Origin of the sequence: Mesorhizobium sp. M1406, assembly GCF_040317555.1 — a bacterium.
Classification (GTDB): Bacteria; Pseudomonadota; Alphaproteobacteria; order Rhizobiales; family Rhizobiaceae; genus Mesorhizobium.
Genome location: NZ_JAMYKW010000017.1, coordinates 1 through 54,043, shown reverse-complemented (window position 1 = coordinate 54,043; position 54,043 = coordinate 1). Strand labels below are relative to the sequence as shown.

At 61.7% G+C, this 54,043-nt stretch carries 57 protein-coding genes, 2 tRNA genes and 1 pseudogene (1 of these 60 cut by a window edge); 26 read left to right on the top strand and 34 right to left on the bottom strand.

Annotated features, from left to right (window positions below):
• Positions 1–340: the 5' portion of an NYN domain-containing protein gene (locus NKH03_RS16610; protein ID WP_352881187.1), read on the bottom strand. 416 nt of this gene lie to the left of the window's left edge; 340 of the gene's 756 nt are visible here — the first part of the coding sequence; it begins with the start codon at positions 338–340; its stop codon lies beyond the left edge, outside the window.
• 202 nt (positions 341–542) lie between these two features.
• Between NKH03_RS16610 and NKH03_RS16605 the strand changes: the two genes are divergently transcribed.
• On the top strand, positions 543–725 hold the full coding sequence (locus NKH03_RS16605) for a hypothetical protein (RefSeq protein WP_352969290.1): 183 nt from the start codon (positions 543–545) through the stop codon (positions 723–725).
• Positions 726–858: 133 nt separating this feature from the next.
• On the opposite strand, the gene NKH03_RS16600 is transcribed toward NKH03_RS16605, so the two are convergent.
• Positions 859–943, bottom strand: a tRNA-Tyr gene (locus NKH03_RS16600).
• Between the two features lie 202 nt (positions 944–1,145).
• Here NKH03_RS16600 and NKH03_RS16595 point away from each other — a divergent pair.
• Positions 1,146–2,003: a TrmH family RNA methyltransferase gene (locus tag NKH03_RS16595; protein WP_352969288.1), complete on the top strand. Its 858-nt coding sequence runs from the start codon at positions 1,146–1,148 to the stop codon at positions 2,001–2,003.
• 102 nt (positions 2,004–2,105) lie between these two features.
• Here NKH03_RS16595 and NKH03_RS16590 read toward each other — a convergent pair whose 3' ends face one another.
• The 3 genes from NKH03_RS16590 to gcl form a co-directional block, all read right to left on the bottom strand.
• A complete protein-coding gene (locus NKH03_RS16590) occupies positions 2,106–2,990 on the bottom strand; it encodes a 2-hydroxy-3-oxopropionate reductase (RefSeq protein WP_352969286.1) in 885 nt (294 codons plus the stop codon).
• A 228-nt stretch (positions 2,991–3,218) separates the two neighbouring features.
• The gene (gene otnI, locus NKH03_RS16585) at positions 3,219–4,016 is read right to left on the bottom strand and encodes a 2-oxo-tetronate isomerase (RefSeq protein ID WP_352969284.1); all 798 of its coding nucleotides are present in this window, start codon (positions 4,014–4,016) and stop codon (positions 3,219–3,221) included.
• Positions 4,017–4,029: 13 nt separating this feature from the next.
• On the bottom strand, positions 4,030–5,811 hold the full coding sequence (gcl, locus tag NKH03_RS16580; protein ID WP_352864515.1) for a glyoxylate carboligase: 1,782 nt from the start codon (positions 5,809–5,811) through the stop codon (positions 4,030–4,032).
• 214 nt (positions 5,812–6,025) lie between these two features.
• On the opposite strand from gcl, the gene bhcR reads away from it, so the two are divergent.
• Positions 6,026–6,847, top strand: a complete 822-nt coding sequence (bhcR, locus tag NKH03_RS16575) for an HTH-type transcriptional regulator BhcR (RefSeq protein WP_352969283.1) — start codon at positions 6,026–6,028, stop codon at positions 6,845–6,847.
• A gap of 399 nt (positions 6,848–7,246) precedes the next feature.
• Here bhcR and NKH03_RS16570 read toward each other — a convergent pair whose 3' ends face one another.
• Complete coding sequence (locus NKH03_RS16570) at positions 7,247–7,555, bottom strand: BA14K family protein (RefSeq protein ID WP_352864510.1); 309 nt, start codon at positions 7,553–7,555, stop codon at positions 7,247–7,249.
• Between the two features lie 249 nt (positions 7,556–7,804).
• Complete coding sequence (locus tag NKH03_RS16565; RefSeq protein WP_352665090.1) at positions 7,805–7,969, bottom strand: hypothetical protein; 165 nt, start codon at positions 7,967–7,969, stop codon at positions 7,805–7,807.
• Between the two features lie 155 nt (positions 7,970–8,124).
• Here NKH03_RS16565 and NKH03_RS16560 point away from each other — a divergent pair.
• Positions 8,125–8,200, top strand: a tRNA-Thr gene (locus NKH03_RS16560).
• Positions 8,201–8,252: 52 nt separating this feature from the next.
• On the opposite strand, the gene NKH03_RS16555 is transcribed toward NKH03_RS16560, so the two are convergent.
• Positions 8,253–8,822: a DUF2569 family protein gene (locus tag NKH03_RS16555; protein WP_352969281.1), complete on the bottom strand. Its 570-nt coding sequence runs from the start codon at positions 8,820–8,822 to the stop codon at positions 8,253–8,255.
• Between the two features lie 128 nt (positions 8,823–8,950).
• Positions 8,951–9,565, bottom strand: coding sequence for a TetR/AcrR family transcriptional regulator (locus tag NKH03_RS16550; RefSeq protein ID WP_352969279.1), 615 nt, complete (start codon positions 9,563–9,565; stop codon positions 8,951–8,953).
• A 91-nt stretch (positions 9,566–9,656) separates the two neighbouring features.
• Here NKH03_RS16550 and NKH03_RS16545 point away from each other — a divergent pair, with 91 nt between their 5' ends.
• From NKH03_RS16545 to NKH03_RS16515, 7 genes are all read left to right on the top strand, one after another.
• Positions 9,657–10,748, top strand: coding sequence for a polyamine ABC transporter substrate-binding protein (locus tag NKH03_RS16545; RefSeq protein ID WP_352969277.1), 1,092 nt, complete (start codon positions 9,657–9,659; stop codon positions 10,746–10,748).
• Positions 10,749–10,761: 13 nt separating this feature from the next.
• On the top strand, positions 10,762–11,607 hold the full coding sequence (locus NKH03_RS16540) for an ABC transporter permease (protein WP_352864267.1): 846 nt from the start codon (positions 10,762–10,764) through the stop codon (positions 11,605–11,607).
• Between the two features lies 1 nt (position 11,608).
• On the top strand, positions 11,609–12,391 hold the full coding sequence (locus NKH03_RS16535) for an ABC transporter permease (RefSeq protein ID WP_352881171.1): 783 nt from the start codon (positions 11,609–11,611) through the stop codon (positions 12,389–12,391).
• Complete coding sequence (locus tag NKH03_RS16530; protein WP_352969275.1) at positions 12,388–13,452, top strand: ABC transporter ATP-binding protein; 1,065 nt, start codon at positions 12,388–12,390, stop codon at positions 13,450–13,452. The genes NKH03_RS16535 and NKH03_RS16530 overlap by 4 nt, the downstream gene beginning before the upstream one ends.
• Before the next feature lie 2 nt (positions 13,453–13,454).
• Positions 13,455–14,216, top strand: a complete 762-nt coding sequence (locus tag NKH03_RS16525) for an MBL fold metallo-hydrolase (protein ID WP_352969274.1) — start codon at positions 13,455–13,457, stop codon at positions 14,214–14,216.
• 564 nt (positions 14,217–14,780) lie between these two features.
• On the top strand, positions 14,781–15,554 hold the full coding sequence (locus tag NKH03_RS16520; RefSeq protein ID WP_352881165.1) for an NAD kinase: 774 nt from the start codon (positions 14,781–14,783) through the stop codon (positions 15,552–15,554).
• 202 nt (positions 15,555–15,756) lie between these two features.
• Complete coding sequence (locus NKH03_RS16515; protein ID WP_352969272.1) at positions 15,757–17,355, top strand: DEAD/DEAH box helicase; 1,599 nt, start codon at positions 15,757–15,759, stop codon at positions 17,353–17,355.
• 117 nt (positions 17,356–17,472) lie between these two features.
• On the opposite strand, the pseudogene NKH03_RS16510 reads toward NKH03_RS16515, so the two are convergent.
• The 10 genes and pseudogenes from NKH03_RS16510 to NKH03_RS16465 form a co-directional block, all read right to left on the bottom strand.
• Positions 17,473–17,610 (bottom strand): annotated as a pseudogene (locus tag NKH03_RS16510) (LysR substrate-binding domain-containing protein); the annotation flags it as partial.
• Positions 17,611–17,710: 100 nt separating this feature from the next.
• Positions 17,711–18,619 (bottom strand): ankyrin repeat domain-containing protein, encoded by a 909-nt coding sequence (locus tag NKH03_RS16505; protein ID WP_352969270.1) that lies wholly within the window; start codon positions 18,617–18,619, stop codon positions 17,711–17,713.
• Positions 18,620–18,793: 174 nt separating this feature from the next.
• Complete coding sequence (locus tag NKH03_RS16500; RefSeq protein WP_352864248.1) at positions 18,794–19,399, bottom strand: hypothetical protein; 606 nt, start codon at positions 19,397–19,399, stop codon at positions 18,794–18,796.
• Positions 19,400–19,644: 245 nt separating this feature from the next.
• Positions 19,645–20,295 carry a YiaD family glycine zipper/OmpA-like lipoprotein gene (locus NKH03_RS16495; protein WP_013531371.1) on the bottom strand — a complete coding sequence of 217 codons (651 nt, stop codon included), beginning with the start codon at positions 20,293–20,295 and terminating at the stop codon, positions 19,645–19,647.
• A 172-nt stretch (positions 20,296–20,467) separates the two neighbouring features.
• Entirely contained in the window at positions 20,468–20,836 is a 369-nt protein-coding gene (locus NKH03_RS16490) for a GFA family protein (RefSeq protein ID WP_352877366.1), read from the bottom strand.
• A 176-nt stretch (positions 20,837–21,012) separates the two neighbouring features.
• Positions 21,013–21,390 (bottom strand): hypothetical protein, encoded by a 378-nt coding sequence (locus NKH03_RS16485; RefSeq protein ID WP_352877364.1) that lies wholly within the window; start codon positions 21,388–21,390, stop codon positions 21,013–21,015.
• A gap of 287 nt (positions 21,391–21,677) precedes the next feature.
• Positions 21,678–22,091 (bottom strand): GFA family protein, encoded by a 414-nt coding sequence (locus NKH03_RS16480; protein WP_352969268.1) that lies wholly within the window; start codon positions 22,089–22,091, stop codon positions 21,678–21,680.
• Between the two features lie 169 nt (positions 22,092–22,260).
• Positions 22,261–23,392 (bottom strand): peptide chain release factor 2 gene (prfB, locus tag NKH03_RS16475; RefSeq protein ID WP_352877359.1). Its coding sequence is split into 2 segments (ribosomal slippage): positions 22,261–23,325 and positions 23,327–23,392, totalling 1,131 coding nucleotides; the frame shifts between segments, so codons are not numbered across the junction.
• Positions 23,393–23,507: 115 nt separating this feature from the next.
• Positions 23,508–25,964 (bottom strand): penicillin-binding protein 1A, encoded by a 2,457-nt coding sequence (locus tag NKH03_RS16470; protein WP_352864236.1) that lies wholly within the window; start codon positions 25,962–25,964, stop codon positions 23,508–23,510.
• 213 nt (positions 25,965–26,177) lie between these two features.
• Entirely contained in the window at positions 26,178–27,440 is a 1,263-nt protein-coding gene (locus tag NKH03_RS16465) for an N-acetylmuramoyl-L-alanine amidase (protein WP_352864234.1), read from the bottom strand.
• Between the two features lie 656 nt (positions 27,441–28,096).
• Here NKH03_RS16465 and NKH03_RS16460 point away from each other — a divergent pair.
• Positions 28,097–31,027, top strand: a complete 2,931-nt coding sequence (locus NKH03_RS16460; RefSeq protein ID WP_352969266.1) for an Rne/Rng family ribonuclease — start codon at positions 28,097–28,099, stop codon at positions 31,025–31,027.
• Between the two features lie 322 nt (positions 31,028–31,349).
• Here NKH03_RS16460 and NKH03_RS16455 read toward each other — a convergent pair whose 3' ends face one another.
• From NKH03_RS16455 to NKH03_RS16445, 3 genes are all read right to left on the bottom strand, one after another.
• On the bottom strand, positions 31,350–31,628 hold the full coding sequence (locus NKH03_RS16455) for a hypothetical protein (protein ID WP_352864230.1): 279 nt from the start codon (positions 31,626–31,628) through the stop codon (positions 31,350–31,352).
• A gap of 265 nt (positions 31,629–31,893) precedes the next feature.
• Positions 31,894–32,841: a glutaminase gene (locus NKH03_RS16450; protein WP_352864228.1), complete on the bottom strand. Its 948-nt coding sequence runs from the start codon at positions 32,839–32,841 to the stop codon at positions 31,894–31,896.
• Positions 32,842–32,845: 4 nt separating this feature from the next.
• Complete coding sequence (locus tag NKH03_RS16445) at positions 32,846–33,994, bottom strand: pyridoxal phosphate-dependent aminotransferase (RefSeq protein ID WP_352969264.1); 1,149 nt, start codon at positions 33,992–33,994, stop codon at positions 32,846–32,848.
• Between the two features lie 147 nt (positions 33,995–34,141).
• Here NKH03_RS16445 and NKH03_RS16440 point away from each other — a divergent pair, with 147 nt between their 5' ends.
• The 6 genes from NKH03_RS16440 to aat all read left to right on the top strand — a co-directional run bounded on the left by NKH03_RS16440 (position 34,142) and on the right by aat (position 39,453).
• Entirely contained in the window at positions 34,142–35,536 is a 1,395-nt protein-coding gene (locus NKH03_RS16440; RefSeq protein WP_352877349.1) for a M48 family metalloprotease, read from the top strand.
• A 59-nt stretch (positions 35,537–35,595) separates the two neighbouring features.
• Positions 35,596–36,399, top strand: coding sequence for a DsbA family protein (locus NKH03_RS16435; RefSeq protein ID WP_352877346.1), 804 nt, complete (start codon positions 35,596–35,598; stop codon positions 36,397–36,399).
• A gap of 147 nt (positions 36,400–36,546) precedes the next feature.
• Positions 36,547–36,981, top strand: a complete 435-nt coding sequence (gene aroQ, locus NKH03_RS16430; protein WP_352864220.1) for a type II 3-dehydroquinate dehydratase — start codon at positions 36,547–36,549, stop codon at positions 36,979–36,981.
• 26 nt (positions 36,982–37,007) lie between these two features.
• Positions 37,008–37,469 carry an acetyl-CoA carboxylase biotin carboxyl carrier protein gene (gene accB, locus NKH03_RS16425; protein ID WP_352864217.1) on the top strand — a complete coding sequence of 154 codons (462 nt, stop codon included), beginning with the start codon at positions 37,008–37,010 and terminating at the stop codon, positions 37,467–37,469.
• Between the two features lie 10 nt (positions 37,470–37,479).
• On the top strand, positions 37,480–38,823 hold the full coding sequence (gene accC / locus NKH03_RS16420; protein WP_352877344.1) for an acetyl-CoA carboxylase biotin carboxylase subunit: 1,344 nt from the start codon (positions 37,480–37,482) through the stop codon (positions 38,821–38,823).
• Between the two features lie 12 nt (positions 38,824–38,835).
• Complete coding sequence (gene aat / locus NKH03_RS16415; protein WP_352969262.1) at positions 38,836–39,453, top strand: leucyl/phenylalanyl-tRNA--protein transferase; 618 nt, start codon at positions 38,836–38,838, stop codon at positions 39,451–39,453.
• On the opposite strand, the gene NKH03_RS16410 is transcribed toward aat, so the two are convergent.
• The 3 genes from NKH03_RS16410 to NKH03_RS16400 form a co-directional block, all read right to left on the bottom strand.
• Positions 39,444–39,842 carry a hypothetical protein gene (locus NKH03_RS16410; protein WP_352877340.1) on the bottom strand — a complete coding sequence of 133 codons (399 nt, stop codon included), beginning with the start codon at positions 39,840–39,842 and terminating at the stop codon, positions 39,444–39,446. The two genes, aat and NKH03_RS16410, sit on opposite strands and share 10 nt — an antisense overlap.
• 75 nt (positions 39,843–39,917) lie before the next feature.
• Positions 39,918–40,511: a DUF2155 domain-containing protein gene (locus tag NKH03_RS16405; RefSeq protein ID WP_352969260.1), complete on the bottom strand. Its 594-nt coding sequence runs from the start codon at positions 40,509–40,511 to the stop codon at positions 39,918–39,920.
• A gap of 123 nt (positions 40,512–40,634) precedes the next feature.
• A complete protein-coding gene (locus NKH03_RS16400) occupies positions 40,635–41,033 on the bottom strand; it encodes an NADH:ubiquinone oxidoreductase subunit NDUFA12 (protein WP_352864206.1) in 399 nt (132 codons plus the stop codon).
• A 230-nt stretch (positions 41,034–41,263) separates the two neighbouring features.
• Between NKH03_RS16400 and panB the strand changes: the two genes are divergently transcribed.
• Complete coding sequence (gene panB, locus NKH03_RS16395) at positions 41,264–42,106, top strand: 3-methyl-2-oxobutanoate hydroxymethyltransferase (RefSeq protein ID WP_352969258.1); 843 nt, start codon at positions 41,264–41,266, stop codon at positions 42,104–42,106.
• Complete coding sequence (panC, locus tag NKH03_RS16390; RefSeq protein ID WP_352969257.1) at positions 42,103–42,954, top strand: pantoate--beta-alanine ligase; 852 nt, start codon at positions 42,103–42,105, stop codon at positions 42,952–42,954. The genes panB and panC overlap by 4 nt, the downstream gene beginning before the upstream one ends.
• 52 nt (positions 42,955–43,006) lie before the next feature.
• Here panC and NKH03_RS16385 read toward each other — a convergent pair whose 3' ends face one another.
• From NKH03_RS16385 to gatB, 3 genes are all read right to left on the bottom strand, one after another.
• Entirely contained in the window at positions 43,007–43,351 is a 345-nt protein-coding gene (locus NKH03_RS16385) for a VanZ family protein (protein ID WP_352864199.1), read from the bottom strand.
• A gap of 182 nt (positions 43,352–43,533) precedes the next feature.
• On the bottom strand, positions 43,534–44,022 hold the full coding sequence (locus NKH03_RS16380; RefSeq protein ID WP_352969255.1) for a GNAT family N-acetyltransferase: 489 nt from the start codon (positions 44,020–44,022) through the stop codon (positions 43,534–43,536).
• Positions 44,023–44,026: 4 nt separating this feature from the next.
• Positions 44,027–45,526, bottom strand: a complete 1,500-nt coding sequence (gene gatB / locus NKH03_RS16375) for an Asp-tRNA(Asn)/Glu-tRNA(Gln) amidotransferase subunit GatB (protein ID WP_352969253.1) — start codon at positions 45,524–45,526, stop codon at positions 44,027–44,029.
• A 159-nt stretch (positions 45,527–45,685) separates the two neighbouring features.
• Here gatB and NKH03_RS16370 point away from each other — a divergent pair, with 159 nt between their 5' ends.
• The gene (locus tag NKH03_RS16370; protein WP_352969252.1) at positions 45,686–46,588 is read left to right on the top strand and encodes a hypothetical protein; all 903 of its coding nucleotides are present in this window, start codon (positions 45,686–45,688) and stop codon (positions 46,586–46,588) included.
• A gap of 76 nt (positions 46,589–46,664) precedes the next feature.
• Here NKH03_RS16370 and NKH03_RS16365 read toward each other — a convergent pair whose 3' ends face one another.
• Both NKH03_RS16365 and NKH03_RS16360 read right to left on the bottom strand, forming a co-directional pair.
• On the bottom strand, positions 46,665–47,096 hold the full coding sequence (locus NKH03_RS16365) for a CBS domain-containing protein (RefSeq protein WP_352969250.1): 432 nt from the start codon (positions 47,094–47,096) through the stop codon (positions 46,665–46,667).
• An 88-nt stretch (positions 47,097–47,184) separates the two neighbouring features.
• Positions 47,185–47,934 carry a rhomboid family intramembrane serine protease gene (locus NKH03_RS16360; protein ID WP_352969248.1) on the bottom strand — a complete coding sequence of 250 codons (750 nt, stop codon included), beginning with the start codon at positions 47,932–47,934 and terminating at the stop codon, positions 47,185–47,187.
• Between the two features lie 390 nt (positions 47,935–48,324).
• Between NKH03_RS16360 and NKH03_RS16355 the strand changes: the two genes are divergently transcribed.
• From NKH03_RS16355 to NKH03_RS16345, 3 genes are all read left to right on the top strand, one after another.
• Complete coding sequence (locus tag NKH03_RS16355; protein ID WP_352864186.1) at positions 48,325–48,957, top strand: PAS domain-containing protein; 633 nt, start codon at positions 48,325–48,327, stop codon at positions 48,955–48,957.
• A gap of 184 nt (positions 48,958–49,141) precedes the next feature.
• A complete protein-coding gene (locus NKH03_RS16350) occupies positions 49,142–49,759 on the top strand; it encodes a PilZ domain-containing protein (protein ID WP_352864184.1) in 618 nt (205 codons plus the stop codon).
• Between the two features lie 283 nt (positions 49,760–50,042).
• Positions 50,043–50,651, top strand: a complete 609-nt coding sequence (locus tag NKH03_RS16345) for a transglutaminase-like cysteine peptidase (protein ID WP_352969246.1) — start codon at positions 50,043–50,045, stop codon at positions 50,649–50,651.
• Positions 50,652–50,834: 183 nt separating this feature from the next.
• Here the strand turns inward: NKH03_RS16345 and NKH03_RS16340 are convergent, their stop codons facing one another.
• On the bottom strand, positions 50,835–51,494 hold the full coding sequence (locus tag NKH03_RS16340) for a DUF2726 domain-containing protein (protein WP_352969245.1): 660 nt from the start codon (positions 51,492–51,494) through the stop codon (positions 50,835–50,837).
• 160 nt (positions 51,495–51,654) lie between these two features.
• Between NKH03_RS16340 and NKH03_RS16335 the strand changes: the two genes are divergently transcribed.
• Positions 51,655–51,876: a hypothetical protein gene (locus tag NKH03_RS16335; RefSeq protein ID WP_352969243.1), complete on the top strand. Its 222-nt coding sequence runs from the start codon at positions 51,655–51,657 to the stop codon at positions 51,874–51,876.
• Here NKH03_RS16335 and NKH03_RS16330 read toward each other — a convergent pair.
• On the bottom strand, positions 51,851–52,378 hold the full coding sequence (locus NKH03_RS16330; RefSeq protein WP_352969241.1) for a gamma carbonic anhydrase family protein: 528 nt from the start codon (positions 52,376–52,378) through the stop codon (positions 51,851–51,853). The genes NKH03_RS16335 and NKH03_RS16330 overlap by 26 nt on opposite strands.
• Before the next feature lie 20 nt (positions 52,379–52,398).
• Positions 52,399–52,734, bottom strand: a complete 336-nt coding sequence (locus NKH03_RS16325; protein ID WP_352969239.1) for a DUF6949 family protein — start codon at positions 52,732–52,734, stop codon at positions 52,399–52,401.
• Between the two features lie 128 nt (positions 52,735–52,862).
• Here NKH03_RS16325 and NKH03_RS16320 point away from each other — a divergent pair, with 128 nt between their 5' ends.
• Complete coding sequence (locus tag NKH03_RS16320) at positions 52,863–53,594, top strand: hypothetical protein (protein WP_352969237.1); 732 nt, start codon at positions 52,863–52,865, stop codon at positions 53,592–53,594.
• Between the two features lie 72 nt (positions 53,595–53,666).
• Here the strand turns inward: NKH03_RS16320 and NKH03_RS16315 are convergent, their stop codons facing one another.
• Positions 53,667–53,870 carry a DUF3126 family protein gene (locus NKH03_RS16315; protein ID WP_006200852.1) on the bottom strand — a complete coding sequence of 68 codons (204 nt, stop codon included), beginning with the start codon at positions 53,868–53,870 and terminating at the stop codon, positions 53,667–53,669.
• Positions 53,871–54,043: the final 173 nt, after the last annotated feature.

Below are 54,043 nucleotides of genomic sequence, written 5' to 3'. Positions count from 1 at the left end.
GGATACGTGCCGCGAGACGAGTGAAATCGCTATCCGACGAAACCAGGCAGAAACCGTCGAAGCGGCCGCTGTGAAGCAGGTCCATTGCATCGATCACCAGGGTGATGTCCGATGCATTCTTTCCCGTTGTGTAGGCAAACTGTTGTTGTGGGATGATGGCATGCTTCGAGAGGATGTCGGCCCAGCCTTTGGAACGGACACCGGAGAAGTCGCCATATATGCGGCGGACGCTTGCCTCGCCGAGCTTGGCGATCTCTTCGAACAGGCCATCCGCGATCTTGGACGACGCGTTGTCGGCGTCAATGAGAACAGCGAGACGAGGAGAACGGATCTCAGGCATTGAATTTCTCCTGCACATAAGGCCTTCATGTCGATCCTGTGGCGTGGACCGGAGGCTCTTCATTCTCGTCGGGATTGGGCAGAGTCGGGATCCCGCATGGCCGGTGGTCGCGACGAGGCATCGGCGCTCGCGTTTTGCAGATCTTTCGGAACCTGTCCGATTTTCAAGCCGTTGTCTTGGACAGCGATCGAGGAGAACCGCCATGAAGGACAAGGCAGCAGATTCCGACCACACCTTGCCGCAGGTTGCCATCGACGACCGGGTGCGACAGCTGGCCGTCACGGCCGATTTGCCGTCAAACCAGGCCCGCGAACTGGTGCGCCGTCACGGCAACGATCCCAGGAAGCTCGAAGAGCTGGCGAAGTCGATCAACGCAGCGAACTGAACCCTGTCGGATTGAAGCTGGCGATCCGCGGCTTTCAGTGAAGTATCGGATTTCAGGAAGTGCGGGCCAACCCGAAAAGCGCCACGCACTTTTCGGTTCGATGCTTCGCGTTTCAGGGCTTCCGGGCCGGCAGTGGTGGAGAGGGTTGGATTTGAACCAACGTAGGCATAGCCAACGGATTTACAGTCCGTCCCCTTTAACCACTCGGGCACCTCTCCAGTCTGCCGCCGGAGCCATGCAACGAGGCATCAACGCGTCGTGACCGCCTCAGCAGCCTTCCGCGAAGCGCCTTATGGCGGCACCGCCCAAAACTGTCAACCGCAAGATCCCGTCAAAACGCGCTGAATTTCGTCCGCCATCCGGCAAGCCGTTCGATGCGGCAGTATCCATTGCCGCGCGACACGGTTATAGAAGCCGGTTATGAGCAACGACAGCAATTCCAAGACGCCCAAAGACACCCACTACGCCAAGCTGCGCCGCGCCTATCGCGACGAGAAAAGCGGCGGCGCGCCGGTGTTCAGGCCCCGACAGCCGGTTCCGCCGGGCGAAAATGCCGCGGACGGCCTGGTGCGGCTCTATGGCTTGCACACGGTGCGGGCGGCACTCGACAATCCGCGCCGCAAGATCCGGAAGATGCTGGTGACGCGCAATGCGGCCGAACGGCTGGAAATCGCCGATCTCGCCGCCCTGCCCTTCAAGGCGGAACTGGTCGAGCCCAGGGACATCGACAAGATCACCGGCTCGGACGCCGTGCATCAGGGTGTGCTGATCGAGGCCGAGCCGCTGAGACCGATGCGGCTTGATGCACTTGGTGATGCCAAGCTGGTGCTGGTGCTCGACCAGGTCACCGACCCGCACAATGTCGGCGCCATCCTGCGCTCGGCGGTCGCCTTCGGCGCCGGCGCGCTGATCACCACGGCGCGCCACAGCCCGCAGGAATCGGGCGTGCTGGCGAAATCCGCCTCCGGCGCGCTGGAGCACATCGACCAGATCGAGGTGAAGAACCTCGCCGACGCGCTCGGCCAGCTGCACGAAGCCGGCTTCCGCACCATCGGCCTTGATTCGGACGGCCCAGCGGAACTCGAAAAGAGCTTTGCCGGAGAAAAGATCGCCCTGGTGCTGGGCGCCGAAGGCAAGGGGCTGCGCCAGAAGACGCGCGAGACGGTGACGACGCTGGCGCGGCTCGACATGCCCGGCCCGATCCATTCGCTCAACGTATCGAATGCCGCGGCGATCAGTCTCTATGTGGCGCGGAAGTTCTTAGCGAGTAGCGAGTAGCGAGTAGCGAGTAGCGAGTAGCGAGTAGCGAGTAGCGAAAGTCGAATCCCGGCTATCCGTGGCTGCAATCCCTATTCGCTATTCCCTACTCGCTATTCGCTTCTAACCTACCTCATGCGCGGCCATCCGCTCCAGCGCCCTGACCAGAGCCGAATGATCTTCCCTGGCGCCCCCATTGGCGGCGCAGGAGTTGAACAGCTGCTGGGTCGTCGAGGTGTTGGGCAGCGACACGCCGAGCGCTTTGGCGCCCTCCAGCGCCAGGTTCAAATCCTTCTGGTGCAGTTCGATGCGGAAGCCCGGCGCGAAGGTGCGCTTGACCATGCGCTCGCCATGCACTTCCAGAATGCGCGAGGCCGCCAGCCCGCCCATCAGCGCCTGCCTGACCTTAGCCGGATCGGCGCCGGCTTTTGAAGCAAAAACAAGCGCTTCGGCGACAGCTTCAATGGTCAGCGCGACGACGATCTGGTTGGCCACCTTGGTGGTCTGGCCGACGCCGTTCGGGCCGACCAGCGTGATGTTCTTGCCCATCTTCTCGAAGACAGGTTTTGCACGCTCGAACGGCTTTTCCTCGCCACCGACCATGATGGTCAGCGACGCCGCCTTGGCGCCGACTTCACCGCCCGAGACCGGCGCGTCGAGATAGTCGCAGCCCAGTTCGTTGATCTTCCTGGCGAACACCTTGGTCTCGATCGGCGAGATCGAGCTCATGTCGATGACCAGCTTGCCCTTCGACAGACCGGCCGCGACGCCGTTCTCGCCGAACAGCACGTCGGCCACCTGCGGGGTGTCCGGCACCATCAGGATGACGATGTCGGCGGCCTTGGCCACGGCGGCATGGCCGTTGGTGGTTTTTAGGCCCTTGGCGACGAGATCGGCAGGCGGCTTGGAGCGATGATCGCTGGCGATGACCTTATGGCCGGCGTCCAGCAGATGCCCCGCCATCGGCGCGCCCATGATGCCGAGGCCGATGAAACCGATGGTTTCCATTGTGGTTCTCCGTCTCTTGTTAGGCCGAGCTCTGTCACGCCCCCCTCTGTCCTGCCGGACATCTCCCCCACAAGGGGGGAGATTGGATGTCATCGCTGCCTTCGCCAATTTTCGAGCGTCAGAAAATCGAAGGCCGGCGCCGAAGCTGCCGATCTCCCCACCCGTGGGGGAGATGGCCGGCAGGCCAGAGGGGGGCGCGAAGGAACGCGACTTCTACTGCGATAGCCGCTATGCCGCCGCGCTGCCCTGCCCAGCCAATTCCCTGAACCAGCCCAAGCCAGCTTCCGTGCCGGCCTTCGGTTTGTATTCCGCCCCGATCCAGCCGGAATAGCCGATGCGGTCGATGTGCTCGTAGAGGAAGGGGTAGTTGATCTCGCCCGTCCCCGGCTCGTGACGGCCGGGATTGTCCGCAAGCTGGATATGCGCGATGCGGCTGAGGTTAGCCTCGATTGTACGGGCGAGATCCCCCTCCATGATCTGCATGTGATAAATGTCGTATTGCAGGAACAGGTTCTTCGAGCCGATACGGTCGATGAGATCAAGCGCCTGGTCGGAGTGTGTGAGGAAGAACCCCGGAATGTCGCGCGTGTTGATCGGCTCGATCAACAGCCTGATGCCGGCCTGCTCCAGCTTCTCCGCCGCGAAGGCGAGGTTTTCGGCAAAGACATCCTCCAGCACCTTGCGGTCGGCCCCCGCGGGCGCGATGCCGGCCAGGCAATTGACCTGCTGGCAGCCGAGAGCCTGCGCATAGGCGATCGCCTTGGCGATGCCCTGGCGGAATTCCGGCACGCGGTCCGGCAAAGCGGCAATGCCGCGCTCGCCCTTGCCCCAGTCGCCCGCCGGCAGGTTGAAAAGCACCTGGGTCAGGCCGTTCTTCTTCAACCGGGCTGCGACGACATCGGGCGCATGGTCATAGGGGCCGATATATTCGATGCCCTTGAAACCGGCGCGGGCGGCGGCATCGAAACGGTCGAGGAAATCATGCTCGCCAAAGAGCATCGAAAGGTTGGCTGAAAAACGCGGCATTCTTTCTCTCCTCTTAGTCGAGCATGACGATCGCGGTCGGCGCGTCTTCCTGATGCTCGGCAAGGTCCTCGAATTCGGTGATCTTGTCGATCTCGGTGCCCATGGAGATGTTGGTGACGCGTTCGAGGATGAATTCGAGCACGACCGGCACCCGGTGTTCTTTCATCAGCCGCTGGGCCTCCTTGAAGGCGGCGGCGAATTCCTCGGGCTTGCGCACTCTGACCGCCTTGCAGCCCATCGCTTCGGCGACCGCAACGTGGTCGACGCCATAGCCGGCCTCCGGATCGCCTGATCGGTTGATGTTCTCGAAGGCGAGATCGACCTCGAAATCCATCGAAAACCCGCGCTGCGCCTGGCGGATCAACCCGAGATAGGCGTTGTTCACGACGACATGGAGATAGGGCAGCTTGTGCTGCGCGCCAACGGCCAGTTCCTCGATCATGAACTGGAAATCATAGTCGCCAGACAGCGCCACGATGGTGCGGTCGGGATCGGCGGCGCGAACGCCAAGCGCCGCCGGCAAGGTCCAGCCGAGCGGGCCGGCCTGGCCGCAATTGATCCAGTTGCGCGGCTTGTAGACATGCAGGAACTGCGCGCCGGCGATCTGCGACAGGCCGATCGTTGTGACATAGGTGACGTCGCGGCCGAACGCCTTGTTCATCTCCTCGTAGACGCGCTGCGGCTTCAGCGGCACCTGGTCGAAATGTGTCTTGCGCTTCATCGTCTTCTTGCGAGCCTGGCACTCCTTCGCCCAGCCGGACCAATCGCGAAGCTTTCCGGCCGTCTTCCATTCGGTGGCGACGTCGAGCAGCATCTTCAGTGCCGCACCCGCATCCGACACGACGCCGAGGTCTGGCGCGAAGACGCGGCCGATCTGGGTGGGCTCGATGTCGACATGGACGAATTTTTTGCCCTTGGTGTAGACGTCGACCGAGCCGGTGTGACGGTTGGCCCAGCGGTTGCCAATGCCGAAGACGAAGTCGGCCTCCAGCATCGTCGCATTGCCATAGCGGTGCGAGGTCTGCAGCCCGCACATGCCGGCCATCAGCCGGTGGTCGTCGGGTATCGCGCCCCAGCCCATCAAGGTCGGGATGACCGGCACGCCTGAAATCTCGGCGAATTCGATGAGCAGATCCGACGCATCGGCGTTGATGATGCCGCCGCCGGCGACGATAAGCGGCTTTTCCGCGGCGTTGAGCATAGTCAGCGCCTTTTCGGCCTGCACGCGCGTCATGGCCGGCTTGAACGGCATCAGCGGCTCATAGGCATCGATGTCGAATTCAATCTCGGCCAGCTGAACGTCGACCGGCAGGTCGATCAGCACCGGGCCGGGCCGCGACGAGCGCATCAGATGAAATGCCTTCTGCAGCGCCATCGGCACCAGATAGGGCTCCATGACGGTGACTGCCCATTTGGCGACCGGCGCGGCAATGGCTGATATGTCGACGGCCTGGAAATCCTCCTTGTTCAGCCGCGCACGTGGCGCCTGGCCGGTTATGCACAGGATCGGAATGGAATCCGCGGCCGCCGAATAGAGCCCGGTGATCATGTCGGTGCCGGCCGGACCGGAGGTGCCGATGCACAGGCCGATATTGCCAGCCTTGGCGCGGGTATAGCCTTCCGCCATGTGCGAGGCGCCCTCGACGTGACGGGCAAGAACGTGGCGGATGGTGCCCCTCGCCTTCATCGCCGAATAGAACGGGTTGATCGCCGCGCCCGGCACGCCGAAAGCGCAGGAGATGCCTTCCTTTTCGAGAACGAGAACCGCGGCATCGACAGCGCGCATCCTGGCCATTTCCAGTCCTCCATAGGGTTTGTCGTTGTTGGCTTGGCCAAGGATGTCAGCAAGCAGGCTATTTTTCAATTTTTTCAGAATATTTTTTCATTTCTAGAATACGGCTCCTATCCCTTGATTTTATTGGATATTTTGTTTTCCAGGAATTCACCCCTTCGATCGGATGAAAAACTTTTTCATTGCCCGTTTGGCGAAATCGGCTGAGAATGGCGCCATGGAAACGACCGAAAAACGCCCCCGCGGCCGGCCGCGCGCTTTCAACGGGCCATCGGAGGCCAGTTCGGTGCAGTCGCTCGATCGGGCGCTGCGCATCCTGGCCATCGTCGCGGAGGGCAGCGGCCTCTCGCTGAGCGAGATATCGGCGCAGAGCGGCTTGGCCGCCTCGACCGCCTACCGCATGCTGACGACGCTGCAAAACCACGGCATGGTCGAATTCGACACCAGCGACCAGCTGTGGTCGATCGGCGTCGAGACCTACCGCATGGGCGCGGCGTTCCTGCGCCGCCGCAAACTGGTCGACCGCGCCCGCGTCGTCATGCAGGAGTTGATGGAGAGGTCAGGCGAGACCGCCAATCTCGGCGTCGCCGAGGATGATTGCGTCGTCTTCGTCAGCCAGGTCGAGACGCATCAGGCGATCCGCGCCTTCTTCCGGCCGGGCACGCGCAGCCCGTTCCATGCGTCCGGCATCGGCAAGGCGGTGCTGGCCCATCTCGAGCCGGAGCGCGTCGGAACCATCCTGCGCAAGGCCGGCCTGCAGCGCTTCACCGACAGGACGCTGTCCGACATTTCGGCGCTGGCCCACGATTTGGCACGAATCAAGCTGCGGGGCTGGTCGGTCGATGACGAAGAGCGGCACCCCGGCATGCGCTGCGTGGCGGCGGCTATCTTCAACGAATTCGGCGAGCCGATCGGTGGCGTGTCGGTCTCCGGGCCGACCGTGCGGGTGACGCCGGAACGGCTGGCCGAGATCGGGCCGCTGGTGCGCGACGCCGCGGCCGAGGTGACAAGGATGATCGGCGGGGTGAAGGCGATCTGATGATAGCGAGGCCTCTACAACCACGAAGGGCAACTTCACGTAGTCACGCGCCAAGATCACCACGCCGGACGCCGCGGGCCGCTTTGCGAGGCCGGCTGTCGGAGGCAGTCGCTTGAGGTTCGCGCTGCCCCTCATCTGCCTGCCGGCATCTTCTCCCCGTATAGTGACGGGGAGAAGGACGATGTCTAAACGATTTCGCCAATCTCCAACGCTGCGAAAAAGTGCGGAGTGCCGCGGCTAGCGTCCTTCTCCCTGTTTTACGGGGAGAAGATGCCGGCAGGCAGATGAGGGGCGGCGCCAACATTGCCTGTCGATCAATTCGACAAGAGCCTTGTCCCCAACAGCAAAAAGGGGCGGTGGGGACGCCCCTCTTCTGGCTGATTGAAACGCCACATCCTCTCAGAGACGGCAGTAGTGGCGGTAGCCGTCGTGACCGATATAGGTGTCGGAGTCGACGTCGTAGCTGGCGTAGCGATCGTAGCAGCGGCGGACGTGCCATGAGCCGCCGTCTTCGTCGACATAGACGGTCCGGGGCTGCTGGGAGAGCAGGCTGCCCAGCACGAAACCGCCGACGCCTGCGGCAATGCCGATGCCGATTTCGCGGTTGTGGTGATGGCTGTGGGCGGCCGAAGGCTGGACGGTGCCGAGCAGCGTGCTGGCGGCGACGGCGGTGGCGATGACGCCGGAAACGAGTGTGCGTGTGAACATGACGATCTCCTTGCTTCGTTGACCGAGGCGATCCATCCGCCTCTTGATCATCTGTCGTCGCGGCAAGGAAAAAGGTTCGAATCCTTTTTCGATTTTTCTGGAACGGCTTGGTTCGCCCGGCGAATTCGTGCTGGCGGCGAGTTCGAAAGGGGAAATCAGAAGGAGCGAATAGTGAGTAGCGAGTGGCGAGAAGGGAAAGCCAGGAACGCCACGTACTATTCGCTATTCGCTATTCGCTACTCGCTCTTTTCACATCCCCGTGACATGGCGCAGCCAGAAGGCGAGCGCGATGAAGCCGATGATGGTGGTGACGCCGGTCCAGTCGACATTGGCCTTCTTCACATCGCTGATGATCTTCACCAACAGCATCCAGGCCACGAAGATGATCGGGAGAATGATGACAAATCTGATCATGCGGCACCCCTGCTCGAAGCGATTGCACCGTTTCCATATGTAGGAAGCAATCAGGCGCTTTTCAGGATGCCCTCCCCCGACAGCCCATGCGACATGCCGGGTAAAACGGAGTTTTGTCTTTACTGGCGCAACAAATATGCTAACCGGAGCGCCGTGCCCTTGTAGCTCAGCTGGTAGAGCAGCGGTTTTGTAAACCGAAGGTCGGCGGTTCGATTCCGTCCGGGGGCACCAGCTCCGATCGACGACTACCCGAGAGCCAGAGCCTTCCGGGCGCCCCGATATCCTATGACGCGCTCGCAATTTGGGCGGATACCCCAACCCTGGTGAACGTGTTGCGTACCCTGACGGATTTGTAGACGTAAGCGACCCAGAGTCCGGTAAGGACAAACGAGACTATCGGCGCCGCAAGCGCGCCTCCGGTGATCACTTGCCCGACCGCAACCCCGAGAGCAGCGGAAACCCAGGCAGCGTCCAGGATGAAAACCACCGGGATTGCAAGCCACTGGATGAGAAACAACTGCTTGAACCAAGAGCTCCGCCTCAGCATGGCAACCAGCACCACCAGTTGAAGCACCAGAAATGCCAGCAGCAAAGCAACCTCACCATAGACTACCATGGGTCCATTCGGCACCAGCATGAGTTGGTTGTAGCCCTCGCTCGAGGAACCCAATACGAGAAGTGTGCGCAGCGGTGACAATGCTTGGCCGATCGCCAGCAGCATCAACCAGCCACCGATGCCTACAAGAGTCTCAGGATTCTGTGACGGCTTCGTGGCTGATCGAACAGCAAAGAAAACAGGCGCGCCGATCAACAGCAGCACGATTGCCCAATGCCAGATGGAAAACGACCCCATTTACCCCTCTCCCCTATTTATGCCCTTCTAAGTTGTATCAGATTTCAAACTCAACTCAAGAGGTGAGCCTCGTCTGAAACCAGGTTTTATGCCGAAGCGACGATTTCTCCTGTCTGCTCCTGACTCTTTCACGCCCCGATCGCCGCCACCAGTATTCTATTCTGCCTGCGTACCGCCGCGCGCAGCTCCGGGATCTTCGCCGCGTCGCGCTTCACGAACTCGATGAACATCATGTTCATGTTGTTGAAGATCAGTTCGCCGAGTGCTGCCCCGTCGATGTCCTGCCGCACCAAGCCAAGCGTCTGCAGGCGGGCGATCAGGGCGCGGATCTGTTCGGTCAGCGCGCGGTCGAGCCCGGTGTAAGCCTGACCGAACGGGCTGTCGGGCAATTGCGTCGAGATCGCCATTGCCTGCCGCCACATCTCCTTGCTGAGATAGTGCAGCGAGTGCTCGATGTAGATGCCGATCAGCGTGTCCAGCGCATCGCCGACATTGGCCGGCGGCCTGGCGACGACGCCCTGCCCGGCATTGAGCACCTCGTTGACCTCCAGCGAGACGATGGCGCCGAGGATGTCGCCCTTATTCTCATAGTAATTGTAGATGGTGCCGACCGAGACCTCGGCCTGGGCGGCTATCGCCTCGATCTTGGCGCCCTCATAGCCGGCCTCGCGAAACAGTTCCGCCGCCGCCTCGATGATGCGCCGGTGCCGATCCGCCTTTTGCCTTGCCCGCAATCCGCTCATCCCGGCCTCTTGCCATAAAAACAGAATTGACTCAATTTTAGAATTGGTTCAATTTTTTGCAAGAAGCCACAAAGGCAAGGGAGAACACTCGATGTCCGCTAAACCTGCATCCAGGAATCCGCTTTCCATTCTGAAGAGCCATATGCATGCGGCGTGCGCCGCCACCGCGCTGCTGCTCGGAGCCGGCAGCGCTGCCCAGGCAGCCGATCTCAACGCGCTGATCTGGTGCGATCATGCCGATCCCGCACTGCTGCAGCCGTTCGAGGAGGCCAATGGCGTCAAGGTCAACGTCAAGGAGTTCGAGGGCACCGGCGCCGGACTGGCCATCGTCGAACAGTCGCAGCCGGGCGACTGGGACGTGATGGTGATCGATAGCATCGACATACCGCGCGGCGTCGAGAAGGGCCTGTTCGAGCCGTTGCCGGAAGACAAATTGCCGCTGGCCGATCTGTTTCCGCAGGTGAAGATGGACGGCTCCACCGTCGTCGGCGGCAAGCGCTACGGCATCACCGAAAAGTTCGGCTACAACACGATCGGCTACAATAAGACCAAGGTCGATCCGGCCGACATGCAGTCGATGGCAGCGCTGACCGGCGACAAGTACAAGGGCAAGGTCGCCATCTACGACTACTATCTGCCGGTCATCGGCATGGCGGCACTCGCCATCGGCAAGAAGACGGCCGATCTCACTGAAGCCGACCTGCCCGCCCTCAAGGACGAGCTTCTCAAGATGAAGGCCAATGCCAAGCTGGTCGGCGAAGTGACCGCCAGCCAGACGGCGCTGGCGACCGGCGAGGTCGACATACTGGTCGGCGGCGGCGAATGGGTGACGGCGGGGCTGGCCAAGGAGAACCCGGCGCTGGACTTCTCGATTCCTAGGGAAGGCGCGGTTCTATGGTCGCAGTCGCTGGCCATGTTCAAGGATTCCAAAAACAAGGACATGGCGCTGAAATTCATCCAGTACATCATGAGCCCGGAAGGCCAGGCGCGGCTCGCTACCTCGTCCTGCTACTGGGGCATGCCGGCGAATACCAAGGCGGCGCTGACCGACGAGCAGAAAAATATCCTGCGCTTCGACGAGCAGCCGGGCTTCCTGGCACGCGCCCAGGCCTATCCGGCGCCGAACGCCGATCTCGACAAGAAGATGCAGGACATGTGGACCGAAATGCTGCAGGCGAAATGAGCGATTGCGGCTGATGAAGTCAATTGGAAGCAACGGGCGTGCTTTGCCCTGGGCGCTGGTGACGCCGGCGCTCGGCTGGACGCTGCTGTTCTTCGTGCTGCCCTTCATCGCCATGGGGTTTTCCAGCCTCACGGCGCATGAGGGCGGCGGCTTCACGGCGTCCAACTACAGCCAGTTCTTCACCAACCCTTCCTACTGGCAGGCGATGGTGAACTCGCTGCAGGTCACCGCGATCGTCACCGTCGTCTCGGTGCTGCTCGCCTATCCCTTTGCCTGGATCCTGGCCGAACAGGTGCCGGAACGCTGGCAGCGGCTGGCGCTGATGCTGGCCGTGCTGCCGTTCTGGACCTCCTATGTCGTGCGCTCCTACTCCTGGCTGCTGGTGCTGGCGCAGAACGGTGTGATCAACCGCGCGCTGACCGGCTCGGGCCTGTTCAGCGAACCGGTGCAGTTGGCCAACACGCGCTTCGCCACCGTCACCGGTTTCGTGCATTTTTTCGTCATGCTGTTGACGCTGACCATCTTCGCCAATCTCAAGCAGCTCAGTCCGAGCTACCGCAAGGCCGCCGCCGACCTCGGCGCCGGGCCGGTGCGCACTTTCTTGCATGTCGTGCTGCCGCTGACCTTGCCCGGCATCATGGTCGGCGCCTTCCTCACCTTCGTGCTGTGCATCGGCGACTACATCACGCCGCAGATCCTGGGCGGCAACAACGAGCTTCTGATGCCGCAGCTGGTGATGATGCAGATCGGCCGGCGCGGCGATTTTCCGCTGGCCTCGGCGCTGTCGATCATCCTGATGGCGGTGGTCACCATCGCCTACCTCGCCTGCGCCCGCTGGCTGAAGATCGAGCGGGCCTGAGATGCGCAGGATCGTCCGCATAGCCTCCTGGCTCTACGCCGTCCTGATCTACGGCTTCATCTTTCTGCCCGTGGTCGTGCTCGTTCTGTTTTCGCTGCAGGCGACGTCGTTTCCAATCCCGCCCTTCACCGGCCCGTCGCTGCGCTGGTACGACGCGGTTCTCTCTGACGTCAGGCTGACCTCGGCGCTGGTCAATTCGCTGCTGGTCGCGTCCATCTCGTCGCTCGCCGCCGTCACGCTCGGCTTCCTCTCCGCCTGGGGTTTTGCGCGCTTTGTCCTACCCGGCTCCGGCCTGCTGCGCGGGCTGATCACCCTGCCGCTGACGGTCAGCTACCTCATCATCGGCATGGGGCTCCTGGTGCTGTTCAACTGGGCCGGCGTGCCGAAGTCGCTGCTGGCCGCCGGCATCGGCCATGTCGTGATCAACCTGCCGCTGTGCTTTGCCATCATCTACAGCCAGATGGGCGACCACCAGATCAACATCGAGCGCGCCGCGCGCGACCTCGGCGCGCCGGAATGGAAGGTGCTGCTGCTGATCACCATGCCGGTCATGGCGCCTGCCATCTTCGCCGGCTTCTTCCTGTCGATGACCTTCTCGTGGGACGAGTTCGTCATTTCCTTCCTTTTGACCCGTTTCGACACCACCTTGCCTGTCGAAATCTGGAACCTGCTGCGTTCCGGCCTCAATCCCAAGACCAACGCGGTCGGCTCGCTGGTCTTCGCCGTCTCCATCGTGCTGGTGGTGCTGTTCGAACTGACATTGCTGCGAAGGAGAAAGGCATGACCGCGCCTTTGGTCGATATAAGCTCCGTCTCGCACCGCTTCGGCCAGCACACGGTGCTGAAGAACGTGTCGTTGCAGATCGAGCCCGGCAGCTACACGATCCTGCTCGGACCCTCGGGCTCCGGCAAGACGACGCTGCTGTCCATTCTGGGCGGCTTCGTCACGCCCAGCGAAGGCAAGGTGTTCATCCGTGGCGAGGACTGCACGTCCGTGCCGCCGGCCAAGCGCCCGACGACGACGGTGTTCCAGGACTACGCGCTGTTTCCGCATATGAGCGTCGGCGGCAATGTCGGTTTCGGCCTGCGCATGCAGGGCGTCGACGGCGCCACACGGGCGGCAAAGGCACGCGAGGCGCTGGCGCTGGTTGGACTGGCCGCAGCCTTCGACAAGAAACCGCATCAGCTTTCCGGCGGCCAGCGGCAGCGCGTGGCCCTGGCGCGTGCGCTGGTGATCGAGCCGGCGGTGCTTCTGCTCGACGAGCCGCTCGGCGCGCTCGACCTCAAATTGCGCCGGCAGATGCAGGACGAATTGAAGGCAATCCAGAAGCGCGTCGGCACCGCCTTCATTCACGTCACCCACGACCAGGAAGAGGCAATGGCGCTGGCCGACCATTGCGTGGTGATGAATGACGGGCGCATCGAGGACGAAGGCCCGCCCGAGCGCGTCTATGCGCGGCCGGCGACGCGCTTTTCCGCCACCTTCATGGGCGAGAGCACGATCCTTGCCGGCACAGTCACGGAGGCCGGGGACCTGACAAGCACTGTCGGCACGCCGGTCGGGCCGGTTTCACTGCCCAGCGCGTTGCCGGCGGGCTCCGCCGTTGCGCTGGCCATACGGCCGGAGCATCTTGTCCTCGGCATGGCCGTAGGCACCGTACAGCTCGGCTCCGCCAAGGTGAGCGACGTCGTCTTCCAGGGCAGCTTCAAGCGCGTGCTTGCGGCTTCCATCGAAGATCCCTCGGTGCAATTCATCGCCAAGTTGCCCGCTGCAGCGACCGTCCAGCCGGGCGACACGGTCACGATTTCCTGCGATACCGACCAGATCATCCTGCTGACGGATTGAACATGGGTACGCTTGCGGTCATCGACGCTCCCGACTGGTACGAGACCATCCGCATGAGCGATGGCGTGACCTTGATCCACGAGCCTTGGATAAAACCGTTCTTCCGCTGCAATATGTGGCATGTGCGCGGCCGCGACCGCGACCTCCTCTTCGACACCGGGCTTGGCCATTTCAGCCTCCGGCGTCACGTGCCGCTGGTGAGCGAGCGCAAGCTCATCTGCGTCGCCAGCCACACGCATTTCGACCATATCGGCTGCCACCATGAATTTCCCGATCGCTGTGTGCACGCGGCCGAGGCTCAAATCCTCGCCGATCCGCGCAACGAATGGACGGCCGCCGGCACCTACGCGACGGACGAGATGTTCGATGGCATGCCGCGAGGCTGGGACACGGCGCGCTACGGCATTGCGCCCGCACCCGCCGGCCGCTTGCTCAACCATGGCGATGTCGTCGATCTCGGCGACCGTGCCTTCGAGGTGATCCACACGCCCGGCCATTCACCCGGCGGCATCGCGCTCTACGAAAACAGGACGGGCATCCTGTTATCCGGCGACATCATCTATGACGGCCCGCTGATCGACGATGTCTACCACTCGGACATATCAGACTACATGGCGACACTCACGCGCCTGCGCGACCTCGATGTCTCGGTCGTGCATGGCGGCCATTTCCCAAGCTTCGGCAAGGTGCGCTACCGCCAGCTTGTCGACGAGTATCTGGAACAGAAGCGGCAAGCCGGCTGCCATCTGCGGAAGGGTTCATAGCTGAGTTGAGCGTGATTTCCTCGATCAGCACGCGCTACTCGGTCCGGCGATCCGTTGGCGCAGCGGTTGGAACGCCCGCAGCCGGTTTCGCTTCCAGCCAGAAACGACACGCCTCGCCAAGTCAGGTCCGAGTTACAGCGCCCTTTGCGGGCATGGCGCCCCGGCGGCATCGCCACAGCGCGACGCCGTGGGCTGAGGTCGGAAGCTCGTCTCTTCGGACTGGCGCACCAGTTCGGCAAAGAGAAGCGCGAAGCTTCCCAGCATTAGAAAGACGATGATCAGGCGTGTTACCGGCAATATGTCGGCCTCGACTGGCTAGCCCCCACGCCACCCAACCACTGCCGGCTAACATGACCGGTCCGGCTTTACGAGAGTTTAAAGCCGGTCTTAACCATCACATTCGCGTAGCCTTTGACATGATGCGCGAACAGCAAGCCGCATTCCGCCGCTCCGCGGTCGCCTCGACGCGCGCGGCTCTCTTTGCAGACACGGCCCGCCCATGCTACCCCGGCGCTGGCGCGGCCCGGTAACCGGCCGCCGCCAATGGGTCGTCATCGGGAAGCCATGAGCACAGCCGCCAGCCGCATCGCCTTCGTCTCGTCCGACACCGCTGACGCCAAGGCGGCGCTGGAAAGCCTGTCGGCGCGCTATGGCCAGTCCTCCGTCGAGGATGCCGGGATCGTCGTCGCGCTCGGTGGTGACGGCTTCCTGCTGCAGACCCTGCGCGACACGATGGGGACCGGCAAGAAGGTCTACGGCATGAACCGTGGCACCATCGGTTTCCTGATGAACGAGTACCGGTTCGGCGGGCTCACCGAGCGGATCGCGGCCGCGGTCGCCGAAACGATCCGCCCGCTGGAAATGCTGGCCGAAACCTCGGAAGGCGAAACGCTTTCGGCGCTGGCGATCAACGAAGTGGCGCTGTGGCGGCAGTCCTACCAGACGGCCAAGATCCGGATCACCGTCGACGAGCAAATACGGCTCGAGGAACTGAGTTGCGACGGCGTGATGATCGCGACGCCGGCCGGGTCCACCGCCTACAATCTCTCCGCGCACGGGCCGATCCTGCCGCTCGATGCGCCATTGCTGGCGCTGACCCCGGTCAGCCCGTTTCGCCCGCGCCGCTGGCGCGGCGCGCTGCTCTCCAACAAGGCGACCGTGCGCTTCGACATTCTCGAGCCGGAAAAACGGCCCGTGAACGCCGCCGCCGACCATACGGAAGTCAAGGCGGTGACCTCGGTCACGGTCAGGGAATCGCCAACAGCGACGGCGACGTTGCTGTTCGATCCCAACCATTCCTGGAACGAACGCATCCTCGCCGAACAGTTCCGTTACTGAGCCGGCGCGGCGAACTGCACGGGGGTTAAGTATCCCGATTAAGGTTACAACTTCACAATCGCGCCAATCACGGCCGTTTCTGTTGACAAATCGAGGGCTTGCTCCTAATTGCAATACCAATCTTGCAGGCGCGTGGCGCTTGCCGCGACAGACGTCGTTAGACGCCGTTGCGCTTCCCCGAACCAGCCAAAGACAACAACAATTGTCCTCAGACACCACGACGGCTCCAGAAGCGTTGACCTTTTCAGACCTCGGCCTGTCGCCGAAGGTTCTTTCCGCAGTCACCGATGCCGGCTACACGCAGCCGACACCGATCCAGGCTGGTGCCATCCCGCACGCGCTTCTCGGCAAGGATATTCTGGGCATCGCCCAGACTGGCACCGGCAAAACGGCTTCCTTTGTGCTGCCAATGCTGACCCGCCTCGAAAAAGGCCGGGCTCGTGCCCGCATGCCGCGCACGCTGATCCTGGAGCCGACGCGCGAGCTCGCCGCACAGGTCGAAGAGAATTTCATCAGATACGGCAAGAACCACAAGCTCAACATCGCGCTTTTGATCGGCGGCGTGTCGTTCGATGAGCAGGACAAGAAGCTGGAGCGCGGCGCCGACGTGCTGATCGCGACGCCCGGTCGCCTGCTCGACCACCGCGAGCGCGGCAAGCTGTTGCTCAACGGCGTCGAGATCCTCGTCATCGACGAAGCGGACCGCATGCTCGACATGGGCTTCATCCCCGACATCGAGCGCATCTGCGAGATGATCCCGTTCACCAGGCAGACGCTGTTCTTCTCGGCGACGATGCCGCCGGAGATCACCAAGCTCACCGAAAAGTTCCTGCATGCGCCGGTGCGCGTCGAGGTTTCCAAGGCCGCGTCCGCGGCGACCAACATCATCCAGCGCCTAGTCAAGTCCGGCTCCAAACCATGGGACAAGCGCGAGACGTTGCGCAACCTGATCAAGGCCGAAGATGCGGAGCTGAAGAACGCCATCATCTTCTGCAACCGCAAGGTCGAGGTGGCGGAGCTGTTCCGCTCGCTGCTGAAGTATGATTTCGACGCCGGTGCGCTGCATGGCGACATGGACCAGCGCGCGCGCATGCAGATGCTGGCCAATTTCCGCGACGGCAAGCTGCGCTACCTGGTCGCCTCCGACGTCGCCGCGCGCGGTCTCGACATCCCCGATGTCAGCCACGTCTTCAATTACGACGTGCCGATCCATGCCGAGGACTACGTTCACCGCATCGGCCGCACCGGACGCGCCGGACGCTCTGGAAAATCCTTCACCATCGCGACCAAGTCGGACACCAAGTACATCGATGCCATTGAGCGGCTGATCGGCAACAAGATCGAGTGGCATGACGGCGACCTGTCGACAGTGGTCGCCAGCGAAGGCGAGGACGATGCTCCGCGCCGCGGCAAAGGCGCGCCGCGCCGTGCCGGCCGCAAGGACGACGACCGCAAGGACCATGATCGCAGGGAAAAGGGCGGCGAGCGCAAACCACGCGAACGCCACGCCAGGCACAGCGAAGAGGCGGCACCGGAAACGGTACGCGAGGATCAGCCGCCGGCCGAGGCCGCGGTCGCCGACATCGGCGAACGCCGCTCGCGCAAGGACGCGACCCGGTCGGAAAACACCGAGCGCAAATCATCCGATCGCAACGAGCAGCGCGCACCGGAACGCGGCGACACCAGGCCGCAGCGCGACAGCAACCGCCCTGCCCGCCAACGCCACCAGGAAGACAACGATTCGACCGTCGGCTTCGGCGATGACATGCCGGCCTTCATGAAGATCGTCGCCAAGGTCTGATACGACGGCGCTGCGCGTCTTTTTGGACGCGCAAAAGCAGCCGTTTGCGAAAACGACCAGCCGGCTGGAAGGCGCGCCGAATACGACGCGCCGTAAAGCGCCCAGGCATTTCGCCTGCAAGCTGGAATCCGGCAAGTGGCCGATTCGTATCGTCAAATCGAGGCCCTCGGCACCGAGATCGACAAATCCGTCGGAAAGCTGGAGGTCAACCTCGACCCGAGGATGGGTCCGCATGTATTCGGCGATGACCGGCACGAGGAAATCCGGACCGAACAGAACTGGTGCGCTCACGCGCAGGATGCCTGACGGCTCCGATCGCTGGTTGCGGATCACAGTACCCGCCAGACAGGGGCAATCAATTGTCGGGAAGCGGCATTGGTGTGTCACTCAAGGTCCGCAGGTAAGCGATGATGTCAGCTCGCTGCTTCTCGTCCCGCAGACCCGGGAAAATCATATCTGTTCCGGGCAAAGCGAATGCCGGATTTGAGATAAAAGAATTGAGGTTCTCAAAGGTCCAACTGCCGCCGGCTTCCTTTATGGCTGGCGAATACGGGACATCGCTTTGTGAGGCCTTCGGCCGCCCTACGACGCCCCACAGATTGACCCGTTTGGGAATCTTGAGGTTCGGTGATGCAAGATGACAGGCCCCGCACGTTCCGTCGAAAATTTCCTTGCCCGATTCAGCGCTTGCCGATGCAAGTCGAGCCGAAATCGACGCAATGGCCGGTCGTCCGGCGCCATGACTGCGCAAGTAGGCCACGACGTCGTCGTGACCCCTGAGCTTGGCCAAATGTATGGGCGGATTTCCATTCGATGTCAGTGCGTTGACCTCTGCCCCGGCGTCCACAAGATGGATGACGCACTGAAGGCAGCCATTTTCGGCAGCCACGTGCAGCGGCGTCTGCGCTTTCGCCACCCGATTTGGATCGGCCCCATTGTCGAGCAACAGCTTCACGATCTCGGCGTGCCCAGCTTTGTTGGCGGCGTAGAGTGGCGTTCTTTGCCAGCTGACGGGCAGGTTGACGTCCGCGCCACGATTGATCAGAAGTTTGGCTAACTCGACATTTCCGCCTTCGCAGGCGATGTAGAGCGCCGTAACGCCGTCAATTTCGTTAATCGCGGCGCCTTTGTCCAAGGCGGAAGTCACCGCCGCGACGTCGCCGTTCCTGACAAGATCAACTAAGTGGCTCGCCTGAGCGGGCAGTGTAAAAAGCCAAAGGACGCACGAAGCCGATATCGCCCAGATGCGCGCCCGCTTTATCATTGTATCCTCCCTGATGAGAGTCCTGACGGGCTTGCCCTTAGAATTAGGGCTTGCTGGCGGCCGACATGGCAACGGTAGCCTGAATGGCCGCTTTCGCCTCGGAGGCAGACTAAATGTCTGATCCAAGCATGCCCGTTTATGAGTTCACGCGCGCTAGCCAGCCTGGCTCGCCCTTTACATCGGTCCAGGCATCATCTTGGTCGGTTTCTCCAGCATCGGAAATTCGGCCTTGCTGCATTTCACGTTCGGGTTCGTCGGACTGAACATCCCGTTCGGGTTGTCCGTCAGCCAGGCGTGAAGATCGTAGTGCACGAACTCCCGCGGGATGAGCGGATAGTGCCCCTCCATCGGTCCCATGAACGTTTGGCCGAAAAGCTTCGGGGGTTCCTTGATGTCTGGTGTCAGAGGCACCAGCCATTCCACGCCCACCAGGTGCAAGCCCTTCTTGGTCGGTTCGTAAATCAGCACATTGGGGTGCATCGGGTCGAGTTTTTGGCCAATACTCGGGACGTTGACGAAATGGATACCCATGGCGCCTTTCGGGTAATCCATCGCACCCGCTATCTTTTCTCCGCTGTAGTAGACGCAGCCGACTGTCGACAGATAGAGGTCGCGGACGGCTGCGGTGTAGTCCTCATATTTGGCCAGCGACTTTTTCAAGGCATCTATGTCGGCCTTGTTGACGTCCTCGGCCCGAGCCGTGGCTAGGCCCAACCATGCGCTCATCAGGCTTGTTAAAGTAAGGACGCCGCAGCGCCCAAGGCTGGCTGTTCTTGGCATGCATTCCTCCCAGATTTTCTCATCTGGCCGTGCAAGACCCGAGGCGGAAAAAATGCTGATTGCGCGGCCAGTTACACCGCCTCATCCCCTACGGAACGGCGACGATGGTATTCCTTTCCGTGGTTGCGGGGAAGTTTTTATTTAGCAACAACTAATATTCCGGTGCTGATCCGAAGAGCGCCCATAACAGCTCGAACAAAAACGGCCCCAACGCGGGGCCGTTTCGCATTCCCTCGCCGAACAGATCAGGTAAGCGGCGACAACTGGATTTCGACGCGGCGGTTCTGGGCACGGCCTTCGGCCGTCGCGTTGGATGCGACCGGACGCGTCTTGCCGAAGCCGGTGACGGCGAAGCGGCGCTGATCGACGCCCTGGCCAGACAGATAGTTGGCGACCGCCAGGGCGCGGCGCTGGGACAGATCGAAATTGTGCTGATCCCCACCGGTCGAATCGGTGTGGCCGAACACATCGACCGTGGTCTGCTTGAACTTCTTCAGCACCAGCGCGACCGAGTTCAGCACCTGATAGAAGCCGGGCTTCACAGCGTCCTGATCCGAGTTGAAGGTGATATCGGAGGGCATGTTGAGGATGATCTGGTCACCGCTACGGGTGACACTGACGCCGGTACCCTCGAGTTGCCGGCGCAGTTCGGCTTCGTTCTGGTCCATGGTGGCGCCGATGGCACCGCCGGCGAGCGCACCGATGCCCGCGCCGATCAGCGCGTTGCGGCGGTCATTGCCGCCGGCAAGCAGGCCAAGGCTGGCACCAGCCAAGGCGCCAAGGCCAGCGCCGGCAGCGGTGTTGGAAATCTTCTGGTCGCCTGTATACGGATCAGTGGTGGTGCAGGCACTCACGAGCACAGCCGTCGCCACGACGACGAGCACAGTCTTTTTCATAGGATGGTCCCTCTCCAAGTCACGCCTTGCGGTGGCGCCAAATCAGCCCTTGCGGCGACTTGTACCATGAATTGCGGCGAAAAGCGGAACGGCAAAAACGCCGCCCACGGCTTTTCCGGGGACCAATACCCCGTCGAAGGCGCCGCATCGCCGCACTGGGATGGCCTGAAGGCTACCAGAGATTCTTGCCATCGATGACCACCACTTCGACTTTATCCAGATCGAAATCATCGAACAGCCGCGAATTGACGCTGATCTTGGGATTATCGAAATCCGGCTCGCCCTTCGACCAGTCCGGCGTTTCCGTGAAGGTGCCGCAGCCGCAGGTGGCGCAAAACCCATGCTTTACGGTCTTCGACCCCCATCGGTAGAAAGAAACGTTCTCCATAGGGCTGGTGAGCTTGAATTGCGATGGAATGTAGTATGCCCAGAGCGAGCCACGCTTCGAGCAGAACGAACAGGTGCATTGCGTCACGGTCCGCGGTGCCTGCGAAACCTCGAACGTCGTCGCCCTGCAATGACAGCTTGCCTTGATGGTCATCAACGAGTTCCTCTCCATTGCCCGCCACCTAAGCGGCAAAGGCAGCATAAAGAGGTGCTCCTGACAACTGCCTGCCATCATGCATCCACCGAACCGCGAATGCCCGGCCTGCGGGCATAGACAGGCTCCGGCAAGTCGCCAGCCTGCCCCGTTACACGCGACCGCGGATATCTTCGTCAATAAGAGCGCGGCGGCACGAACAGGCAGATTGTCTTGCCGGCGTCGAGACCGGCCTGATGCGCGCACCAGTGGAACTCACCGTCCGGGCTGTCCTTGACGCGCTTGTCGCTCATGGGAACAACCTCACCCGTGCCGGCGATGACATAACCCTCGGGTTTTTCCAACACTTCGCCAGTATGGGTCGTACGACAATCATAGTTGGCGCAGCATGCGAATGGGTAACTCCAGCCTAGTGGCTTTGCCGCTGTCGGTGTGGCGTCATGCGCAAAGGCGGGTGCCGTCAGCATTGCGATTGCGCCGATTGCGAACAGGGAAAACAAAAGTCGGCCAGCCGGTTGAACGGCATGGGCCGATCTGGATGTGGCAGCAGACATGGAAGCGTTCCTTTCAAACGAGCATCAAGCATTTCGCTTGCCCGTTCCCAGAACGTGTCTTCCCAGCGGCCAGATCGTCAGCTTGCAGATATGCCGCGCCCGGCCATAAATGCTTTTTGTCTCCCCTCAATGCCGTGATGGTGAGCGCAAATGTGAGTCGGCGCAAGAAATTGCTGCGTTCACGAGTACCGCGGCGCATGCCAACCAATCATCCGCTATCGACCGCTGAAATCAACTCCCGGCAAACAGGTATCGACTAAACGGGATTGGTGCGCTGTGGTTCCGGCCTATGGCCGATCGGCAATCACATGCTCTTGATATTGCGGCAGGCCGTCGGCGATGGTGAACCAGCCGGCCTTCGAGCCAACGAAGATGTGCGCGGTCGGTCGGATGGCCGGATCGTCGACAAGGGTTCCCATGGCGACATGGACGAAAGCGCCCTCGCGGACGAGCGAATAGAGCAATGAACCGCACTGGCCGCAATGCGCGTCATGGCCGCTTTGGTCACCGAAGATCAGGAGCTTGTCGTGCCCCGCGGTGAGAGCAAACTTGTCACGCTCGATACCGGCGAAAGGCTTGAAGGCCGAACCGGTGGTGCGGCGGCAGTTCGAACAATGGCAATTCGCGGCATAGATGAATTCGTCCGCGACTTCGTAGTGAACCGCGCCGCAAAAGCACTTTCCAGTGAGCTTGCGAGTCATTCTCTCCTCCGTCGCTAAGGTGCGAAGGGTATGCTCAGATTCAGGTCAGGCCGAGTCGAAAATGGTGGGTTCCGAGAACCGGAGCGGAGCGGACATTCGGGTCCGTGAGCACCGGAAGCGCAGGAAGCCGCCGTTTGCAGGCCGGCCTCACCTGAATATGAGCATAGCCTTAGTCCAGGTCCGCCACGGCTTCACCCGCACCACCTTCGATGCGCTGCGACAACGAGGCTTCCATGAAATCATCGAGGTCGCCATCCAGCACGCTCGACGGGTTGGTGCTCTCGACGCCGGTGCGAAGATCCTTCACCAACTGATAGGGCTGCAGCACATAGGAGCGGATCTGGTGACCCCAGCCGATATCGCTCTTCGACGCTTCGGTGGCGTTTGCAACCGCCTCGCGCTTCTTCAGCTCTTCCTCGTAGAGGCGCGAGCGCAGCATTTCCCAGGCCTTGGCCTTGTTCTTGTGCTGCGAACGTTCGGCCTGGCAGGCGACAGCGATGCCAGTCGCAAGGTGGGTGATACGCACCGCCGAATCGGTGGTGTTGACGTGCTGGCCGCCGGAGCCGGACGAGCGATAGGTGTCGATGCGGACATCGGATTCGGAAACGTCGATCTCGATCGTGTCGTCGATGACCGGATAGACCCAGACGCTGGCGAAGGACGTATGCCGGCGCGCATTGCTGTCATAGGGCGAAATACGCACCAGGCGATGAACGCCCGATTCCGTCTTCATCCAGCCATAGGCATTGTGGCCCTTGATCATCAACGTGGCGGACTTGATGCCGGCCTCTTCGCCGTCATGCACTTCCAGCACCTCGACCTTGAAGCGGCGCCGCTCGGCCCAGCGCGTGTACATGCGCAGCAGCATCGAGGCCCAATCCTGGCTTTCGGTGCCGCCGGCGCCGGCATGGATTTCGAGATAAGTGTCGTTGGCGTCGGCTTCCCCCGACAGCAGCGTCTCGACCTGGCGGGCCTTCGCTTCGCCCTGCATCGAACGCAGCGCGGCTTCGGCTTCGGCGATCACGCCCTCGTCGCGCTCTTCCTCGCCGAGCTCGATCAGGCCGATATTGTCTTCCAGCGCCTGCGTCAGGCCTCTCACCGAGGCGATGCCCTCCTCGAGGCCCTGGCGTTCGCGCATCAGCTTCTGCGCTTCCAGCGGTTCGTTCCAGAGGCTGGCGTCCTCGGCGCGCACATTGAGGTATTCAAGCCGCTTTATGGCCTGATCCCAGTCAAAGATGCCTCCTCAGCAGGGTGATCGCCTGCCTGATCTCGTCGACAATGTTCTGCGTTTCCGCGCGCATGGCTGGCTGTTCTGTCCTGTTTGCTGAAATTGGTCGGCGATACATAGGGAGGCCGCCGCCGGCTGTAAAGCAAAATGGGCTGGCGCAAGGCCAGCCCATCCGCTCCTGAAAATCGTCAGTAGAGGCCGCCGCCGCCGGACTGGATGGCTTGATTGGCCTGCGGCGACAGCGCGCCACCCGTGGCATTGGAGCCATCGGCGCCCATGCCGATCACCCAATAGCTGTCGGCGGGACCGGTACCCGGCTTGAAGGCTTCGATGATGGTGCCGGGATCACCCGATGCGGCGCGCATGCCGGTCTTGCGATTGATGGCGACCAGACTCATGCCGTCCGGGACCTTGAAGTCGACATTGGGCGTGCCGTCCAGCGCCACCCGCATGAAGTCCTTGAAGATAGGTGCCGCGAGACCACCACCGGTGGCGCCATGGCCAAGGCCGCGCGGCGTGTCGTAGCCCATGTAGAGACCGACGACGAGGTTGGGCGTGTAACCGATGAACCAGGCGTCCTTTTCGTCGTTGGTCGTTCCGGTCTTGCCAGCGATGTGGCGGCCGAGTTCGCCGATGGTGGCGCCGGTGCCGCGCTGCACGACGCCTTCCATCATCGAGGTGATCTGGTAGGCGGTCATCGGATCGAGCACCTGCTCGGAATTGTCGACCAGTTCCGGCTCAGGCTGGTTCTGCCATTCGGGCGCATTGCAGCCCTGGCAGCCACGTTCGTCCTGCTTGAACACCGTCTTGCCGTAGCGGTCCTGGATACGGTCGATGAGCGATGGTTTGATCGACTTGCCGCCATTGGCCATGATCGAATAGGCCGACACCATACGCATCACCGTCGTTTCACCGGAGCCCAGCGCCATCGGCAGATACGGCGCCAGGTGGTCGTAGACGCCAAAGCGCTCGGCATATTCGACGACAAGCTTCATGCCCATGTCGTTGGCAAGCCGCACCGTCATCAGGTTGCGCGACTTCTCGATGCCGGAGCGCAGGGTCGCCGGGCCAGCGACGGTGCCGTCGTAATTCTTCGGCGTCCAGGTCGTGTTGCCGCTCTGGATGGTGATCGGCCCATCCATGATCACCGAGGCCGGCGTATAGCCATTGTCGAGAGCCGCCGAATAGACGATCGGCTTGAACGAGGAGCCTGGCTGGCGCATGGCTTGCGTCGCGCGGTTGAATTCGGACTGCGCGTAGGAGAAGCCGCCGACCATGGCCAGCACACGGCCGGTATGCGGATCCATTGCGATCAGGCCGCCCTCCACCTCGGGAACCTGGCGCAGGCTGTAGGCGCCATCGGAGCCGTCGTTCTTCTGCACGAAGATGACGTCGCCCGGCTTCAACACCTCCGCCGGCGACTTGGCCTTGACGGTCTTGCCGTCGACCACATGGCGCATGGCAAAACCCATGTCTTCCTTGCTGACGGTGCCTTCGACGCGTTCCTTGACGATCTCGCCCGACGCCTGGCGCGCGGGCTGCAAGCCGATCGACAAGCCGGTCGCGGAACTGTCGAGCACGACGGCGAGCGACCATTCGGGAACATCCTCCAGCCCCTTGACGCTGCCCAGCGGCACGCCCCAGTCGCCGGACACGTCGATTGACGTCACCGGCCCGCGATAACCGCGCAGGGTGTCGTATTTCATCAACCCGTTCTGCATCGACTTGCGGGCTATGAGCTGGATCTTCGGATCGAGTGTGGTGCGGACGGAAAGGCCGCCTTCGTAAAGCGCATTCTCGCCATAACGGGCGATGATCTGGCGGCGCACCTCTTCGGTGAAGTACTCGCCGGCGAACAGATAGCTGCCGTTGCGGCGCGGCTTCACGCCCAGCGGCTCGGCCTTGGCGTTGGCACCTTCCTCACGCGTGACGTAGCCGTTCTCGACCATCTGGTCGATGACCCAGTTGCGGCGCTCCAGCGCGCGATCGGCATGCTTGAAGGGGTGGTAGTTGTTCGGGCCCTTCGGCAGGGAAGCCAGATAGGCGGCCTCGGCCACGCTCAGCTCGTTGACCGACTTGTCAAAATAGGTCAGCGCGGCGCCGGCGACGCCATAGGCGCCGAAGCCGAAGAAGATTTCGTTGAGGTAGAGTTCGAGAATACGATCCTTGGGATAGGCCTGCTCGATGCGGAAGGCGAGGATCATCTCCTTGATCTTGCGCTCGTAGGTCTGGTCCGAGGACAACAGGAAGTTCTTCGCCACCTGCTGGGTGATCGTCGAGGCGCCGACCTGACGCCTGCCCGAGCCGAGATTCTGCAGGTTGACGATGATGGCGCGGCCGAGGCCGGTCACGTCGATGCCGGGGTGGTTGTAGAAGTTCTTGTCTTCCGCCGACAGGAAGGCCGCCTTGACGCGATCCGGTATGGCCTGGATCGGCAGATACAGGCGCCGTTCACGGGCATATTCGGCCATCAGCGCGCCATCCGACGAATGGATGCGGGTGGTCACCGGCGGCTCGTATTTGGCCAGCACCTCGTAGTCGGGCAAATCCTTCGACAAATGGCCGATGTAGATGGCAACGCCCGCCGCGACCAGAAGGGCCAGCGTCGTGCCGATGCCGAAAAAATAGCCAATGAGACGAATCATACCCGCTCCAGTCCTTGGTTCGGGAATTTCCTAAACGAAGCCGCCTTTCGCGCAAGCTTTCGAGCCGGTCCCAATCCGTAATCGAAAACCCTTGTCGCCACCATGTGGACAAAATACGGCAATGCCGGATTTCGCGGCCGCGTGCCGGAAATAAAAGCACCGGGTGTTGTCGCCGAGCAACGCCGCCTCCGGTTGCAGGCGCCGCCGGGCATGTCAGCCTCCGGTTCCCGATCCGGCCCTGGCCGAAGCGAAAAGCGCGACGGCATTGGTTATGCTCTGGGCCGCCTTGCCGCGCCAGTCGGCGTCGAGCAGTTGCGCCTCGTCCTTGGCATTCGAGAGGTAACCGAGTTCGATCAGCACGGACGGCACATCGGGTGCTTTCAGCACCTTGAAGCCCGCCGAACGCTGCGGATTGTTGATAAGGCCGACGCTGGTCGACAACTGGCCGACCAGCGTGTGGGCGAAACTCATCGAGAAATTGTGCGTTTCGCGGCGGATCAGGTCGATCAGGATGTCGGTGACTTCCTTGCTGTCGTTCTTGATTTCCATGCCGGCGAACTGGTCGGAGAGGTTTTCCCGGTCGGCAAGCGCCTGTGCCTCGGGATCCGAAGCCTTGTCGGAAACGGTGTAGACGGTGGCGCCGCGAATGCCCTTGACGCTGATTGTGTCGGCATGGATGGAAATGAGCAGATCGGCCTCGTGCTGCCGGGCAATGCGCACGCGGTCGTCCAGACGCAGGAATTCGTCCGTGTCGCGCGTCATGTACACATCGTAATTGCCGACGGCGGCGAGTTTGTCGCGCAGCTCCGTGGCGAAGGCCAGCGTGACGTTCTTCTCAATGGTGCCGTTCAATCCCTCGGCGCCGCCGTCGATGCCACCATGGCCTGGGTCGATGACGACGGTGAAGCGATGGCCTGGATTGGAGACCGGTCCGGTGCCGACCCGCTCTCCCTTGTCGGTCGAAACCGTCGATCCGGTGGTCAGCGCCTGATTGGCCAGTGCGGCATCGAACTCGCGTGCGGAGGCCGCCGATATGTCGATGGCAATGCGGTATCCGGTTCCGTCCTCATTCTTGAGCACATCGAGCTTGTCGACGGCGAAAGGGCCCTTGCCGGTGAGGATCAGCCGCGAAACGCCTTCGCCGAGCTCGCCCAGGCGCACGCCCTTGACCAGGCCGCGTGCCTTCAAATCCTTGGCGTCAATGGCGAATCTCGTATTCGCGAGGTCGAGGACGAGCCGGTTGGGACCGCGCAGCAGGAACCATTTGATATCGGGTTCGCGATCGAAATCCATGACGATGCGCATCTTGGTGGCGTCGCCCGCCATCTTGTAGCCTTTTGCCACGAGCGGAGCGTCGGCGGCTTGGGCAATCGAGGAAAAGGCGGAGGAGATCGTCAGCAGCAGCAAGAGACGGAAAAAGGCCAGGATCCGGCCGCCAACACGACATCCCTTGTCTGTGAAGTCCGCCGGTCCCATTTCTCTTCCAGTCGCTCCCGGTTTGGCGCCAGGCGCCCGGTCGTTTTTGTCGAAGTGCCGGTTAGGCCGCGAACTCGATTAACGATTGGTATCCAAAGAAGGTTAACCAAGCCTTTTCATACAAGGGTCGAAACCCATACTTACGTTACGGAACTGCTTTTTGCCGGCATCGGAAATCGGGGTTGCCTTCCACCCCGCCAAATCATAAAAGCGATGGTGGATCACTGCAATCCTGGAACCGCCCTCCTCCGCAGCTTCCTGCTACAGGGTCAGATGAAAAAGGCGGCTCCTTTCGCTTCACGCGAAAAGGGTCCAGGTGATCGCGACGAATTTCGCAGGTGTGCGCCCGTGGCGGGGGAATCGCCTGCGTGAGGAAAACGGCCGGGTTTGTTCCCGCGCCGGCTCTGTATGAGCAAACAAGCTGGTCCGGTTCGTCCGGGCTTTGGTTCAAAAGGTTCTGCTGGTGACGATGGCTTCAAGCGCAATCATGGAAAGGTCCGCAACAAACCGCGCCAATATGGCTGCGGGCGGCACCGCCATGGCGCTCAAGTGGCGGCCGGCGGACGTTAAGATATCCGGCACCCACACTCCAGACACGCAGCAGCAGGCATTGCCTCGCAAGCTGCGGCTGACGGCTGCCGGGGGGAAACGAAATAATGCCCAACAAAATGCTGATAGACGCCTCCCACCCGGAGGAAACACGCGTTGTCGTCGTTCGCGGTAACCGTATTGAAGAATTCGACTTTGAATCCCAGGACAAGAAACAGCTCAAAGGAAACATCTACCTAGCCCGTGTAACGCGCGTAGAGCCCTCGCTTCAGGCGGCCTTTGTCGAATATGGCGGAAACCGTCACGGTTTTCTGGCCTTCAGTGAAATTCACCCCGACTACTACCAGATTCCGGTCGCCGATCGTCAGGCACTGCTGCGCGCGGAAGCGCAGGAGGCCGAGGACGAGGAGAACGAGGACGGCGACGGCGATGATCGCCAGAGCCGCGATCGTGGACGGCGCGGCCGCCGGCGCGGCGGCAAGACCCGCGACCGCGGTGAGCACAAGCGCGATGCGGGCGAGGCAGGCGAAGGCTCCGGCGAGCCAAGCGAAGGCAGTGACAATGGCGACATCGTTGTCGAGGAAATTTCCCACACCTCCGAGATCATCGAACACGCTGCCGATACGTCCGAACATGGCGATACGCCCGAACATGCCGGCACGTCCGAGCATGACGAAGCTTCAGCCGAGCAGGACGAAACCGAAACCCGCGAGGGTGGCCCGACATCGATCGCGGCCGCGGTCGAAGGCGATGTGATTTCCGAACCCGTCGCGCAGGCCGAACAGGGCAGCGAAGCGACGTCCGGCGACAATGACCGTGGCATGCTGGAAGAAGTGCAGTCCTCGCATCCGGATGATCACGAGGTCGAATCGGTCGGTGCCGAGGATGCGCTGGAAGAGGTGCGCAACCGCCGCAAGCCGGTGCGCCGCCAGTACAAGATCCAGGAAGTGATCAAGCGCCGGCAGATCCTGCTGGTGCAGGTCGTCAAGGAAGAACGCGGCAACAAGGGCGCGGCGCTGACCACCTATCTGTCGCTTGCCGGCCGCTATTCGGTGCTGATGCCGAACACGGCGCGCGGCGGCGGCATTTCGCGCAAGATCACCAGCGCGGTCGACCGCAAGCGCCTCAAGGAGGTCGTTGCCGATCTCGAAGTGCCGCAGGGCATGGGCGTCATCCTGCGCACCGCCGGCGAGAGCCGCACCAAGGCCGAGATCAAGCGCGATTACGAATACCTGATGCGGCTTTGGGAAAATGTCCGCAATCTCACCTTGCAGTCCACGGCCCCTGCCCTGGTCTACGAGGAAGGCAGCCTGATCAAGCGCTCGGTGCGCGACCTCTACAACAAGGATATCGACGAGATTCTGGTCTCCGGCGAGGAAGGCTACCGCGAGGCCAAGGACTTCATGCGCATGCTGATGCCGAGCCACGCCAAGGTGGTTCAGCCGTTCCGCGACACGACGCCGATCTTCGTGCGCAATGGCATCGAAGCGCAGCTCGACCGTATGCTGCAGCCGCAGGTGACGCTGAAAAGCGGCGGCTACATCATCATCAACCAGACCGAGGCGCTGGTTGCCATCGACGTCAATTCGGGCCGCTCCACCAAGGAGCACTCGATCGAGGACACCGCGCTCCACACCAATCTGGAAGCGGCCGAGGAAGTCGCCCGCCAGCTCAGGCTGCGCGATCTCGCCGGCCTGATCGTCATCGACTTCATCGACATGGAGGAGAACCGCAACAACCGCTCCGTCGAGAAGCGGCTGAAGGATCACCTCAAGAACGATCGTGCGCGCATCCAGGTCGGCCGTATCTCGCATTTCGGCCTGATGGAGATGTCACGCCAGCGCATCCGCGCCAGCGTGCTGGAATCGACCATGAAGCCCTGCCCGCATTGCGGCGGCACCGGCCATGTGCGGTCCGATTCCTCGGTCGCACTGTTGGTGGTGCGGGCAATCGAGGAATTCCTGCTCAAGGATTCGCGCAGCCACATCACCGTGCGGACACCGGCGGCGACCGCGCTCTACGTGCTCAACCACAAGCGCGGCACGCTCGTGGAACTCGAAAGCCGCTTTGGGCTGACGATCACCATCGAGGCCGACGATTCCGTCGGCGCGCAGCATTATGCGATCTTCCGCGGCGCGTTGGCTGAAAAGCCGGAAGGCTTTGTCGAGGCACGCAGCTTCCCGGCCTATGTCGAACCGGAAGAGCCCGAGGAAGAGATTGTCGTCGTCGAGGAAGACGATGAGGCGCCGGTGCAGGCCGAACAGCCACGCCAGCAGCCGCAGCAACAACCCAGACCTGCTGCCGGTGGCGAAGAAGGCGAAGGCCGCGACCGCAAGCGTCGCAAGCGTCGGCGTCGTCGCGGCGGCAAGGATCGCGACCGCGAACATGGCGCGCCAACGGACGGTGCTTCCGTCTCGATGCCGGCCAATGAGTTCTCCGACTCGGCGGGCGATAGCGATGCGGAAGCCGACGATGACGCCCAAGTTGGCGTCACCGAAACGTCCGAGACGGTTGAGGCTTCGGACGAAGGCCAGGGCAAGAAGCGCCGGCGCGGCAAGCGCGGCGGCAAACGCAATCGCCGTGAAGATGGCGAAGGCGAAGCCGAGGCGAGCGCCGGCGAAACAGCCGACGCGTCCGAAGGCGAAGTCTCCGCACCCGAGGTGATCGCCAGCGAGCCGGCAATTGTCGCACCGGCCGAAGAGCCGGTGGCGCTTGCTCCGGCCAATGACGACACGCCAAGCACCGAGAAGCCGAAGAAGCCGCGCCGTGCCGCCAAGCCGAAGAAGGCTGCGGCCGAGGTCGTCGCCGAGGAGCCGGCCGCCGAGACGGAAGCACCGGTCGAGACACCGGCCACTGCGTCCGACGAGGCAGCGGCTGTCGAGAAGGCACCGAAGGCCCGCCCGTCGCGGCGCAAGCCGGCGGCAGCGGAGGCGCCAGTCCCCCCGGTGGTGTCTTCGACCGTTGCGGAAGAGTCCGCAGCCAAGACCGAGGACAAGCCGAAGCGCGCCGGTTGGTGGCAGCGGAAAGGCTTTTTCTAAGCCTTTCAGCCATTTGACGTGATTTTTTGACAGAAGAAACCCGCGCTGATCGAAAGACGGCGCGGGTTTTTCCGTTAATTTGACGGGATGCAATATGCATTTCACATATCGGCCTGGCCTCCCATATGCTGAACGGAAGCATGGAGGTTGCTATGGGAGATTGCCGATATCGTTGCGCTGATCGAAGCCAAGGAAGTCGAGCACCCGCTAAAGCCGGGTTCCCATAAGAAACGCGACGCCTAATCGTGACGTTGCTTCGTAGCGCTGATTGCGATCTGAAACAGAGAGGGGCGGGTTTCCCCGCCCCTGGTTCTTCGTTGGCCTATCTGTTCTTGCCCGGCAGGTCCGACGTGGTCGTCGTCGAGCAGTTATTGCAGTCGGTCTCGCCCTGCTTCACCTGACCATGTGGTCCTGAAGTCGTGGTGGTCGTTGTCGTCGTGCCACTGTTATCCGGGTTGGCGCTGTCATTTGTTTTTCCGCCATTTCCCTGTCCGGACGTGCTTGACGTATCGCTGTCAAATCCATTCTTCACGGCAGACGCGGGAGCGGACGCTGCGAGTGCGAGTGCCAAAGCCGCCGCGAAAGTAAGGAGCGTTTTCATCTATTCCTCCACTGAGAAGCCTAAAAGCGACGCATCTTTTTTGAGATGCCGCATTTTTTTGACAGGCAGAGGCACGTGAGAGGCAGAGGCACGGCCCGATGCCGCAAAGAACCATGAGACGCTTCCAGCGAGGACGGGTCCATTCTCTATTCGATAGTATTATGGTTAATGGCCCGGAACTGATCGAACGATATATGTCGTTCGGGTTAGGCGCTGCCGCGCATGTCGTTGTCCCAAACCACTGCGCACTTTTGGGCGACATGCATCAAGGCGCGAAGATCGACCAGTTCATCATCCTGGCCAGCTTTTCCAGCGCGATCGACCCCAGCTTGGAATTGCCGTTGGCATTGAGGCCCGGCGACCAGACGGCGAGCGACGCCACGCCCGGCACGATACCCAATATGCCGCCGCCGACGCCGCTCTTGCCGGGGATGCCGACGCGGAAGGCGAAATCGCCGGAGCCGTCATAGTGGCCGCAGGTCAGCATCATGGCGCCGATGCGCCGCGCCCGCTCGGCCGACACCACGGAATGCCCGGTCGCCGGGTTCTTGCCGCCATTGGCAAGGAAGCGGCCGGCGAGCGCCAGCTGCCGGCAACTCATGGCGATGGCGCAGTGATGGAAATAGACGCCCAGCGCCAGCTCCGGCGCATGGTGGAGATTGCCGAAGGATTTCATGTAGTTGGCAAGCGCGAAGTTGCGGTAGCCGGTGGCCCGCTCGGACGCGGCTACCTCGCGGTCGATGACGATCGTTTCGTCATCGGCGAGGAACTGGACGAAGCGGAGGATTTCGCCGATCGCCTCGCGCGGCTCGTGGCCGGCAAGCAGGATGTCGGAAATGACGATGGCGCCGGCATTGATGAACGGATTGCGCGGAATGCCGTTCTCATGCTCGAGCTGCACGATCGAGTTGAACGGATTGCCCGAAGGTTCGCGCCCGACCCGCTGCCACAGCGCGTCGCCGACATTGCCGAGCGCCAATGTCAGGGTGAACACTTTCGAGATGCTCTGGATCGAAAAGGCCTGTTCGGCATCGCCCGCCATCAGCACGCGGCCGTCATTGGTGACGGCGGCGATGCCGAACTTCTTCGGATCGACCTTGCCCAGCTGCGGGATGTAGGTGGCGACGTCGCCGCGATCGGTGCGTTCGGCCATTTCAGCGGCGACTTCGGCCAATGCCTGGTCAAGTTTGGGGGCCTGCTCGAGCTCCGGCATGGCGCTACCTCAACCAGCGTTCGATGCGCGTCATCGCCTCGACCATGTCATCGTGGCTGCCGGCATAGGAAAACCGCATCATCCGGTGCCCCGCCTGGGTGTCGAAGTCGCGCCCGGGCGTTGCCGCGACATGCGCTTCAGCCAGCATCTTTCGCGCAAAGGCCATGCTGTCGTTGGTATGCCGGGTGACATCGCAAAAGGCGTAGAAGGCGCCGTCCATCGGTGCCGCCAGCGGAAAGCCGAGTTCCGGCAGGCGTTTCATCAGGAGCTCGCGGTTCCAGGCGTAGCGGGCTTTCACCGCTTCCAGCTCCTCGGTCGCCTTGAACGCCTCGATCGCGGCGATCTGCGACAGTTCCGGTGGCGAGATGTAGAGGCTCTGGGCGACGCGCTCGACCGGCCGCACCAGCTCTTCGGGCAGCACCATCCAGCCGATGCGCCAGCCGGTCATGCAGTAGTATTTGGAGAAGGAATTGATCACCGTCACGCTGTCCCCATAAGCGAGCGCCGTGGTGTCCGGGGCCGCATAGGCCAGCCGGTGGTAGATCTCGTCGGAGATGACGGCGATGCCGAGTTCTTGTGCCGTCCTCACCAGGGCCGCGAGCTCATCGGCCGGTATGACCGCGCCGGTTGGATTGGCTGGACTGGCGAACAGAACGCCCTTCAGCGGTTTCTCGCGATGCGCCGTCTTCAGGTGGCCGGCATGCAGGTAGGCGGCGTCGCCGAGTTCGATCTCGACCACCTCGATGCCGAGCGCGGCCATGATGTTGCGATAGGCAGGATAGCCGGGTGCCGCGATGGCGACGCGGTCGCCTGGATCGAACATCGCCAGAAAAGCGAGGTTGAAAGCGGCCGACGATCCGGTGGTCACCGCGATCCGGTCGGGCTCGATATCGAGCCCATAGTGATCGGCGTAATGTTCGGCGATCGCCTTGCGCAAACCTGCCAGTCCCAGCGCGTCGGTGTAGCCGATGCGTCCGTCCTGCAAGGCCTTGGCGGCGGCCGCGCGAACCAGAACCGGCGCGGGATCGGAGGGCTGGCCGACGGCCATGGAAATGACCGGCACCCCTCCTGCCTTCAGCCGGTTTGCCTCGGCCAGAATGTCCATGGCATGGAAGGGCTCGACATTGCCACGGCGTGAGAGCGAAACGACCATTTTGTCCCTATTCCCGACGATCAAGCGCGCCAAGCCCCTGACGCCTACGCCGCACAAATGCCCGATTGATGTGAGGATCACAAGTTGAGGAAGTTTCCCACGCCGACTTTTCATCTTTCGCCCGCTCGTCTACCAGTGGTAGCCATCATGTTGAGCCGACCCAGATCGACGATTGCCCAGGCAGCGCGCGTCTTCGCGACGCTTTCCCTTGGCGTCGCGGTCGCAGTGGCAAGTTCGGTCAGCGCTTTCGCCCAGAACGTGCCGGTGGTACGCGACGCCGAGATCGAGGCGCTGGTGCGCGATTATGCGCGGCCGATCTTCAGGGCGGCGGGCCTGGCGAATGACGGCATCGACATCGTGCTGGTCAACGACCAGAGCTTCAATGCCTTCGTCACCGGGCGCCGGCTGTTCATCAACACCGGCGCACTGATGACGGCCGAGACGCCGAACGAGATCATCGGCGTCATTGCCCATGAAGCCGGCCACATCGCCGGCGGCCACCAGCAGAAGCTGCGCGACCAGCTCGAACGCGCCAAGACGATGGCCATCATCGCGACATTGCTTGGCGCCGGCGCCATGGTTGCCGGCGCGACCACCAACAGCCGCGGCCTTGCCGGCGCCGGCATGGGCGTGGCGGCCGGCGGCGGCGAGATGGCACAGCGCAGCATCCTCGCTTATCAGCGCACCGAGGAGATGACGGCCGACCGCTCGGCGATCACCTATCTCAACGCCACCGGCCAGTCCGGCATGGGCATGCTGAAGACCTTCCGCCGCTTCCAGACGGCGCTGTCGCTTTCGGGCGCCCAGGTCGATCCCTACCGGATCAGCCATCCCATGCCGCAGGACCGCATCGCCAATCTCGAAGTGCTGGTGAAACAGAGCCCCAATGTCGACAGACTGGACCCGCCCGCGCTTCAGCAGCGTCACGACATGATGCGGGTGAAGATCGCCGTCTATATGGATGGCCAGGCCGCCGCGTCGCGGCTGATGCGAAAGATGCAGGGAACGCTGGCCGCACGGTATGGCGATGCCCAGTCGACCTACCTGTTCGGCAACATCGCCGCCGCGCTCGCCAAGACCAATGCATTGATCAAGGCGCAGCCGAAGAACGCCTATTTCCAGGAACTGCGCGGCGATATCCTGATGAAGGCAAACAAGCCCAAGGATGCGGCCGAGGCCTACGCGAAGGCGGTCAGCCTCGATCCGGCGCGGTCCGGCTTGCTGCCTGTCTCCCTTGGCCAGGCGCTGATGGCCGTCGGCACGCCCGACTCGCTGAAAAAGGCCGTGGTGCAGATCAACAATGGCCTCGAGCGCGACAAGGAAAATTCGGCCGGGTATCGCTATCTGGCGCAAGCCTATGGCGAGCTGGGTGATATACCGGGCGCCGAACTCGCCACCGCCGAAGGCCATTTCTATTCCGGTAACTACAAGGATGCGAAGATTTTCGCCATGCGAGCGCAGCAAGAGATGAAGCGCGGCGAGCCGCGCTGGCTTCGCGCCCAGGATATCATAAACTACAGGCCATCAACCAAGATCAAGTGAACCTTCCGGCCGCGCGCCACGACATAGCCAGACCGGAAACAGGTAGAAGGAACGGAACGATGAAAAAGGCACTGCTGCTGGGCACCACGGGGGTTGCGGTCGCGTTGGCCATGCTGGCTTTCGGATTCGTGGCCGGAAACCCGCAGATTGCCAAGGCCGGTACGACGCAGCCCGTCGAGACGGCAGCGGCCGACACCAAGATCGACCGCGGCGAGGTGGAAGGCATCATCCGCGACTATCTGCTCAAGAACCCGGAAGTCCTTCTGGAGGTCCAGGACGCGCTCGAGGCCAAGCAGAAGGAAGAGCAGCGCATCGCTCATCTCGGCGTGATCAAGAACGCCAAGGACCAGATATTCAACTCCGCCTTCGACGGCGTCGTCGGCAATCCGAACGGCAAGGTCACCATCGTCGAGTTCTACGATTACAATTGCGGCTTCTGCAAACGCGCAATCGAAGACATGAGGGCGCTGACCAAGACCGATCCGGACCTGCGCTTCGTGCTCAAGGAATTCCCGATCCTCGGACCGGATTCGCAGAAGGCGAGCGTCGTCTCGATGGCCTTTCACCTGATGCACCCGGAAAAATACGGCGAATTCCACAATGCGCTGCTCGGCGGCCAGGGACGTGCCACCGAGGCGGCGGCCATCAAGGTCGCGCTGTCGCTCGGTGCCGACGAAGCAACGCTGCGCGAGAAAATGAAGGACCCAAAAATCACCGAGGCCTTCTCCAAGACCTACGATCTTGCCAACAAGCTGGCGATCACCGGAACGCCGTCCTATGTCGTCGGCAACGAGGTGGTATTCGGGGCGCTTGGGCAGGAAGTGCTGGCCGAAAAGATCGAGGCGGCGAAAGCCGCACTCTGATCTTGCCCGCGCGCCTATTTCTCACGGGTACATTTCCGCCTGTTGTGGACAGTGAAAGAACGCACTTGCGCTCTTTCCGCGGGCGGGTATGCCCATTATAGAGGGCCCAGCGCGACTTGATGTCAGCGCCGGAAAAGGTCGGCTTTTTTGAAAACGGTTTTCGTCTTGAACGGTCCCAATCTCAACGCGCTCGGAAAGCGCGAGCCGGGCATCTATGGCGGCAAGACGCTTGCCGACATCGCCGACGACTGCAAGCAGGCCGGCACGGCCCTTGGACTCGAAATCGATTTCCGCCAGTCCAACCACGAGGGCGACCTTGTCGACTGGATTCAGGAAGCCGGCGACAAGGCTGTCGGCATCGTCATCAATCCTGGCGCCTACAGCCACACCTCGATCGCCATCCACGACGCCATCCGCGCTGTCGCGCCGTTGCCGGTGGCCGAAGTCCATCTTTCCAACATCCATGCGCGGGAACCATTCCGCCACGTCTCCATGGTCGCGCCGGTCGCCGTCGGCATGATTTGTGGCTTTGGGCCGCTCGGCTATACGCTGGCGCTGCAGGCGCTGGCCGCACGCCTATGACCGGCCAACAAACAGAAGGCTCGAAAATGTCGATAAAGAAGACCGGTGTTGACCAGCAGCTGATCCGTGATCTGGCGGGCATACTGAATGACACCAATCTCACCGAGATCGAGGTCGAACTGGGCGACCTGAAGGTGCGCGTCTCACGCCAGGCGCCCGCCGTTCACGCGATCGCGGCACCGCAGCCGGCCTATGCGCCGGCAACAGCTCAGCCGGCCGCTATGGCCGCCGCCCCGGTGGTGGCCGACGTGTCGAAGAACGCGGTCACCTCGCCCATGGTCGGCACCGCCTATCTGGCACCGTCGCCCGATGCCAAGGCGTTCATCGAAATCGGCCAGAAGGTCAAGGAAGGCCAGACGCTGCTGATCATCGAGGCGATGAAGACGATGAACCAGATCCCCTCGCCGCGCGCCGGCACGGTGACGGCGATCCTTTTCGAGGATGCGACGCCGGTCGAATACGGTATGCCGCTCGTCGTGATCGAGTAGAGCGGACCTGATGTTCCAGAAGATCCTCATCGCCAATCGCGGCGAAATCGCCCTTCGGGTCCTGCGCGCCTGCAAGGAACTCGGCATCCAGACGGTGGTGGTGCATTCGACCGCCGATGCCGACGCCATGCATGTGCGGCTCGCCGACGAGAGCGTCTGCATTGGCCCGCCGCCATCGCGCGACAGCTATCTCAACATCCATCAGATCGTCGCGGCTTGCGAAATCACTGGTGCCGACGCCGTGCATCCGGGTTACGGCTTCCTTTCTGAGAACGCCAAGTTCGCCGACATCCTGGCCGCGCACAACATCACCTTCATCGGCCCGACCGGCGACCATATCCGTATCATGGGCGACAAGATCGAGGCCAAGCGCACGGCAAAGCGCCTCGGCATTCCGGTGGTGCCCGGTTCGGACGGCGCTGTTACCGATCAAAAGGAAGCCAGGCGCATTGCCGCCGAGATCGGCTATCCCGTGATCATCAAGGCATCCGCGGGCGGTGGCGGGCGCGGAATGAAGGTCGCCCTTACCGAAGCCGACCTTGAGGTCGCCTTGCAGACAGCGAGCAGCGAAGCTGGTGCGGCCTTCGGCGACGATGCCGTCTACATCGAAAAGTACCTGGAAAAGCCGCGCCACATCGAAGTGCAGGTGTTTGGCGACGGCTTTGGTCGCGGCGTCCATTTTGGCGAGCGCGACTGTTCCTTGCAGCGTCGCCACCAGAAGGTCTGGGAAGAAGCCCCCTCGCCGGCCCTCAATGCCGAAGAGCGCGCCCGTATTGGCGGCATCTGCGCCAAGGCCATCGCCGATCTCGGCTATTCCGGCGCCGGCACCATCGAATTCCTCTACGAGAATGGCGAGTTCTATTTCATCGAGATGAACACGCGCCTGCAGGTCGAGCATCCGGTGACGGAAGCGATCACCGGCATCGATCTCGTGCACGAGCAGATCCGCGTCGCCTCCGGCGGCGGCCTCTCGGTGAAGCAGGAGGACATCAAGTTCAACGGCCACGCCATCGAATGCCGCATCAACGCCGAGGACCCGCGCACCTTCACGCCCTCGCCCGGCACGATCACCCACTTCCACACGCCAGGCGGCCTGGGCATCCGCGTCGATTCCGGTGTCTATTCCGGCTACAAGATCCCGCCCTATTACGACAGCCTGATCGGCAAGCTGATCGTGCATGGGCGCAACCGCGTCGAGTGCATGATGCGGCTGCGCCGCGCCCTGGACGAATTCGTCGTCGACGGTATCAAGACGACGTTGCCGCTGTTTCGCGATCTCGTCGGCAATGCCGATATCGCCAATGGCGATTATGATATCCATTGGCTGGAAAAATATCTGGCCCAGGAAGAGTAACGCGGAGACGCGATGACCCGTCCCTACGCGCCCGGCTATCGCATTCCCACCGACCTTCTGCTCAAGGCCTATGCTTCGGGCGTCTTCCCTATGGCCGAAAGTGCCGGCGACCCAGAAGTGTTCTGGGTACGGCCGGAGACACGTGGCATCATACCTCTCGACGATTTCCACACGCCGAAAAGCCTCAGGAAAACGATCAAGAAGAGCCCTTTCGACATCCGTTTCGATTTCGACTTCGAAGCGACGATCGACGGTTGCGCCGAGAAGCGCGTCGAGCGCCGGTCGACCTGGATCAATGCGCCGATCCGCGAAGCCTATGTCGAACTGCATCGGATAGGGCATTGTCATTCGGTCGAGGCGTGGCGCGAGGACCGGCTGGTCGGCGGCCTCTATGGTGTGTCGCTCGGCCGGGTGTTCTTTGGCGAGAGCATGTTCGCCAGGGAGACCGACGCTTCCAAGATCTGCCTTTATTACCTCGTCGAGCGCTTGAAGGCGCGGGGCTTCGCACTGCTTGATACGCAGTTCACAACCGAGCACCTCAAGCGCTTCGGCGCGGTCGACGTGCCGCGCGGCAAATACGAGAAAATGCTGGCCGACGCACTCAAGGGCGATGCCATATTCTACCCCTGACGATTAGTCTCGGCCACGGCTTCCAACGGCGTCTGCGCGTGGAACATCATCTTCCAGCCATTGACGCGATGGACGTAACCGGTGCTGACCAGGGCCGCGTAGGGTTCGCCGTTCTCGCGCGTGGCATGCGCTTCGTAGGTCAGCATGACGATGTCGCTGCCCGGCTCGATAATACCCTTGAGGTCGATCTTCAGATCCCGCCAGCGGTTGGGTTTGGTTGCTGTCTTGGCGAGATCGGCATTATCCATCGCCTTGGCCATCCGCGGAAATGCCACCAGGCATTCCGTGTCGGCATTGGCGGCGTAATAGGCCGCGTCGCCCGTCCAGAACCCCTTTTCGAGTTCAAGCAATTCTGCCTCACTGGCCGTGATGCGCTTGCTGTCTGACATCGGAAGATCCTCCTTACGCATGGATGCGCGGTCTTCCGTGGCCCAACGCTTGGTGACCGGGAGGGTTCCGGAGGATCAGTTGGCGTCGGTCGAATCGGGATCCGAAGCGTCCGGCTCAGTCACATCAGGCTCTGTCACGTCCGGAGTGGCCGCGGGCTTCGGTTTGGCCGCGGCCGGCTTGGGAGCATCGGGTTTGGTTGAGTCAGCTTTGGCGCCGTCAGGCGCCGGTACATCCGACTTCTGCTTGCATTCCTTCAGCCAGACGTCATAGACGGCATGCTCGACAGCGTTGAGGCCGGGGCTTTCGGCGAACATCCAGCCGGTGAAGATGCGGCGGATCTTGCGGTCGAGTGTGATCTCGTCGACCTCGACGAAGGAATCTGTCTTCGGTTCTTCGGTCTGCGGCCGCGAATAGCAGACGCGCGGCGTCACCTGCAAAGCACCGAACTGCACCGTCTCATCGATATAGACATCGAAGCTGATGATACGGCCGGTGATCTTGTCGATACCGGCAAACTCGGCGACGGGATTGGTGACCCGCTCCGATGCCGTGGACGGTGCCGGCGCGGGTGCGGCGGGTTCAGGCGAAGCGGCAAACGCCGCGGTGCTGACAGCAAGACCGGCGGCTAGCGTCAGACTGGCCGTTGATATTGGATTGAAAAAGCTCATGCAAAGATACCGGTGGTTCGCGCCCGGGTGATTCTGTCGATCGCCAAGGCTAGTCGCCGTTTTCTGATCAGCAAGCAGCTAAACACCAATTGTGGCGATAAAGGACCGGCCTGCACCCTGTCGCTACGACCCGGGCGTCCAGGCGTCGTAGTCGCCAGTGACCTGCGGACGATGCTGATTGGTCAGCACCGAGCCCTTCGGGCGATAGGCCGCCGGGCTGCCGGTCAGGTTGGGCTGATGCGGCTTCTGCCAGTCGCGCGGCTTGTAGTCCTCGCTCGCCGGTGCGACGTCGACCCGATGATGGATCCAGCCGTGCCAACCAGGCGGTATGGCGGACGCTTCCGAATAGTTGCGGTAGATGACCCAGCGGCGTGTGCGGCCTTCCGAATCGATGCCGCCCTCGTAGTAGACATTGCCCGTTTCGTCCTGACCGACCTTCTTGCCATACCGCCAGGTGTGCAGCCGCGTTCCCAGCGTCTGGCTGTTCCACCAGGTGAAAAACTGCGTCAGGAAAGTCTTCATCTTCAGAACCCTCGCGCCGGCAGCGCCCGTTTCCTGCTTATGGCGTCAGGCCTTGCCGAAGGCAAGGCTTTTGCCACGGGGTGCTTGCAAATGGCTTGCCGGAAACCCGGCACCAGCCCCTGATCCTCTCCGTCGCGGGATGCGCGCTTGCCAAGCCTTTGCGGTCTTTCTAAAGCTCTGCGCGCGCCGTGCGGGTATCCAACCCGGCAGCAGGCCGAAGGAGGTGACGATTGGCCACGAAATTGCCGACCACCGACATCCGCATCAGCACCGAGCTGATTCGCCGCCGCAAGGGTGGCACGCCTATCGTCTGCCTGACCGCCTATACCTACCCCGTGGCCCGTTTGCTCGACGAGCATGTCGACCTGCTTCTGGTCGGCGACAGCGTCGCCATGGTGCTGCACGGCCACAAGACGACGCTGGGAGCCTCGCTGGAGATGATGATCGCGCACGGGCAAGCGGTGATGCGCGGCTCGGCCAGGGCCTGCGTCGTCGTCGACCTGCCGGCCGGCACCTATGAGGATTCGACGGCGCAAGCCGTCGCTTCGGCGCGACGCGTCGCCGACGAAACCGGCTGCCAGGCGGTGAAACTCGAAGGCGGCGTCGGCATGGTCAGACAAATCGCGGCCATCGTCGCCGCCGGCATTCCGGTCATGGGACATATCGGCCTGCAGCCGCAATCGGTCGAAAAGGACGGCGGCTACAAGATCAAAGGCCGCACCGAGGAGGCTGTTGCGGCATTGCTTCGCGATGCGCTTGCCGTCGAAGGCGCCGGCGCATTCTCGGTGGTCATCGAGGGCACGGTCGAGACCGTCGCCGCCGACATAACCCGCCGCATCGCCATTCCAACCATCGGCATCGGCGCCAGCGGCGACTGCGACGGCCAGATCCTGGTCATCGACGACATGGTCGGACTCACCGTCGACCGCGTGCCGAAATTCGTCAAGGAATACGCCGATCTGCGCAGCGTGATCTCGCATGCCGCCGAAAGCTACGCAGCGGAGGTGCGAAGCAGGGCATTTCCCGGCCCTGGCCATGTCTTTTCGGCGACAGACAGCAGGAATGACGCATGAGCCTTCCCGTTGTCGTCGACAGCGTTGCCGCACTTCGCGCGCAAATCCGTGACTGGCGGCGCGACGGCCTTCGTGTCGCCATGGTGCCGACCATGGGCGCTTTGCATGACGGGCACATCTCGCTGGTCAGAATCGCGCTCGAAAAAGCCGATCGCTGCGTCGTGTCGATCTTCGTCAACCCGACACAGTTCGCGCCGACCGAAGACCTCGACAAATACCCGCGTCAGCTCGCCCGCGACCTCGACCGGCTGGGATCGGCAAAGGCCGACCTTGCCTTCACACCGACGGTTGGCGAGATGTACCCTGCTGGCTTCGCCACGAAAATCTCGGTCGGCGGCCCCTCCGCCGGGCTCGAATCGGACTTTCGGCCGACCTTTTTCGATGGCGTCGCCACCGTGGTGGCAAAGCTCTTGCTGCAGGCAACGCCCGACTGCGCGATCTTCGGCGAGAAGGACTACCAGCAGCTTTGCGTCGTCAGGCAGCTCTGCCGCGACCTCGACCTGCCCGTCGAGATCATCGGCGCACCGACGATCCGCGATGCGCAGGGTCTCGCCATGTCGTCACGCAATGCCTATCTCGACGAGACCGAACTGAAGATCGCCCGCCAGCTCAACGTGATATTGCGCAACACGGCAGTGGCGCTGGCGGCGGGCGCCGACCAGAGCAACTCAACCGAAGAGGCCAGCCGCGCCCTCATCGCCGCCGGCTTCCAAAAAGTCGACTATGTCGAGGCACGCGAAAGCCTGACGCTCGCGCCATGGCGTCGAGACCGTGAAGGCCGCCTGCTCGCGGCCGCGTGGCTCGGCAAGACCAGGCTGATCGACAATGTGGACGTTTCCTCTGCGTAGCCAAGCTCGAGGCGAAGCCTGCCCCGTCGGCGCGGCGGTTTTCTGCCCGCGCCTACCGCTCCCCCATTCGTCCGCTGCTCTTGACGAACAATTGCCCCACGAGGATCCCGACAATGCCTGCGCAGGCTTTCACGAACGCATCGGAAAGCTGCGCGTGGCGACCGGGATCGATGATCTGAAGCAGTTCCAACATGCCGGCGGTCGCAGCTACAAAGATCACTGCTTGATACAGTCGGTTGGGGAAGCCGAGCGCCAAGGCGAAGCCCAACAGCACGTAAGCCAAGGCGCGCTCGACATTCGCTTCGGCGAGGTGCGGCCGCATCTGGATCGGCGACAAGGTTGCGAAAATGATGATGGCGAGCAGCGCCAACGCTACAGTGCGGGATAGTTTGGTCATGTCCCTGCATATCCGTCGTGAGCCGGCACGGCAAATGCCGGGATGACGCATGGCCGGATCGCTGCCGACATGCCTCGAACTATTCCTCGGTTGGCATATGCAGATACATCGACTGGATGCCGACCCGCCCGGTGAAGCGGTTGACGATGAAATTCATGTTGGCGCCGAAGCCCGGCGGCAGCCTATCCGAGCGGCTTCTCGAAACTCAGCGTCGTCGGCCTTGAGCTGCCGTGAGGTTCCGCAGCTGTGCCGGCGGGCAAAAACCCCTTCGATCGATAGAAGGCGATGGCGCCGCCATTGGCCTCCTCGACCTCGACGCGCAGCACTCGCGCTTCCGGGAAACTGGCCTCGACCTCGTCGAGCAGTGCTTGCCCGATCCCTCGCCTTTGGCAGTCCGGATGGACGTAGAGTTGGTTCAACAGGATGACCTTCGCATCCGCGGTGGCGGCGGCGAAAGCCATGCCGCCGATCCGCTTGCCGTCATCGGCGACCAGGAATTCCGAGTTCGGCCGTGTCAGCCGCGAACGGAGCGAGGCAATCGAGTGCCATTCATCGGTGATCTCGGTCACCTTGGCAGCGCCATAAAGGGCATCATAGGTCGCATGCCAGGTCTCGACCAGCAGCGTCCGCACTGCGGCAAGGTCGCGCTCCCCGGCGGTGCGGACGAACACGGCCCTACTCGATGCCCAGCTTGGTCTTGACGAGGTCGTTGACCGCTTGCGGATTGGCCTTGCCGCCGGTCGCCTTCATCACCTGGCCAACGAACCAGCCCGCCATGCTCGGCTTGGCGCGCGCCTGTTCGACCTTGTCCGGGTTGGCAGCGATCACCTCGTCGACCGCCTTCTCGATTGCGCCGGTGTCGGTGACCTGCTTCATGCCACGGCTTTCGACCAGCTGGCGCGGATCGCCGCCCTCGTTCCAGACGATCTCGAACAGGTCCTTGGCGATCTTGCCGGAGATGGTGCCGTCCTTGATCAGATCGATGACGGCGCCGAGCTGATCGGGCGAAACCGGAGCGTTTTCAATGTCCTTGCCGGCCTTGTTCAATTGGCCGAGCAGATCGTTGATGACCCAGTTGGCGGCGAGCTTGCCGTCGCGGCCGGCGGCGACCTTCTCGAAATAGTCGGCGATCGGCTTTTCCGACACCAGGATCGAGGCGTCATAGGTCGACAGGCCGAGCGACGAGATCAGCCGCGCCTTCTTGTCGTCGGGCAGTTCCGGCAATTCCTTCGCAAGCGCGTCGACATAGGCCTGGTCGAATTCCAGCGGCAGAAGATCCGGATCGGGGAAGTAGCGGTAGTCGTGCGCCTCTTCCTTCGAGCGCATCGAGCGCGTCTCGCCCTTGACGGCGTCGAACAGCCGCGTTTCCTGGTCAATCTTGCCGCCGTCCTCAAGGATGGCGATCTGCCGGCGCGCCTCATAATCGATGGCCTGGCCGATGAAGCGGATCGAGTTGACGTTCTTGATCTCGCAGCGCGTGCCGAACTCACCGCCCGGCTTGCGCACCGAGACGTTGACGTCGGCACGCATCGAGCCTTCGTCCATGTTGCCGTCGCAGGTGCCGAGGTAGCGCACGATGGTGCGCAGCTTGGTAACATAGGCCTTGGCTTCGTCGGCCGAGCGCATGTCCGGCTTGGAGACGATCTCCATCAGCGCCACGCCGGAGCGGTTGAGGTCGACATAGGACATGGTCGGATGCTGGTCGTGCATCGACTTGCCGGCATCCTGCTCCAGATGCAGCCGCTCGATGCCGACCTCGATGTCCTCGAATTCGCCCTGGCGGTCGGGACCGACCGAGACGATCACCGTGCCCTCGCCGACGATCGGCTGCTTGAACTGCGAAATCTGGTAGCCCTGCGGCAGATCGGGATAAAAGTAGTTTTTCCGGTCGAAGACCGACTTGTGGTTGATCTGCGCCTTCAGCCCAAGGCCGGTGCGGATCGCCTGCTTGACGCATTCCTCGTTGATGACGGGCAGCATGCCTGGCATCGCCGCGTCGACCAGGCTGACATTGGCGTTGGGTGCCGCCCCAAAGGCGGTCGATGCGCCGGAAAACAGCTTTGCTTCCGAGGTGACCTGCGCATGGACTTCGAGACCGATGATGATCTCCCAGTCGCCGGTGGCGCCGGGGATCAAGCGTTTCGCGTCGGGGGTGCGGGTGTCTATGAGGGTCATGGCGGCCTGCAAGTTGGAACTGCTGAAAATGCGAAACGCATATTTCGGTGCGCAATTTCGCTAATGCAAACGGCTAGGTGAAACAAGCGAAAAGCCCGAAGATGCGCCCTTGAGTGAAGCGATTCGCTACCGAGTCGTTGCCGTAGTCGGAAATCAACCATGGCGAAGATTGGGATATGCGCATTCTGTAAGCGTTCGACCGAACTCTGCGATAGTCATGTCCTGCCAGCTTTTGTGTTTAGGTGGCTGAGACAGCGTTCAGGTCGAGGGCACATTCGCAGCACAGAAAACCCGAACATCAGAGTTCAGGACGGTCTAAAACTACGCTGGCTTTGTCGCGAATGTGAGAGCAGGTTCAACCGCTCGGAAACTGCCTTTGCCACTAATCTCTTTCATCCCTGGCTTGGCGGACAGCTTATTGTTAACTATCAGGACTGGTTGTTGAATTTTTGCGTTTCAGTTTCTTGGCGGGTTCTGAAATATTGCAAAGGTATTAATCGAGATGCTGTCTACACAGCAGAGCAAGAAAATCTTGTTGTAATGGCAGAAGAGCGTTGGCACAGATTTCTTCTTGATGAGGTTTCACATCCTGGAGATTTCGAGCAGCATCTTCTCATATTCGATTTGATCGAAAATACCGACATTTCTGGCCTACCCAATAACATCAATCGATATCTGACAGGCGCGGTCCAGATGGATATTGTTGGATCAAATCGATCGTTGATGACATTCGCGAAGCTAGGCCGGTTTTGTATCTTCGGCCTCATTCAACGCGGTTCAAGCAGATGGGAGGGGACGAAGATACACGTTCGAGATGGGGTCATTAAGCCAGGAAAGTTTGTGGTCCCCCGCGGGATAGCTGATTTACTCAAAGAAAAAGCTGCCGATTCATCGAAAGCTTTCGAAAATCTAACAGCGAACCAGCAAGCTAAAATTGACCAAAACGTAGTGGCTAATGCTGACTTATTTACTCGATCCGAGCAATTCAAAGCTATCCTTCGTGACCGCGAGATGTTCGGTCACGAAGCCATCATCTCGCGACATAAAAAGACCGATGGCTAGCCGCCAATGCCGATACCCGCCGGACAACACGGCCGGTGCCTTCCAACACCAAATCGCTTCGATCCGGCCTAACCCGTCACGCCGTCGCGATATAGGCCCTGATCTCTTCGGCCTCGCGCTCGACATCCTCTATGCGGCGCTTGACCACGTCGCCGATGGACACGATGCCATCGAGCGTGCCGTCCTTTTCCACCGGCAGATGGCGGAAACGGCCTCGGGTCATGATTTCCATCACCTCGTTGACGGTATGGTTTTCGTTGCAGATCTTCACCTTCGGCGTCATTGCCGAACGCACGGCGATATCGAGCGCGGCTGCACCTTCCCTGGCGATGACCCGCACGATGTCGCGCTCGGAAAGAATGCCGACGATCTTGTGATCGCCATTGGTGATGACCAGTGCGCCGATCTTGTGTTCTGCCAGGATGCGGATGGCTTCGCTAAGCTTTTCGTTCGGCCCGAGCGTCAACACGTCGTGGCCTTTCTTCTCGAGAATTGCCTTCACCGTCATGGCGTCCTCCTCAGCTTTTTGCCTGCCGGTTCCTGCCTGACCGGCTTTCACATAAGAGTGAACATCGTGCGCCGTGATCGATTGCATTTCAAGTGCGGTGGTCGGTCGTCTCCCATTCGGGCGCCTGCCATCGCCGGTCGAACCAGCGCAGCCCGAAGAAGCCGGCGACGAAGCCGCCGACATGGGCCTCCCAGGCGATCTGGCCGTCTACTCCCGGGGCAAAGCCGAGAAGACCGGTGGCAAGGTTGATGATCATCCACACGGCGAGGAAGATCACGACACCGCGCAAGCGCAACACGAATGCGATCGGCAGCACCGGGCCGGCGAAGGCAGCCGAACGGTCGGTGCGGAAACCGAAACGCGCCGCGGCTCCCATCATGCCCGATATGGCTCCCGAGGCACCGACCAGCGGCGCGTCTCCATAAGGATGCATAGCCCAGAAAAGCGCGACCGAAGCCAGCCCGGTTACGGCAAAGAACAGCGCGAACCAGAGCGTGCCCAGACGATTTGCCAACGGCGAGCCAAAGGCCGCGAGCCAGACCATGTTGATGGCGATATGGGCAAAACCGCCATGCATGAAGGCATAGGTGAACGGCCGGGAAAACAGGAACCAGTCGAAGCCGTATTGCCCGGTGTAGAGAACAGGAATGAAGGCCCCGTCGTACAGCAATGTCATCTGCTGTGCGTCGTCCAGCACATATTGCTGCAGCAGATAGACGGCGACGCAAATGCCGATCACCGCCAGCACCACTGGCGGCAGGTTGAACACCGGCTCGCGCCGGGGCTCAGGCGAACCCTCGACCAGGTCGTCTTCCGGGGGAGTTACCGGTTCACTCATTTGAAATTGCACTCACAGCGTGATCGGGGTCCGAGCATCTAGATGACTGCGGACCGAACCGCAAACCGCGAATCGCCGCGGCGCGAATCAAAAAAGAAGCCGTTCAAGGTTTTCCCTTGAACGGCCGGTCGAGCCCCACGCTCCCCTAAAACTCTTGACTGAAGTGCTGCCGATCGTTGCGAAACGACCGCTTCTGGAGTGGTTTTTGTGTGCCACGGGGCTCGCTTCGATGCAACGTAAACCACTTGTTAACCTTAACGGCCCCGACCCGTGAACAAGTGTTAACGACGCTGGCACGCTTCCTGCTCCGCAACGCATGTAGGTCATCGGAGGGCGCCCTTCTGTTCACCGATGGGACATCAGACGACAGATTGCGCGGAGCAGCATAGCATGAACCAGAATGGATCGATCACGCTGTTCCACTATTGGAATCGCCTGCGTGACGGACGCCCTGCCCCGAAGCGTTCGGAGGTCGAGCCGGCCGACATCAAGTCGCTGCTGGCCGACACCTTTATCCTGGAACGGGACACGCGCGGGCAAGCCGTGTTCCGGCTCGCCGGCACCAGGCTTTGCGCCTGCTATGGCCGTGAGCTCAAGGGGTTTTCCTTTCCGTCGCTGTGGCGTGAGAAGGATCAGCGGCTCGTCTCGCGGCTGATCCATGGCGTCTTCGACCAGAAGTCGGTCGTGCTCATCACCTATGAGGGCTTCAGCCGCAACGGGCGCTCCAACAAGTTCGAACTGCTCGCCTTGCCGCTTGACGGCGGCATCGAAAATCCGCGCTGCCTGGGCGTCGTCAGCGCCGTGGAGAAGCCCTTCTGGCTGGGCGCCGACCCGATCACCGACGCGCTGATCGATTCGATCCGCGTCATCGACCCGGAGAAAGAACTGCTGAGCAACCGTCCGGCGATCGATGTTCCCTCGCTCGTTCCCGATGACCTCGGGATACCCGAGACGATCTCGGCGCTCGGCCGGGCGCGCCGCATCCGTCATCTTGTCGTCTTCGATGGCGGGCGCGAGGAATAGTCCGCGGTATCGCGGCTCGATGCATGTCGCCCAAAAATGCGGAGCGGTTTTGGAACAGCGACATGCATAAAAAGGAAAACGCTAAAAGCGCCCGTTTTTCCCCTTTGTTAACCCGCTTTGCTGTACTTCTCGGATGAAGTTCCTCGCATCGACGCGTGGGACGCCAAACGGGGTGTAGGCAGTCATGAGGTCAGCGGCGATCGACTATGCGCCGTCCCAAGCTGAAAGGCGCAACTTTCAGCGCGTCCGGGTCAAGATTTACGGGCGCTTCATGCTGGAAGACCGCACCGAGCACCCTTGCCAGGTCATCGACATGTCACCGGGCAATGTCGCGTTTCGCACCGACCGCATCGGAATGCCCGGCGAAAAAGTCATCGCCTACATCGATCATATCGGCCGCATCGAAGGCGTCGTTACGCGCACCTTGCAAGACGGTTTCGCGATGACCGTCATCGCGTCGGATCGCAAGAAGGACAAGCTTGCCGCGCAATTGACCTGGCTTGCCAACAAGCATGAGCTCGACCTGCCGGAAGACCGTCGCCACGAGCGCGTCGCGCCGCGCAATCCGACCAGCGTGCTGCAGCTCACCGACGGCCGTCAGTACCAGTGCCGTATCATCGACCTGTCGCTCTCCGGCGCCGCGGTCGAGATCGACGTCAAGCCGGCGATCGGCATCCAGGTCATGCTCGGCACCATGCGCGGGCAGATCGTCCGCCATTTCGAGGATGGCGTCGCCATCGAATTCGCCGTCATCCAGCGCCCCGAAACGCTCGATTCCGAATTCAACACGCCGCGCGCCTGACAAGGCAGCAACGCTTTCATGAAACCGGCCCTTTGCGGCCGGTTTTTGCGTTCAAGACATCGCTGATCGAGATGCTCCAGCCAAGCTCAATGCCGTTGCCTGCCAGGCCTGCATGACATCGAGCCTGGAGGGCCAGCTTCGGAAAACTCCAAATAATTTAATACTCAAATGATTCAAATTTTATGTTTATTCTACTGGAGTTTTACTCAATATCTACTTCGCGCTTTTGCCTCAAATAAATCCACACGTGGCAATGTCTCCCTCGAACGGGGAGACTACAGCAATGAAGAAAACGAGGGGCAAGCTGTTGCTGGTGGCAATGGCGATGCAGCTTTCCGCTTGGGGATCAGCATATGCCGCGGGACCGGCCTATATGCACACGGGCGGACGTACCACGCAGCCTGTTGGCCATTATGAATTCTGCCAGCGCATAGCCGGCGAATGCAGCGAAAAGACCCCCAAGGGCGCGCCGGTCGAACTGACCCGCAAACTGTGGGCGACGATCGTCAACATCAACAATTCGGTCAACACCCGCGTCAAGCCGCGCACCGACATGGAAAACTACGGTGTCGAGGAATACTGGGCCTATCCCGATAATGGCTATGGCGATTGCGAGGATTACGCGCTGGAAAAGCGTCGTGAATTGATGGATGAGGGCGTGCCCGCCGGCAATCTGCTGATGACCGTCGCGCGCCAGCCGAATGGCGACGGTCACGCGGTGCTGACCGTGCGCACCAGCCTGGGCGAATTCATCCTCGACAATCTGGAAACCAAGGTCCTGTCCTGGACGGATACCGACTACACCTATCTCAAGCGCCAGTCAGATCAGAATTCGGGCGTTTGGGTGACGATCAACGACGGCCGCTCCGACGCTGTCGCCAGCGTCCGCTAAATCAGAGGTCAAGCGCGTCGCATGAATGTGACCGCTTAAGGAGAAACCCGGTCGAGTCCCCACCCTCCCCGTCCCCAACGACCGGGTGAAAGGAGCCGGCCCCGTCCCCGGGCCGGCTCCGCCATTTCTGGCGAGGGCTCATGAACCACTCAGGTCCCGAGATATCCCCGTTACATAGGCCAGCTATTGCGGCGCCGTGGGCTTGTCCACGAGCCTCTCCACCAGTCGCCTGAGTTCCGAAGGTGTCGTGTGACCGCCGACGATCTCATGGTAACTGATGCCAGCACGTCGCAGGGCTTCCTTTTTGACCGCATCACGTGCTGCTGCTGTGCCTTGGTGATGCGCATGGCCTTGGTATTCGAGCGCATGTCGAGGCAGACAGGTCTCGTCCACAAGAAGAAGGTCCACTCGTTTCGAGTTGATGCAGTTGTAGGCGTCGGCGTTCGCGCTGCGCAGAATTTCGCCCAGTGACACTTGGGCCATCACCTGCCATCCCGGATTGCAGCTGATCACCATGCGATCAAGTTCCTTGAAGACGCGTACTTCACTCCTGTTGAGGAGCGGTTGAATAGTAAAGCTCGCACCCATGACAATCCGCAACTGATCAGCAGGATCAGTTGGTTTCGGTGGCGCGGAAACAGGCTTCGGGACAACCCATAGGCCGCTAAGGATGTCGCCCTCGCTGCGCTCTCTCGCCCAGTGCCTGCGGTTGCTCTCCCTCCATGCCTGCCTCCGTTTCCTCGATAGAAAACGTTCCAAGGCCATGCCAATGAAGACGCCAGCTAACAGAATGCAAATTAGCGGAAGAATTTGCTGCCCTTGCTCACTAAGCTGGAATGGCATGCCGGAAGCTACCTCCGCGATGCAGATCATTATTCAGCGATGACTTATATCAGCAATCCGTGAAAAGGTGTGCGCACCATCGACCTGCTAGGTGCATCGGACGACCGCCTTTCCACCGGCAGGAGATCGAGCCATCAGTTTCGCCTTCTGGATCACAGCGATGTTGGAAATCCCGGAAGATCGCTGCGAGCGTCATCGCCTGTACAAGGCTATCGATGATGCCTTCAAGGCAGGCGATTTTGGGAGCCTCGGCTTAGCCTTGGGCGGCTCGCCCCGCTGGTTCGACGAGCGCATGCCGTTTGAACTCGGCCTCGGGTATCCGCTGGAATATGCTATCTATTGGAGCCCCGTTCGCTTCAGATCTTCTTCAGCCCCGTCTTGAAGCGCTTGCCATTGGCAACGTAGTGCGCGGCCGAGCCGCGCAACCTTGCCACGGCCGCGTCGTCCAGAACCCTGATTGCCTTGGCGGGCGAGCCGACGATCAGCGAATTGTCCGGGAATTCCTTGCCTTCGGTGACCAGTGCACCGGCGCCGACCAGCGAATTCCTGCCGATTTTCGCGCCGTTCAGCACGATGGCGCCCATACCGACCAGGCTGTTGTCGCCAATCGTGCAACCATGGAGCAAGGCGCGGTGGCCGATGGTGCAGCCCTCCCCGATGGTCAGCGGGAAGCCGGGATCGGTGTGCATCACCGTGTGCTCCTGCACATTGGTGTCGGCGCCGATGACGATGGGCTCATTGTCGCCGCGAATGACGGTACCGAACCAGAAGCCGGCGTTGCGGCCGACGCGCACGTCGCCGATCAGCGTCGCATCGGGCGCGATCCAGTTGGTCTCGGCATCCACGAAGCTGGGCTCCGTTCCATCGATCGCATAAAGCGGCATGTCTTGGTCTCCGAATCGTCTCAGGCTGGCAACCCTAGGAGACGGATCGTCCATGAGGCAATGGCAAGCACGACCACGCCCAGCGCCAAGGCCCAGGCAATCGCCGTGCAGCCGCAGGACATCAGCGCTATCATCGAAATGCGGCGCTCGCGCCGGGCATCGATGGCATCGTTGACCAGCATGAAGGGCCCGGCACACGCGGTGGCGAGCAGCGAGCGCAAGATATGGGACGGCGACACGTAGGGTTCGGTGAAGGCGACCTTGCGGCCCGAGACCAGTTCCATGGCCGATCCAGCCAGCCCGCAGGCGGTCAAACCGACGACAAAAGCGAAGAGCGCGAGTTCCAGCGGTCCCATCTTAACTTTCCATTTACCATGAAATTGCACAGTCGTTCCATGAAGGCTGCAAGAGCCATGCCGTGCGATGTGTGCCGCCCAGGGACACGGGAGGCGGACAGGTGGCGGCCGGAGATCCGGGGACTGAGATGAAACAGGCAGCGCTCGCCAACGGCCCCGAACTCACCGTGGTCGATTCCAGGCTGATGAAGCGGGTGCTCTACGGGTTCGCGGCGCTGGCCCTGCTGTCGGCAGCGATCAGCCTTGGCGGCAAATGGTTCGGCCATTCGATCGCCATGGCCGGATACACCGACGACGCAACTGTCCACCAGGTGGTGATCGGCAACAATGTCCTCGCCGTGCCGGCCAACGCCATCCGCTTCGCCCAGGCCCGGCGCGACGGCATCGCCTCGCGGCTAGACCTCTATCTGCGCTATCCCCAGATGGACGGCTACAGCGAGGCCGCGCGCGACGACTTCAACCACACAGGGACAGCCAAGAACATCATCTTCCTGTCCTTCGAACAGCAGATGATGTCGCGTGACATGAGTGGCCGCCTCGCGCCGATCTACAGCGCGCTGATCACCCAACCCGGCATTGCGGGGCCTGGCGGCACGACGGTGTACGGTTTCAACGAGAAATCAGGCTATTTGAACGAGGTGCTGGTTGTCGGCAAGCGCCCCGGCAAGGACCCGTTCGTGGCCCGTTGCCTGAGCGGGCCGAGTGCCGAGGAATCGCTGGCGCCCTGCGAGCGCGACATCCAGGTCGGCGACGAGCTCAGCCTCACCTATCGCTTCCCCAGGGAATTTCTGGGCGATTGGCAGGCGCTTGATGCATCGATCGCCACCGAAGCCGGGCGGATATTGAAGGCAGAGCATTAGCATAGGAAAGCGTCGGGAGATCCGGCTGGCCGGCCGCATTCGAGGCGCAGCCGGCAAGCGCAAGATGCTGGCTCAGGCCAGGTCGATGTCGAGGATCGCCATCGAAAAATTGTAGTCGCCGTCGTCCTCGTCCTTGAAGACGATGCCGAGGAATTCGTCGCCGACATAGACCTCGGCCGAATCTTCCTTGCGCGGCCGTGCCTTGACCTCGAGCTTGGGGTTCTGGAAGACGCGCTTGAAATAGGCGTCCAGCTTTCTGATTTCGTCCGGCTTCAACAGTCTTCTCCGATCATCGGGCTTGCTCGTTCGAACGCGCTTCTGGCACGTCGACAATGGCGATGTAAAGGCAAGCGGCCTGATATGACAGGGCAATCGGGTGAGTTAACGCGTGACAAGGGGTTTAGGAGCTGAATCTGTCGAGAGCATCTGATTCTTTGAAGGATGCTTTG

What these genes read in the sequence shown, in the direction of transcription:
- NKH03_RS16480 (WP_352969268.1), bottom strand. Translation starts at nt 22,091, where the DNA reads ATGACTCGCAAGCTCACTGGAAAGTGCTTTTGCGGCGCGGTTCACTAC.
- NKH03_RS16555 (WP_352969281.1), bottom strand. Translation starts at nt 8,822, where the DNA reads ATGGGGTCGTTTTCCATCTGGCATTGGGCAATCGTGCTGCTGTTGATC.
- NKH03_RS16365 (WP_352969250.1), bottom strand. Translation starts at nt 47,096, where the DNA reads ATGACGGTGAAGGCAATTCTCGAGAAGAAAGGCCACGACGTGTTGACG.
- NKH03_RS16545 (WP_352969277.1), top strand. Translation starts at nt 9,657, where the DNA reads ATGTCCGCTAAACCTGCATCCAGGAATCCGCTTTCCATTCTGAAGAGC.
- NKH03_RS16440 (WP_352877349.1), top strand. Translation starts at nt 34,142, where the DNA reads ATGTTGAGCCGACCCAGATCGACGATTGCCCAGGCAGCGCGCGTCTTC.
- NKH03_RS16445 (WP_352969264.1), bottom strand. Translation starts at nt 33,994, where the DNA reads ATGGTCGTTTCGCTCTCACGCCGTGGCAATGTCGAGCCCTTCCATGCC.
- NKH03_RS16500 (WP_352864248.1), bottom strand. Translation starts at nt 19,399, where the DNA reads ATGCCAAGAACAGCCAGCCTTGGGCGCTGCGGCGTCCTTACTTTAACA.
- NKH03_RS16460 (WP_352969266.1), top strand. Translation starts at nt 28,097, where the DNA reads ATGCCCAACAAAATGCTGATAGACGCCTCCCACCCGGAGGAAACACGC.
- gatB (WP_352969253.1), bottom strand. Translation starts at nt 45,526, where the DNA reads ATGACCCTCATAGACACCCGCACCCCCGACGCGAAACGCTTGATCCCC.
- NKH03_RS16535 (WP_352881171.1), top strand. Translation starts at nt 11,609, where the DNA reads ATGCGCAGGATCGTCCGCATAGCCTCCTGGCTCTACGCCGTCCTGATC.
- panC (WP_352969257.1), top strand. Translation starts at nt 42,103, where the DNA reads ATGAGCCTTCCCGTTGTCGTCGACAGCGTTGCCGCACTTCGCGCGCAA.
- NKH03_RS16590 (WP_352969286.1), bottom strand. Translation starts at nt 2,990, where the DNA reads ATGGAAACCATCGGTTTCATCGGCCTCGGCATCATGGGCGCGCCGATG.
- NKH03_RS16520 (WP_352881165.1), top strand. Translation starts at nt 14,781, where the DNA reads ATGAGCACAGCCGCCAGCCGCATCGCCTTCGTCTCGTCCGACACCGCT.
- NKH03_RS16355 (WP_352864186.1), top strand. Translation starts at nt 48,325, where the DNA reads ATGAACCAGAATGGATCGATCACGCTGTTCCACTATTGGAATCGCCTG.
- NKH03_RS16330 (WP_352969241.1), bottom strand. Translation starts at nt 52,378, where the DNA reads ATGCCGCTTTATGCGATCGATGGAACGGAGCCCAGCTTCGTGGATGCC.
- NKH03_RS16605 (WP_352969290.1), top strand. Translation starts at nt 543, where the DNA reads ATGAAGGACAAGGCAGCAGATTCCGACCACACCTTGCCGCAGGTTGCC.
- NKH03_RS16335 (WP_352969243.1), top strand. Translation starts at nt 51,655, where the DNA reads ATGTTGGAAATCCCGGAAGATCGCTGCGAGCGTCATCGCCTGTACAAG.
- NKH03_RS16435 (WP_352877346.1), top strand. Translation starts at nt 35,596, where the DNA reads ATGAAAAAGGCACTGCTGCTGGGCACCACGGGGGTTGCGGTCGCGTTG.
- bhcR (WP_352969283.1), top strand. Translation starts at nt 6,026, where the DNA reads ATGGAAACGACCGAAAAACGCCCCCGCGGCCGGCCGCGCGCTTTCAAC.
- NKH03_RS16360 (WP_352969248.1), bottom strand. Translation starts at nt 47,934, where the DNA reads ATGAGTGAACCGGTAACTCCCCCGGAAGACGACCTGGTCGAGGGTTCG.
- NKH03_RS16565 (WP_352665090.1), bottom strand. Translation starts at nt 7,969, where the DNA reads ATGATCAGATTTGTCATCATTCTCCCGATCATCTTCGTGGCCTGGATG.
- NKH03_RS16525 (WP_352969274.1), top strand. Translation starts at nt 13,455, where the DNA reads ATGGGTACGCTTGCGGTCATCGACGCTCCCGACTGGTACGAGACCATC.
- aat (WP_352969262.1), top strand. Translation starts at nt 38,836, where the DNA reads ATGACCCGTCCCTACGCGCCCGGCTATCGCATTCCCACCGACCTTCTG.
- NKH03_RS16350 (WP_352864184.1), top strand. Translation starts at nt 49,142, where the DNA reads ATGAGGTCAGCGGCGATCGACTATGCGCCGTCCCAAGCTGAAAGGCGC.
- NKH03_RS16400 (WP_352864206.1), bottom strand. Translation starts at nt 41,033, where the DNA reads ATGAAGACTTTCCTGACGCAGTTTTTCACCTGGTGGAACAGCCAGACG.
- NKH03_RS16530 (WP_352969275.1), top strand. Translation starts at nt 12,388, where the DNA reads ATGACCGCGCCTTTGGTCGATATAAGCTCCGTCTCGCACCGCTTCGGC.
- NKH03_RS16405 (WP_352969260.1), bottom strand. Translation starts at nt 40,511, where the DNA reads ATGAGCTTTTTCAATCCAATATCAACGGCCAGTCTGACGCTAGCCGCC.
- NKH03_RS16550 (WP_352969279.1), bottom strand. Translation starts at nt 9,565, where the DNA reads ATGAGCGGATTGCGGGCAAGGCAAAAGGCGGATCGGCACCGGCGCATC.
- accB (WP_352864217.1), top strand. Translation starts at nt 37,008, where the DNA reads ATGTCGATAAAGAAGACCGGTGTTGACCAGCAGCTGATCCGTGATCTG.
- NKH03_RS16385 (WP_352864199.1), bottom strand. Translation starts at nt 43,351, where the DNA reads ATGACCAAACTATCCCGCACTGTAGCGTTGGCGCTGCTCGCCATCATC.
- NKH03_RS16340 (WP_352969245.1), bottom strand. Translation starts at nt 51,494, where the DNA reads ATGCCATTCCAGCTTAGTGAGCAAGGGCAGCAAATTCTTCCGCTAATT.
- NKH03_RS16595 (WP_352969288.1), top strand. Translation starts at nt 1,146, where the DNA reads ATGAGCAACGACAGCAATTCCAAGACGCCCAAAGACACCCACTACGCC.
- otnI (WP_352969284.1), bottom strand. Translation starts at nt 4,016, where the DNA reads ATGCCGCGTTTTTCAGCCAACCTTTCGATGCTCTTTGGCGAGCATGAT.
- NKH03_RS16410 (WP_352877340.1), bottom strand. Translation starts at nt 39,842, where the DNA reads ATGTCAGACAGCAAGCGCATCACGGCCAGTGAGGCAGAATTGCTTGAA.
- accC (WP_352877344.1), top strand. Translation starts at nt 37,480, where the DNA reads ATGTTCCAGAAGATCCTCATCGCCAATCGCGGCGAAATCGCCCTTCGG.
- NKH03_RS16485 (WP_352877364.1), bottom strand. Translation starts at nt 21,390, where the DNA reads ATGTCTGCTGCCACATCCAGATCGGCCCATGCCGTTCAACCGGCTGGC.
- NKH03_RS16490 (WP_352877366.1), bottom strand. Translation starts at nt 20,836, where the DNA reads ATGACCATCAAGGCAAGCTGTCATTGCAGGGCGACGACGTTCGAGGTT.
- NKH03_RS16320 (WP_352969237.1), top strand. Translation starts at nt 52,863, where the DNA reads ATGAAACAGGCAGCGCTCGCCAACGGCCCCGAACTCACCGTGGTCGAT.
- NKH03_RS16325 (WP_352969239.1), bottom strand. Translation starts at nt 52,734, where the DNA reads ATGGGACCGCTGGAACTCGCGCTCTTCGCTTTTGTCGTCGGTTTGACC.
- NKH03_RS16540 (WP_352864267.1), top strand. Translation starts at nt 10,762, where the DNA reads ATGAAGTCAATTGGAAGCAACGGGCGTGCTTTGCCCTGGGCGCTGGTG.
- NKH03_RS16470 (WP_352864236.1), bottom strand. Translation starts at nt 25,964, where the DNA reads ATGATTCGTCTCATTGGCTATTTTTTCGGCATCGGCACGACGCTGGCC.
- NKH03_RS16345 (WP_352969246.1), top strand. Translation starts at nt 50,043, where the DNA reads ATGAAGAAAACGAGGGGCAAGCTGTTGCTGGTGGCAATGGCGATGCAG.
- NKH03_RS16370 (WP_352969252.1), top strand. Translation starts at nt 45,686, where the DNA reads ATGGCGAAGATTGGGATATGCGCATTCTGTAAGCGTTCGACCGAACTC.
- NKH03_RS16505 (WP_352969270.1), bottom strand. Translation starts at nt 18,619, where the DNA reads ATGATAAAGCGGGCGCGCATCTGGGCGATATCGGCTTCGTGCGTCCTT.
- NKH03_RS16465 (WP_352864234.1), bottom strand. Translation starts at nt 27,440, where the DNA reads ATGGGACCGGCGGACTTCACAGACAAGGGATGTCGTGTTGGCGGCCGG.
- NKH03_RS16450 (WP_352864228.1), bottom strand. Translation starts at nt 32,841, where the DNA reads ATGCCGGAGCTCGAGCAGGCCCCCAAACTTGACCAGGCATTGGCCGAA.
- NKH03_RS16570 (WP_352864510.1), bottom strand. Translation starts at nt 7,555, where the DNA reads ATGTTCACACGCACACTCGTTTCCGGCGTCATCGCCACCGCCGTCGCC.
- gcl (WP_352864515.1), bottom strand. Translation starts at nt 5,811, where the DNA reads ATGGCCAGGATGCGCGCTGTCGATGCCGCGGTTCTCGTTCTCGAAAAG.
- NKH03_RS16495 (WP_013531371.1), bottom strand. Translation starts at nt 20,295, where the DNA reads ATGAAAAAGACTGTGCTCGTCGTCGTGGCGACGGCTGTGCTCGTGAGT.
- NKH03_RS16455 (WP_352864230.1), bottom strand. Translation starts at nt 31,628, where the DNA reads ATGAAAACGCTCCTTACTTTCGCGGCGGCTTTGGCACTCGCACTCGCA.